Annotated in this window: 43 protein-coding genes and 1 pseudogene (1 of these 44 running past the window's edge); 25 read left to right on the top strand and 19 right to left on the bottom strand. The window is 69.1% G+C overall.

Features of this window, described 5'->3' with window-relative positions:
* A protein-coding gene (locus Q0654_RS01275; protein WP_298849682.1) for a M3 family metallopeptidase crosses the window boundary here: on the top strand, positions 1–1,927 show its 3' portion. 125 nt of this gene lie to the left of the window's left edge; only the last 1,927 of its 2,052 coding nucleotides appear in the window; the start codon falls outside the window, past its left edge; it ends in the stop codon at positions 1,925–1,927.
* A gap of 290 nt (positions 1,928–2,217) precedes the next feature.
* Entirely contained in the window at positions 2,218–3,114 is an 897-nt protein-coding gene (locus Q0654_RS01270; protein ID WP_298849680.1) for a tetratricopeptide repeat protein, read from the top strand.
* A 299-nt stretch (positions 3,115–3,413) separates the two neighbouring features.
* Here Q0654_RS01270 and Q0654_RS01265 read toward each other — a convergent pair whose 3' ends face one another.
* From Q0654_RS01265 to Q0654_RS01250, 4 genes are all read right to left on the bottom strand, one after another.
* Positions 3,414–4,121, bottom strand: coding sequence for a 16S rRNA pseudouridine(516) synthase (locus tag Q0654_RS01265; RefSeq protein ID WP_298849677.1), 708 nt, complete (start codon positions 4,119–4,121; stop codon positions 3,414–3,416).
* Positions 4,122–4,268: 147 nt separating this feature from the next.
* Complete coding sequence (locus Q0654_RS01260; RefSeq protein ID WP_298849675.1) at positions 4,269–5,417, bottom strand: NAD-dependent epimerase/dehydratase family protein; 1,149 nt, start codon at positions 5,415–5,417, stop codon at positions 4,269–4,271.
* A gap of 70 nt (positions 5,418–5,487) precedes the next feature.
* Positions 5,488–6,312, bottom strand: a complete 825-nt coding sequence (locus Q0654_RS01255; RefSeq protein ID WP_298849672.1) for a hypothetical protein — start codon at positions 6,310–6,312, stop codon at positions 5,488–5,490.
* Entirely contained in the window at positions 6,309–6,683 is a 375-nt protein-coding gene (locus Q0654_RS01250) for an HPF/RaiA family ribosome-associated protein (RefSeq protein WP_298849670.1), read from the bottom strand. Before Q0654_RS01250 ends, Q0654_RS01255 begins: the two co-directional genes overlap by 4 nt.
* 114 nt (positions 6,684–6,797) lie before the next feature.
* On the opposite strand from Q0654_RS01250, the gene nhaR reads away from it, so the two are divergent.
* Positions 6,798–7,703, top strand: coding sequence for a transcriptional activator NhaR (gene nhaR, locus Q0654_RS01245; protein ID WP_298849668.1), 906 nt, complete (start codon positions 6,798–6,800; stop codon positions 7,701–7,703).
* A gap of 240 nt (positions 7,704–7,943) precedes the next feature.
* Entirely contained in the window at positions 7,944–8,696 is a 753-nt protein-coding gene (locus Q0654_RS01240) for a DsbC family protein (protein WP_298849666.1), read from the top strand.
* Between the two features lie 9 nt (positions 8,697–8,705).
* On the opposite strand, the gene Q0654_RS01235 is transcribed toward Q0654_RS01240, so the two are convergent.
* From Q0654_RS01235 to Q0654_RS01220, 4 genes are all read right to left on the bottom strand, one after another.
* Positions 8,706–9,353 carry a DUF922 domain-containing protein gene (locus tag Q0654_RS01235; RefSeq protein WP_298849664.1) on the bottom strand — a complete coding sequence of 216 codons (648 nt, stop codon included), beginning with the start codon at positions 9,351–9,353 and terminating at the stop codon, positions 8,706–8,708.
* 32 nt (positions 9,354–9,385) lie between these two features.
* Positions 9,386–10,468 carry a class I SAM-dependent methyltransferase gene (locus Q0654_RS01230; protein WP_298849662.1) on the bottom strand — a complete coding sequence of 361 codons (1,083 nt, stop codon included), beginning with the start codon at positions 10,466–10,468 and terminating at the stop codon, positions 9,386–9,388.
* Between the two features lie 5 nt (positions 10,469–10,473).
* The gene (locus Q0654_RS01225) at positions 10,474–10,839 is read right to left on the bottom strand and encodes a DUF2237 domain-containing protein (RefSeq protein WP_298849660.1); all 366 of its coding nucleotides are present in this window, start codon (positions 10,837–10,839) and stop codon (positions 10,474–10,476) included.
* Positions 10,840–10,936: 97 nt separating this feature from the next.
* A complete protein-coding gene (locus Q0654_RS01220) occupies positions 10,937–11,824 on the bottom strand; it encodes a vitamin K epoxide reductase family protein (RefSeq protein ID WP_298849657.1) in 888 nt (295 codons plus the stop codon).
* A 247-nt stretch (positions 11,825–12,071) separates the two neighbouring features.
* Between Q0654_RS01220 and Q0654_RS01215 the strand changes: the two genes are divergently transcribed.
* The 3 genes from Q0654_RS01215 to Q0654_RS01205 all read left to right on the top strand — a co-directional run bounded on the left by Q0654_RS01215 (position 12,072) and on the right by Q0654_RS01205 (position 16,013).
* Positions 12,072–13,853 (top strand): sialidase family protein, encoded by a 1,782-nt coding sequence (locus tag Q0654_RS01215; RefSeq protein WP_298849655.1) that lies wholly within the window; start codon positions 12,072–12,074, stop codon positions 13,851–13,853.
* Positions 13,854–13,964: 111 nt separating this feature from the next.
* Positions 13,965–14,786: a hypothetical protein gene (locus Q0654_RS01210; RefSeq protein ID WP_298849652.1), complete on the top strand. Its 822-nt coding sequence runs from the start codon at positions 13,965–13,967 to the stop codon at positions 14,784–14,786.
* A 171-nt stretch (positions 14,787–14,957) separates the two neighbouring features.
* Entirely contained in the window at positions 14,958–16,013 is a 1,056-nt protein-coding gene (locus Q0654_RS01205) for a GGDEF domain-containing protein (protein WP_298849651.1), read from the top strand.
* A 57-nt stretch (positions 16,014–16,070) separates the two neighbouring features.
* Here Q0654_RS01205 and pyrC read toward each other — a convergent pair whose 3' ends face one another.
* Positions 16,071–17,102, bottom strand: a complete 1,032-nt coding sequence (gene pyrC, locus Q0654_RS01200; RefSeq protein WP_298849649.1) for a dihydroorotase — start codon at positions 17,100–17,102, stop codon at positions 16,071–16,073.
* A 378-nt stretch (positions 17,103–17,480) separates the two neighbouring features.
* On the opposite strand from pyrC, the gene Q0654_RS01195 reads away from it, so the two are divergent.
* The 3 genes from Q0654_RS01195 (at position 17,481) to Q0654_RS01185 (ending at position 29,626) form a co-directional block, all read left to right on the top strand.
* Positions 17,481–19,691: an EAL domain-containing protein gene (locus Q0654_RS01195; RefSeq protein WP_298849647.1), complete on the top strand. Its 2,211-nt coding sequence runs from the start codon at positions 17,481–17,483 to the stop codon at positions 19,689–19,691.
* 262 nt (positions 19,692–19,953) lie between these two features.
* On the top strand, positions 19,954–29,208 hold the full coding sequence (locus tag Q0654_RS01190; RefSeq protein WP_298849645.1) for a hypothetical protein: 9,255 nt from the start codon (positions 19,954–19,956) through the stop codon (positions 29,206–29,208).
* Positions 29,209–29,416: 208 nt separating this feature from the next.
* A complete protein-coding gene (locus tag Q0654_RS01185) occupies positions 29,417–29,626 on the top strand; it encodes a hypothetical protein (protein WP_298849643.1) in 210 nt (69 codons plus the stop codon).
* Positions 29,627–30,963: 1,337 nt separating this feature from the next.
* Here the strand turns inward: Q0654_RS01185 and Q0654_RS01180 are convergent.
* Together Q0654_RS01180 and Q0654_RS01175 are read right to left on the bottom strand one after the other, a co-directional pair.
* Positions 30,964–32,529 carry a hypothetical protein gene (locus Q0654_RS01180; RefSeq protein WP_298849641.1) on the bottom strand — a complete coding sequence of 522 codons (1,566 nt, stop codon included), beginning with the start codon at positions 32,527–32,529 and terminating at the stop codon, positions 30,964–30,966.
* A gap of 32 nt (positions 32,530–32,561) precedes the next feature.
* Positions 32,562–33,107 (bottom strand): hypothetical protein, encoded by a 546-nt coding sequence (locus tag Q0654_RS01175; RefSeq protein WP_298849639.1) that lies wholly within the window; start codon positions 33,105–33,107, stop codon positions 32,562–32,564.
* A 366-nt stretch (positions 33,108–33,473) separates the two neighbouring features.
* On the opposite strand from Q0654_RS01175, the gene Q0654_RS01170 reads away from it, so the two are divergent.
* The 4 genes from Q0654_RS01170 (at position 33,474) to Q0654_RS01155 (ending at position 40,635) form a co-directional block, all read left to right on the top strand.
* Complete coding sequence (locus tag Q0654_RS01170; protein WP_298849638.1) at positions 33,474–34,046, top strand: ECF-type sigma factor; 573 nt, start codon at positions 33,474–33,476, stop codon at positions 34,044–34,046.
* Entirely contained in the window at positions 34,043–36,070 is a 2,028-nt protein-coding gene (locus tag Q0654_RS01165; protein WP_298849636.1) for a serine/threonine-protein kinase, read from the top strand. Before Q0654_RS01170 ends, Q0654_RS01165 begins: the two co-directional genes overlap by 4 nt.
* A 1,048-nt stretch (positions 36,071–37,118) precedes the next feature.
* Complete coding sequence (locus Q0654_RS01160) at positions 37,119–38,648, top strand: hypothetical protein (protein ID WP_298849634.1); 1,530 nt, start codon at positions 37,119–37,121, stop codon at positions 38,646–38,648.
* A 295-nt stretch (positions 38,649–38,943) separates the two neighbouring features.
* The gene (locus tag Q0654_RS01155) at positions 38,944–40,635 is read left to right on the top strand and encodes a choice-of-anchor J domain-containing protein (RefSeq protein WP_298849632.1); all 1,692 of its coding nucleotides are present in this window, start codon (positions 38,944–38,946) and stop codon (positions 40,633–40,635) included.
* A gap of 159 nt (positions 40,636–40,794) precedes the next feature.
* Here the strand turns inward: Q0654_RS01155 and Q0654_RS01150 are convergent, their stop codons facing one another.
* Positions 40,795–41,202: a hypothetical protein gene (locus tag Q0654_RS01150; RefSeq protein ID WP_298849630.1), complete on the bottom strand. Its 408-nt coding sequence runs from the start codon at positions 41,200–41,202 to the stop codon at positions 40,795–40,797.
* A gap of 3 nt (positions 41,203–41,205) precedes the next feature.
* On the opposite strand from Q0654_RS01150, the gene Q0654_RS01145 reads away from it, so the two are divergent.
* Positions 41,206–42,291 (top strand): sulfotransferase, encoded by a 1,086-nt coding sequence (locus tag Q0654_RS01145; protein ID WP_298849628.1) that lies wholly within the window; start codon positions 41,206–41,208, stop codon positions 42,289–42,291.
* Positions 42,292–42,808: 517 nt separating this feature from the next.
* On the opposite strand, the gene Q0654_RS01140 is transcribed toward Q0654_RS01145, so the two are convergent.
* Entirely contained in the window at positions 42,809–43,498 is a 690-nt protein-coding gene (locus Q0654_RS01140) for a LysR substrate-binding domain-containing protein (protein ID WP_298849626.1), read from the bottom strand.
* A 100-nt stretch (positions 43,499–43,598) separates the two neighbouring features.
* Positions 43,599–43,730: pseudogene (locus tag Q0654_RS01135) on the bottom strand (LysR family transcriptional regulator); the annotation flags it as partial.
* 98 nt (positions 43,731–43,828) lie between these two features.
* Between Q0654_RS01135 and Q0654_RS01130 the strand changes: the two are divergent.
* Together Q0654_RS01130 and Q0654_RS01125 are read left to right on the top strand one after the other, a co-directional pair.
* Positions 43,829–44,158 carry a nuclear transport factor 2 family protein gene (locus tag Q0654_RS01130; RefSeq protein WP_298849624.1) on the top strand — a complete coding sequence of 110 codons (330 nt, stop codon included), beginning with the start codon at positions 43,829–43,831 and terminating at the stop codon, positions 44,156–44,158.
* On the top strand, positions 44,155–44,937 hold the full coding sequence (locus Q0654_RS01125) for an SDR family oxidoreductase (protein WP_298849622.1): 783 nt from the start codon (positions 44,155–44,157) through the stop codon (positions 44,935–44,937). The genes Q0654_RS01130 and Q0654_RS01125 overlap by 4 nt, the downstream gene beginning before the upstream one ends.
* Before the next feature lie 23 nt (positions 44,938–44,960).
* Here Q0654_RS01125 and Q0654_RS01120 read toward each other — a convergent pair whose 3' ends face one another.
* Positions 44,961–45,797 (bottom strand): AraC family transcriptional regulator, encoded by an 837-nt coding sequence (locus tag Q0654_RS01120; protein ID WP_298849620.1) that lies wholly within the window; start codon positions 45,795–45,797, stop codon positions 44,961–44,963.
* 129 nt (positions 45,798–45,926) lie between these two features.
* On the opposite strand from Q0654_RS01120, the gene Q0654_RS01115 reads away from it, so the two are divergent.
* Together Q0654_RS01115 and Q0654_RS01110 are read left to right on the top strand one after the other, a co-directional pair.
* The gene (locus tag Q0654_RS01115) at positions 45,927–46,880 is read left to right on the top strand and encodes an alpha/beta hydrolase (RefSeq protein ID WP_298849618.1); all 954 of its coding nucleotides are present in this window, start codon (positions 45,927–45,929) and stop codon (positions 46,878–46,880) included.
* 1,086 nt (positions 46,881–47,966) lie between these two features.
* On the top strand, positions 47,967–48,452 hold the full coding sequence (locus Q0654_RS01110; protein ID WP_298849616.1) for an alpha/beta fold hydrolase: 486 nt from the start codon (positions 47,967–47,969) through the stop codon (positions 48,450–48,452).
* Between the two features lie 16 nt (positions 48,453–48,468).
* Here the strand turns inward: Q0654_RS01110 and Q0654_RS01105 are convergent, their stop codons facing one another.
* Entirely contained in the window at positions 48,469–49,368 is a 900-nt protein-coding gene (locus Q0654_RS01105; RefSeq protein ID WP_298849614.1) for an SDR family oxidoreductase, read from the bottom strand.
* 108 nt (positions 49,369–49,476) lie between these two features.
* Here Q0654_RS01105 and Q0654_RS01100 point away from each other — a divergent pair, with 108 nt between their 5' ends.
* From Q0654_RS01100 to Q0654_RS01075, 6 genes are all read left to right on the top strand, one after another.
* Positions 49,477–50,340 (top strand): helix-turn-helix transcriptional regulator, encoded by an 864-nt coding sequence (locus Q0654_RS01100; protein ID WP_343230113.1) that lies wholly within the window; start codon positions 49,477–49,479, stop codon positions 50,338–50,340.
* 282 nt (positions 50,341–50,622) lie between these two features.
* Positions 50,623–51,306: a transposase gene (locus Q0654_RS01095; RefSeq protein ID WP_298849612.1), complete on the top strand. Its 684-nt coding sequence runs from the start codon at positions 50,623–50,625 to the stop codon at positions 51,304–51,306.
* A gap of 70 nt (positions 51,307–51,376) precedes the next feature.
* On the top strand, positions 51,377–51,658 hold the full coding sequence (locus tag Q0654_RS01090) for a type II toxin-antitoxin system RelE/ParE family toxin (RefSeq protein WP_298849608.1): 282 nt from the start codon (positions 51,377–51,379) through the stop codon (positions 51,656–51,658).
* A gap of 14 nt (positions 51,659–51,672) precedes the next feature.
* On the top strand, positions 51,673–51,963 hold the full coding sequence (locus tag Q0654_RS01085) for a HigA family addiction module antitoxin (RefSeq protein ID WP_091246299.1): 291 nt from the start codon (positions 51,673–51,675) through the stop codon (positions 51,961–51,963).
* 108 nt (positions 51,964–52,071) lie between these two features.
* The gene (locus Q0654_RS01080) at positions 52,072–52,884 is read left to right on the top strand and encodes a transposase (RefSeq protein WP_343230112.1); all 813 of its coding nucleotides are present in this window, start codon (positions 52,072–52,074) and stop codon (positions 52,882–52,884) included.
* 247 nt (positions 52,885–53,131) lie between these two features.
* Complete coding sequence (locus Q0654_RS01075; protein WP_298849598.1) at positions 53,132–55,270, top strand: hypothetical protein; 2,139 nt, start codon at positions 53,132–53,134, stop codon at positions 55,268–55,270.
* A gap of 639 nt (positions 55,271–55,909) precedes the next feature.
* Here the strand turns inward: Q0654_RS01075 and Q0654_RS01070 are convergent.
* The 3 genes from Q0654_RS01070 to Q0654_RS01055 form a co-directional block, all read right to left on the bottom strand.
* Positions 55,910–56,281 (bottom strand): transcriptional regulator, encoded by a 372-nt coding sequence (locus tag Q0654_RS01070; RefSeq protein ID WP_298849595.1) that lies wholly within the window; start codon positions 56,279–56,281, stop codon positions 55,910–55,912.
* A gap of 207 nt (positions 56,282–56,488) precedes the next feature.
* Positions 56,489–56,911: a putative toxin-antitoxin system toxin component, PIN family gene (locus Q0654_RS01060; protein ID WP_298849593.1), complete on the bottom strand. Its 423-nt coding sequence runs from the start codon at positions 56,909–56,911 to the stop codon at positions 56,489–56,491.
* A complete protein-coding gene (locus Q0654_RS01055) occupies positions 56,911–57,150 on the bottom strand; it encodes a hypothetical protein (protein ID WP_298849591.1) in 240 nt (79 codons plus the stop codon). Before Q0654_RS01055 ends, Q0654_RS01060 begins: the two co-directional genes overlap by 1 nt.
* Positions 57,151–57,671: the final 521 nt, after the last annotated feature.

Here is a 57,671-nt window from a genome sequence, read left to right as displayed (position 1 = left end):
CGAGCAGGTGCTCGCGGCGCCCGGCGAGCCCAGCTTCGACCGCCTGATGGCCCCGCTGGAGCGCGCCCAGGCCGCGCTCGATCACAGCTTCGCGCCGGTCGGGCACCTGCACGGCGTGGCTGACTCCGCCGAGCTGCGCGAGGTCTATGCCGAGGCCGAGGCGCGGATCACCGATTTTTCGGCGGCGCTGGGCCAGCACCGCGGCCTGTTCGAGGCGGTGCGGCGCCTGCGCCAGTCGTCGGAATTCGACCGCCTGCCGCGGCCCGAGCGCGCCTTGATCGAAGACAGCCTGCGCGGCTTCGAGCTCTCCGGCGTCGCCCTGGAGGAGCCCGCGCGCTCGCGCTTCAAGGCGATCCAGAGCGAGCTCTCGCGCCTGTCGACCGCCTTTGAAGAGGCCGTGCTCGACAGCACCGATGCCTGGTTCAAGCCGCTGTCGGAAGCCGAGCTTTCCGGCATTCCCGAGTCCGCGCTGTCGATGCTGCGGGCGATGGGGGCCGAGCGCGGCGTCGACCGTCCCGTCGCCACCCTGAAGGGCCCGGCGGTGCAGGCGGTGCTGAACTTCGCCGACGACCGCGGCCTGCGCGAGGCCGTCTACACCGCCTACCAGACCCGCGCTTCCGACCAGGGCCCGCACGATCCGGCGCACGACAACAGCGCGCGCATCGGCGAGATCCTGGCCCTGCGCCACGAGGCCGCGCAGCTGCTCGGCTTCGCATCGAGCGCGCATGTCTCGCTGGCCGACAAGATGGCCGGCGAGCCCGAGCGCGTGCTGCGCTTCCTGCGCGAACTCGCGGCCAAGGCAAAACCCGTGGCCGAACGCGAGCTCACGGAACTGTCGGAGTTCGCGCGCCGGGAGCTCGGCATCGACGGCCTGCAGCCCTGGGACGTGGGCTACGCCGCCGAGAAGCTGCGCCAGCAGCGCTTCGACTACAGCGACGAGGATCTCAAGCCCTGGTTCCCGGTCGAGCGCGTGATCGATGGCCTGTTCGCGCTCGCTGGCCAGCTGTACGGACTGAAGTTCGCGCCGCGCGCCGACGTGCCGCTGTGGCATGCCGACGCGCGCTACTTCGATGTGCTCGATGCCGACAGCCGCGTGCGCGCCGGTTTCTACGTCGACCTCTATGCCCGCAGCGGCAAGCGCGGCGGCGCCTGGATGGACGTCTGCCGTGCGCGCATCGATGCGCTGGAGCATCCGCAGATCCCGGTCGCGTTCCTGGTCTGCAACGTGCCGCCGCCGACGCCCGAGCTGCCGGCGCTGCTGACGCACGACGACGTGATCACCCTGCTGCACGAGTTCGGCCACGGCCTGCACCACATGCTGACCGAGGTGGCCTGGCCGGGCGTGGGCGGCATCAGTGGCGTCGAGTGGGACGCGGTCGAGCTGCCCAGCCAGTTCATGGAGAACTTCAGCTGGACCCGCGCCGGCATCGACCTGCTGGGCGGCCATTACCAGACCGGCGAGAAGCTGCCGCAGGCCCTGTTCGACAAGCTGCTGGCCGCACGCCACTACCACGCCGGCCTGTTCCTGGTGCGCCAGCTCGAGTACGCCCTGTTCGATTTCCGCCTGCACCTGGAATTCGACCCTGCGCGTGGTGCGCGGGCAATGGAGCTGCTGGAGGCCGTGCGCGAAGAGGTCGCGGTGATCCGCCCGCCGGCCTGGCAGCGCATGCCGAACAGCTTCACCCACATCTTCGCGGGCGGCTATGCGGCCGGCTACTACAGCTACCTGTGGGCCGAGGTCTTGTCCGCAGACGCCTTCGGCGCCTTCGAGGCGGCGGGCGTGCTGGATGCGGCAGCCGGTGAACGCTTCCGCCGCGAAATCCTCGCCGTCGGCGGCTCGCGCCCGGCGCTGGAAAGCTTCATCGCCTTCCGCGGCCGCGAGCCCGAGCCCGAGGCCCTGCTGCGCAGCTACGGGCTGGCGGCGTGAGAAGCGGGGAGTGGGGATTAGGGATTCGGGATTCGAAGCCAACCCGCTGAAGCGTGACGCGGTGCTCCCCTCTCCCCTCGTGTGAGAGGGGCCGGGAGAGAGGGGGCCAGCTCTGCGAAAGACTTCAACGTCTCCCACCTCCCACCTTGGCAGCCCCGGATGCCGGGCTCGAAGCGCAGGCGACCGTCCACTCCGAGCCACCCCTGCGGGTGACTTCAGTCACCCCCTGAACTCATCCGACGTTTAGCGAAAGCGCTCCATGCTCCGCGCTCCCCACCCGGAGCGCCTGCATGTCCCTGTCGCCGCGTCTGTTCGTCCGTTCGGCCCTGTTCCTCGCCCTCGCATTCGGAGCGCACGCCGCGCAGGCGCAGACGCCGCCACTGCCCGCTGCCGCGGTCGAAGTGCGCGATCAGATGAATGCTGGCGAGCTGGAGCGTGCGATCGAACTCGCCGAAGCCTGGACCCAGCGCGAGCCGCAGAGCTCGCAGGCCTTCGTCTGGCTAGGCCGGGTCTATGGTCGGCAGGCGCTGGAGGCCAGCGTGTTCACCAAGCTGAGCTGGGCCGGCAGGTGTCGCGAAGCGTGGGAGACCGCGGTCAGGCTCGACGGCAACAACATCGACGCGCGCTTCGATCTGCTGGGTTACTACCTGCAGGCCCCCGGCGTGGCCGGCGGCGGCCGCGACAAGGCCGAGGCGACCCTGCCAGAGATCGATGCGATCCATCCGTCCTACGGTCAGCTGGCACGCGGCCAGATCGCGGCCGCCAACAAGGACCTCGCCGCCGCGCGCAATCACTTCGAAGCGGCCGTCACCGCCGATCCGGCTTCGATCCGCGCCCGCACCGCGCTGGCCAACCTGCATCTTCGCGAGCAGCGCAACGCCGAGGCGCGCGCCGTGTGGCAGCAGGCCCTGCAGCTGAAGGCCGATGACGTCTACGCGATCTACCAGCTAGGTCGCCTCGCCGCGCTGACCGGCGAAGAGCTCGAAGCCGGCCTGCAGCAGCTCGACCAGTTCCTTGCGGTCGAGGACAAACCCAGCGACCTCAGCGTCGAAGGTGCGCATTGGCGCCGCGGGCAGATCCTGGCCAAGCTCGGCCGCATCGACGAAGCCCGCACCGCGCTGCAGCTCGCGAGCGCCGGCGACAAGCAGGTGGCGGAGCTGGCGCAGGCGGACCTGAAGAAGTTGTAGTACCGGCCGTCGTGGGTTGGGCAGAGCGCAGCGCGGCCCAAGATCGCGTCAACGCGCTCGCCTCAACCGCTCATCTCGCTGTGCTCCCCTCTCCCCTTGTGGGAGAGGGGACGGGGGAGAGGGGAAGGACGCTTGCCGCGAGGTTTGCCCCCCTCTCCCCAACCCATCTCCCACGAGGGGAGAGGGGCGTCACGCCGGCCTTTTCGGGAGTCAGCTGACACACGACGCCCATCATGACCGTGATTGGATTCTTGGCGCTCAGAGCCACGCTGCCGAGCCTTGCTGCTGTCGTGCTGGGCTCAGGCGCCCGCGTCGAACACCCGCCGCAGATCGCTCTCGTCCAGACGCCGCCACTGGCCTTCGTCCAGCCCTTCGAGCGTCAGCCCGCCGACCGTGCTGCGGTGCAGCTCGACCACGCGGTTGCCCAGTGCGCCGAACATGCGCCGTACCTGGTGATAGCGGCCCTCGTGCAGGGTCAGCCGGGCGCGGTTCTCGCCGAGCGGCTCGAAGCCGGCGGGTTTCAGCGGCGTGTCCTCGCCGTCCAGCATCAGCGTTCCGCTGCCGAACAGCGTGGCCTCGTCGCCGCGCAGGGGTTCTGCCAGCACGGCCTCATAGACCTTGGGCACGTGCTGCTTGGGCGAGATGATCCGATGCAGCAGGCCGCCGTCGTCGGTGAACAGCAGCAGGCCCGAGGTCTCGCGATCGAGGCGGCCGACCGTCGACAGCACCGGGTCGCGAAAGCGGAAGCGCTCGGGCAGCAGCTCGTAGACCAGGCGGCCCGTGTCCTTGGTCGAGCAGGTGTAGCCGGCCGGCTTGTGCAGCATCAGGCTCAGCGGCGCGACCGGGTCGAGTTCCTCGCCGTCGAACAGGACGTTCGCCGGGTCGACGTTGGCGTCATGGCGCAGCGGCGTGCCGGCGCGATCGGTGATGTAGCCCTCGCGGCACCAGGCCTGCACTTCGCGGCGGCTGCCGTAGCCGAGGTTGGCGATCAGGCGGTCAAGGCGCATGGGGGACCCGCGTTCAAAGGGGGCGCGATGATCCGGCTTGGGCGGTCCAGGTGCAAACGCAGCGGTGGCTGGCCCTTCCCGCGACCGCTGTCGCCCAGCAAGCCGCCCAGATCCCCTGCGGCCGGCGAGACCGCGTCGCGATGAAGATCAGCCGGCCGCCGCGCGCGCCCTCCAAGCCGCCAGCACCTCCGCCTCGCGCTCGGGCTTGATGCCGGCCCGCAGCGTCGCGCGGCGCTCTTCGGGCTGGGCATCGAACCACGCCAGCGTGGCCGCCACGGTATCGGCCAGCGGGCGGAAGCTCAGGCCCTTGGCGAGAGCGCGATCGTTGCGGTGGCGCGAGAAGCCGGCGCTTTCGCCCTGGCCGGGCACCCACACCGGCATGTCGCCCCAAGGGCTGACGTTCTGCTCGGCGAGGAATTCGGCCGGCGCCCAGTGGAAGGTCGCCGCCGTGCCGGTCACCGCCTGGATGCCGTACAGCAGCTGGTCCATGCCCATCGCGTAGGCCGGTCCCATGGCGTTGAAGGCGCCGAACGCGCGCTGCTCGGCCATGCGGATCGTCCACTCCGCCAGATCGCGCGCGTCGATGAACTGCACCGGGTCGCGGCCATCGCCGGGGGCGAGGATGTCGCCGCCGCGGCGCACGCGCAGCGGCCAGTAGCTGAAACGGTCGGTCTCGTCACCCGGGCCCACGATCAGGCCGGGGCGGATGAGTGTGGTGATGTCGGGGAACCATTTCAGCGCCTCGTCCTCGCAGGCCGCCTTCATCGGCCCGTACAGCGCCATGTTGGCGATCAGGCTGGCGCGGGTCTCGGCCATGATGTCGGGGCCGGTGTAGACCGCCCGCGGGGCGTCCTCGTCCTGGCCCGGGGTGGCGCTGTCGCTGTACACCGACAGCGTCGAGATGAACAGGTAATGGTCGACCTGGCCCTTCAGCACCTGGCCGACATCGCGCACCCAGTGCGGCACGCTGGTCGGGTTGTCGATGCAGACATCCCAGCGCCTCCCCTTGAGCGCTCCGACATCGCCGGTCTCGCGGTCGCCGGTCAGCTCCTCGACCTCGGCCGGCCAGTCCTGCGGGCGCCGGCCGCGGTTGAACAGGGTGATGCGGTGGCCGCGCGCCAGCGCATAGCGCACCTGGTGCGGACCGGTGAAGCCGGTGCCGCCGAGGATGAGGATGTCGAGCGGCTTGGCGGCGCGCTCGACGGCAGGCGCAGCGGCAGTGGCAAAGGCGGGGGCGAGACCGGCGGCGCCGGCCAGCGCCCCCAGCTTCAGCACATCGCGACGGCGGATCGGCATGGCGGCACTCCCTTGCGTGATGGGTATGTGCAGCCTGCGCGCAGCGCGTCCGCGATGCGCTGGCGGGAAGTCATGCCTGGGCCGGCTGCCACTGCAGGCGGCTGCGTCGGGGGCCGTCGGCGCTGACCACCAGCTCCAGCGCGCGCCCGTCGCGCTCGAAGCGCAGGCGCTCGGCAGCCACGCTCGACTCCAGGGCCTGCACCTGCCAACCGTCCTCGCTGAGCTCGCTGCGGTAGAAGTCGACCACCTCGCGCAGCGGTGCGGGCCCGGCATAGGCGACCCGCGCTTCGCCCTCGCCCCGCTGGAAGGCGACGCGCACGAAGCCCGGCAGGCGCGGAATGTCAGCGGGGTCGCTGCCGCCCACATCGCTGCTCGGCAGCTGCAGCGCGGCCAGGGCCGCAGTGGCTGCCGCCAGCGCCGCGCCGCCCTGCTGCAGGGGCGCACGCAGGGCTGCGCCGGCTTCGGCGGCGAGCCCGTCCAGCGGCTGGGCGAGACTGGGCAGGCTGGACTTCAGCGCCTCGGCCTGGGCCTGCAGTTCGGCGGCGCGCGCCGCCGCCTCGGGCGCCAGGGCGTCGACGACCTGCGCCGGATCGACCGCCAGCGCCGCCTGGCCTTCGGCGAGACGCGCCCGCGCTTCTTCGGTCAGCGCGCGGGCCTTCTGCGTGGCCTCGTCCAGCGAGGCCGCACCCAGCGCTTCCAGCGGCGCGGCCAGCGCGGGCACCCGCTCGGTGAGTTCGGCGCGGCCACTTTCGACCGCGGCCGAACCCCACTGCCACAGCCCGAACAGCGCGGCAGCGCCGAGCGCCAGCGCCAGCAGAGGCAGGCCGATCAGGGCCAGACCACCGACCACCCAGACCCAGCGCGGCGGTCGTCGCAGCGAAAGGTTCGCAGTCATGGGCGATCGCTCTCGCTGGGCCAGCGGCTGAAGCGCGCGGGCTGATCGCTGCGGCCGCGGCGCATCAGCTGGCGCAGGCGGCCACTGCGTCGACCCAGCGCGCGCGCCGCGCGCTCGACGGCGGCGGCAATCGCCGCGTACAGGTCGCTGCGGGTGTCCTCGACCACCACGTCGGGCTGGCCGGGCAGCTGCAGCTGCAGGCGGCAGCGCTTGTCGACGCCGCCGCGCTCGGCGTTGATGTCGGACAGGCGTACCACCACGCGCTGCACGCCGCCGCCGATACGGCCGAGCGCGAAGCGCAGGCGCCGCTGCAGATGGGCGCTCAGGCCCTCGGTCAGCGCGAAGCCGTGGGTGTGGGTATCGATCTGCATGGCGATCTCCTTGGGGTGGGCGGGGCGATCGGCCCCGACCACAGGAATACGGCCGCCAATAGTTCGAAAAAAGCAGGTATTGTCTTGGCCATTGTCAGGAATGAGCAGAGATCCATGGAGCGCCTCAACTATCGCCAGCTGCAGCAGTTCTGGACCGTGGCGCGCGCCGGCAGCGTGCGCGCGGCGGCCGAGCAGCTCGAGCTGGCCCCGCAGACCCTGAGCGGCCAGATCGCCGCGCTCGAACTGAGCCTGGGCACCGCGCTGTTCCAGCGCGTGGGCCGGCGGCTGGAGCTCACCGAAACCGGGCGCATGGTCCGCGCCTACGCCGACGAGATCTTCGAGCTGGGTGATGCCCTGCAGGAGGCGGTGAGCGAAGCGCGCAAGTCGCGCGTGCGGCCGCTGCGCGTCGGCGTGGCCGAGGTGGTGCCGAAGTCCCTGGCCTACGAGCTGCTGTCGCCGGCACTGGCGCTGGATCCCGCGCCGCGTCTGCACTGCCGCGAAGACAGCCTGCCGCGGCTGCTGGCCGAGCTGGCCCTGCACCGGCTCGATCTGGTGCTGAGCGATCGTCCACCCACCGGCGAGGCCGAGGTCAAGGTGCATTCCAGCCTGCTCGGTGAATGCGGCACGGCCTTCCTGGCGGCACCCTCGCTGGCCAAGCGCCTGGCCCAGGACTTCCCGCGCAGCCTGCAGGGCGCGCCCTTCCTGCTGCCCGGCGCCGACAGCCGCGTGCGCGCGGCCCTGCAGCGCTGGCTGGACCAGCGCAAGCTGCGCCCGCGGATCGTCGCCGAATTCGAGGACAGCGCGCTGATGAAGGCTTTCGGCGCGGCCGGCGCCGGCGTGTTCGTGGTGCCGGCGGTGGTCGCCAGCGATCTGTGCGCGCGCCAGAACCTGGTCGAACTGGGCCGCAGCGACGACATCCGCGAGCGCTTCTACGCCCTTGCCGGCTCGCGCCGCGATGGCCATCCGGGCGTGCAGGCGGTGCTGGAATCGGCACGCAGCCGGGTGTTTGCGGAGGCGTGAAGAGGCGAATACGCGCGCCCAGGGGCGTGCGCCTGGGCGCGCCCTGCCACTTCGCGAGATCCCTCTGGCGCGGACATCCTGCGGCGCGCTCGCGCCAAGCACAGGGGTGCTGCAACACCGCATTCGAACGACCGCAGAGGGGTCGAGCATCGCCCGCGCAGCGGCGGCTACGCACCCGTGAACTATTGGCAGCCCATCGCAGTCGCATCGCCCTGCCATCCACGCACGAGGAGATGCGCCATGCGCAGCACAGGTTCCGGCAAGTCTGCTGTTCTCACCTTCAAGATTCTCCTCGCGATGACCGCGGGCAGCCTCGCCCAGGCCAGCGAATCCAGCGATGCCGCGCGCCGCGCGGTGGTCGACGAAGCCTTGTCGCGCATCGCCCCGCAGCTCGAAGTGGAAGCCGTGCGTGAAGCTCCGATGGCGGGCCTGATCGAGATCGAGGCCGGTGGCCAGCTGTTCTACCTCAGCGCCGACGGCCGCCATCTGCTGCAGGGCAACCTGATCGACACGGTCGAGCGCGTCGACCTCAGCGAGCGGCGTCGCCAGTACACGCGACGCGAAGCCCTGAGTGCGCTGCCGCCCGAGCAGACCATCGCCTTCGCAGCGGCCGAGGGGCAGCATCGGGTGACCGTGTTCACCGCGCTCGACTGCGGCTACTGCCGCCGCTTCCATGCCGATATCGAGGCCTATCGCGAGGCCGGGATCAGCGTCGACTACGTGCTGCTGCCGCTGGCCGGCGAGGGCTCCGAGGCCGACCGCACCGGCGCGCGGCTGTTCTGCGCGGCCGATCGCCAGGACGCCTTCACCCGCGCCACCCGCGGCGAGCCGATCGAGGGTCCGATGTGCGATTCCGGCTATGACGAGGGCAAGGCGCTGGCGGCGCGCCTGGGCATCCGCAACACGCCGACCATCGTGCGTGCCGACGGCAGCGTCAGCGGCTACCAGACCCCCACTGAACTGCTGGCCTCGCTTGCCGCGCTGACGCGCTGACGCGCTGAATCAGCGCGGCCTGGGCCGCAGCTTCATGGCCTCGGCGCTGGATTCGTCGAACACGCGGTCGCGCAGGCGCAGGTTCTGCACTTCCCGCTGGCGCAGGCCTTCGAGCTGGCTGCGCAGGCGCAGGCAATCGATGGGTTCGACGCGGCCGCGCCGTTCCGCGAGCTGTGTATGCAGGCGCGTGGCGGCGGCTTCCGCATGCTCGCGGTGGCGCTGCTCATGGGCGTCGAGCCGGTCGCGTACGGAGGTCCACAGCGCGCGCTCCTCGGCGCTCGCCGACGCCGGTGCGTCCCACTCGGGCAGCAGCAGATCGATCCGCAGGCTCACTTCGAAATCGCTGAGGCGGCAGGCCTGCGGCCGACACTCCGGCGCCGCCGGCTGACCGCGCCGGCTGATCGTCGGGCAGCGCTCGGCGCCCAATGTGTTTGATGGCGCGCCGGGCAACGCTTCGGGCATGAGCTCTAGGCGCAGGCTCAGCACCGAGCGCGTCAGCGCGTGCGCGCGGACCTGCTCGTCCGCCTGCAGGGCGCGCAGCGCGGCAGACACCGAGTTGCCTGACACCGGCATGGCCTGCAGATGCCGCTCGATGCTCGGGCCCTGCTCCGCGGCGCAGGCCGCGCCAGCGATGCCGCCGAGCAGAACGGTGGTCATCGTCAAGGCGAACCGGCGCCGATGGTGTGGCCTCATCCGGCACGCCCCGCATTCGAGCCCTGCGCCCGCGGCGAGGCCGCGCGCAGCAGTTTGAATCCACGCGCGGCGGCGAGGCGGTCGACGCGGCCGAAGCGTTCGGCCAGCACCGCCTCGTAGGGCAGATGCGCATTGGCGACGATCCAGGCTTCGCCGCCCGAACGCAGTGCGTCGGCGGCGGCCCGCAGGAAGGCTTGGCCGATCGCCGGCAGGCCGCGCCCACCTTCGTGGAAAGGCGGATTGCACAGGATCACGTCGTAGCGGCCGTCCACGCCGACGGTGACGTCCTGCCAGTGCACGCGGACGGGCACGCGGGCGTCGCGCAGGGTGTGGCGCGACAGCGCGACCGCGCGCGCGCTGGCGTCGAACAGGTCCAGCGCGGTGATGCCCGCGCAGCGCTCCAGTGCCGCCGCCGACAGCACGCCGAGGCCGCTGCCGAGGTCGGCGACCGCACCCGCGAGCGTCGCCGGCAGGTGTTCGATCAACAGCGCGCTGCCGGCGTCGATGCGGTCGACCGCGAACAGGCCGGGCGCGCCGAGCAGGGGCGTCGACAGCAGGCCGCCGGGGTCCAGCGGCCGGGCGGCGTCGAGGTCGCGCCAGGCATCGATGCGCGCCTGATCGCGATCCACGGCGCGCGCCAGCAGCACGCGGCACTTGTGCTTGCTGTGCACTTCCAGGGTCGGGCACAGCAGGCGCAGGTCGGCCTCGAAGGCCCTGGCGCCGGCGTCATTGGCCACGCTGGCCAGCAGCAGGCCGTTGTCGGCGAGCGCGGCCAGCGCGCGCGCGGCCTCCGCGCGTGCGGCTTCGCGCTGGCGCGCGGGGCTGAGCAGGACCAGGCCCTGCGCCGGCGGCAGCGCGGCGGCGTGCAGGCCCGTATCCGTTGCCGCAGGCAGGCAGGCGTGGCCCTCGCGGCCGAGGGCGGCGCACCAGGGTGCGAAGTCCTGCAGCGCGTGGACGCGCAGGCCGGGCGGCAGCGACAGGCCCGGCCGCGCGCCCAGCCACAGCGCGGGGCCCGCTGGGATCGGCAGGCTGCGCAGTGCCCAGCCCAGCGCGGCCAGGGCGACATCCGTGTCGGACATCGGCCTCAGGCGCTGACAGCGTAGATGCGCAGGGCCTCCAGCGGCACCACCCCGAGCGCGTTCAGATGCGTGGATTCCAGCACCACGTCGGGGGCCAGGCCGTGCTCGTAGGCCTCCATCCAGCGCATCGCGCACAGGCACCAGCGGTCGCCGGGCTTCAGGCCCGGAAAATCGAAGTCGGGACGCGGCGTCGACAGGTCGTTGCCGCGCGACTTCGAGAACTCCAGGAAGCGCGCGGTCATCACCGCGCAGACCACGTGCAGGCCGCGGTCGTCGGGATCGCTGCGGCAGCAGCCGTCGCGGAACCAGCCGGTCATGGGATCGGTGCCGCAGGGCTGCAGCGGCAGGCCGAGGACGTTCAGTGCACTCATCGGGATTCCCGTGGATCGCGCCGCAGCGGCGGCTGCGACGCGCCCGAGCTTAGCCGAGCGCGTTCGCGCCCCATGCTGCTGCGCGCCATCGCGTGGCTCACTCGGCCGGCGGCTGCCAGCGGAAACCCGAGCGCTGCGCCAGGGTTTCGGTGTCGAGCACTTCGCTGTAGCGCTGGCCGCGGATGATCCAGGTCGGGTACTGGGTGATGTTCTCGGAGACGCAGGCGAAGGCGACCGGGCCGGTGCGGCCGTTGGGGCTGCACTCGACATAGGGCAGGTGCGACTGCGCGGCGCCGAAACGGTCCTTCTGCTGCTGGCAGTTCGGGCACCAGAAGGCGCCGTAGAACTTGGCGCCGGTGGAGTCGAGGTGCTTGGCCAGCGCGACCAGGCGCGGGTCCTCGCGCGGGCCGATCCAGCCCATGGCGCTGGCGTGCATCATGCCCAGCACCGCGACCAGCACGATCGCATGCTGGCCGAGCCATACCCCCCAGGCGGGCTTCACCCCGGCACGCTCGCGCTCCATCAGCACCAGCACGAAGATCGCCAGGATCACCGCCTGCGAGGCCAGGCACCAGGCGCAGTAGGCATCCAGCGCGATCAGCCCGGACAGCGTGAGATACAGGCTGATCACCAGGCCGATCGCGGCAACGCTGAACAGGCGCTTCCAGCGCGGTGCAGGCTTGCCGCGCGACAGCGCGAGGAACAGCAGCGCCAGATAGGTGGCGAAGCCCCACACCGCCACCGGCACGCCAAGGAAGCGCGACCAGCGGCTGCCCTGCACCACCGCGCAGCCCGTGCCCTCGGTGCAGAAGGCCGGCAGGCTGCCGAACACGGCGCCCCAGCTCAGATAGGCGGTGATCAACAGGCCCAGCGCGGACAGTGCGATCAGGGCCAGCTCACGCGGGCGGCGCGGCGCGGCCGGCGCGCGGGCCGCGCTGGTCGGGGCGGGGCGATGGGTGGGCTTGCTGCGGGGCTTGCGGCTCATGGACTGCGGCTTCCTCGGCGGGCGCTCGACGGTGTTCGGCCCGCCATTTGAGGCAAGCCGCGCCCTGCATGCAAGCCCGCGCCGGCGCAGCGGTCTTCACGTGACCGCGGGCACTTGTCGCGACTTGTTCAACGCAGGTACTTTCGGCGGCGCTGCGCGGGGGCGCAGCCAGAGTGCGGCAAGCACAGTCGACGCACGGGCGCCGGGCGCCCGTCCGCCCACATCACGTTTCGCGGGGAGATCTCACATGCGCATCAAATGGATCGCGGCCGGCATCGGCTGCGCGCTGGTGGCCTCGGCTGCCCTGCTGTGGCAGCCGGAGCCGGCACCGGCGCCCAACCTCAAGCCCTTCGGCGGCGACTTCTGGGCGCATCGCGTCGCCTACCCGAGCATGCACTTCAGCCCCAGCTGGTACCTCGACGCCGAGCGCGAGGACGCGCGCGTCTCCTCGGGCGTGCCGGACGGCCCGCAGGATACCTACCTGCGCAACCGCAGCGCCTCGCCGCTCCTGCTCGACACCGGCGCCTGGACCTTCCTCGGTCCGCAGCCCAAGGTGTTCAACAACTACGGTCGCGTCACCGGGCGCATGAACGTGATCGCGGTCGACCCGCGCGGCCCGGACGCGCAGGGCCGCTACACGGTCTACGCGGCGGCTGACGGCGGCGGCGTCTGGAAGAGCGAGGACTGCTGCGGCGCCGCCACCACCTGGCGCAACGTCACCGACCAGCCCGACATCAACAGCATCGCGATCGGCGACCTGTATCTCGACCCGAACAATCCGGATGTGGTCTATGCCGGCACCGGCGACCTGCGCTACGGCTCGTTCTCGTTCGGCAGCGCCGGCCTGCTGAAGAGCACCGACCGCGGCGAGACCTGGAGCGTGCTCGGCGCGGACATCTTCACGCCCTTCTATCCGCCTTCGGCTGGACTCGGCTTTCCGCAGTACCAGGCGATCGGCAAGGTCATCACCGACCCCGCCGACTCCGACACCGTGGTGGTCGGCACCAAGACCGGCCTGTACTTCAGCTATGACGGCGGCCAGCAGTGGGAAGGGCCCTGCGTCACCAACCCGCACGCCAGCCAGCGCCAGGACATCACCGGCCTGCAGGCGGTGCCGCGGGCAGGCGGCGGCACCTGGCTGTATGCGGCGGTGGGCACGCGCGGCAATCCGACGCCGGTGCAGCCGGACCTGGCCAACCTCGGCGCCAACGGCGTCTACCGCACCGAGATGCCGACCAGCGGCTGCCCGGGTCCGGCGAACTGGAGCCTGCTGGCGAACGGCTGGCCGGCCGGCACCGGCAACGGCGACCCCGCCGGCAAGGTGCTGGGCCGCATCGAGCTGGCGGTGGCGCCTTCCAACCCGCAGATCCTGTACGCGATGGGCGCGCACGCGACCCTGAGCAATGTGCTGGGCGTGTGGCGCAGCAACGACGGCGGTGACACCTGGACGCAGACGGCAGCGACCGCCGGCGTGCAGGCCACCGGCTGCAGCAGCGCAGCCGGCGGCGGCCAGCAGATGTGGTACGACGCCAACCTGGCGGTCGACCCGAACAACCCCGAGCGCGTGCTGCTGAGCGGCGTCGACCTGTACCGCTCGCTGGATGGCGGCACCACCTTCCAGAACATCACCTGCGGCTATGGCAACGGCAATGTGCACGTCGACCACCACGACGCGGTCTTCCTGCCCACGGCCAGCGGCTTCAGCAGCGACAGCGTGCTGCTCGGCACCGACGGTGGCGTCTATGCCACCAGCAACGTGATGTTCGGCACCGGCGGCACCACCGCCGCCAATCGTCCGACCTACATCTCGCTCAACCAGAGCATGGGCGCGATCGAGTTCTACTCGGGCGACATCAGCGGCAACTTCGCGACCAGCCCGACGCCCGGCGCCAATGGCGGCGCGCAGGACAACGGCAGCTCGTATGCCCGCTGGACCGGCCCGGTCGGCCAGCCGGCCGAGTGGGTCGTGCGCCTTGGCGGCGACGGCATCTACACGCGCATCGACCCGGTGCTGGAGCAGCGCTGGTAATGGTCCAGCCAGAACGGCAACATCGCGGTCTCGCCGACCGGGCCCACCTCGGGCACGCAGTCGGCCTCGCCCTCGGCAGCCGGCTACAGCAGCGACACCAAGAGCTTCGTGATGCCCTTCGAGCTCTACCGCCATGGTGAGCTGGACGCCCCCGGCAGCGGCTGCACCACGGCCGGCGGCTGTACCTACATGATCCTCGGCACCAACCGCGTCTGGGAAAGCCTGCAGGGCGGCATTCCGCGCACCAGCTGGTATCCCAACAGCCCGGTGCTGACCAAGAACACGCTCGGCAACCGCAGCTTCATCAACCAGCTCGCGCATGCGGTGAAGACGCCCAGCGCGGCGATCGCCGGCACCAACGACGGCAATGTCTGGTACGGCCATGGCCTGAATGCCGGCACCGCCGACAGCGCCAGCTGGGTCAATGTCACCGCCGCCAACGCGGTGCTGCCGAACCGGCCGGTGATGGACGTCGCGCTCGACGTGCCCAACGCCGCCAACCCGGGCGCCAGCGCGATCGGCTATGCCGCGCTCGGTGGCTTCGACCAGAACACGCCCGGCCAACCCGGCCACATCTACCAGCTGGTCTGCGAGAACCACTGCGCCAGCTTCGAGTGGCGCAACATCAGCGGCAACCTGCCGAACATCCCGGCCAACTCGGTGGCCTTCAACCCGAAGAACCCGCAGCAGGTCTTCGCCGGCACCGACTGGGGCCTGTACTACACCGACAACGCCTTCGCGTCCGAGGTGGTCTGGCAGCGCTTCGACAAGGGTCTGCCCAAGGTGATGATCTGGGACATGGCGATCGATCGCGGCTTCACCACGCTGGCGGTGTTCACCCGCGGCCGCGGCGCCTGGGCCTGGCCGCTGCCGGGCTCGCCGGCCTCGGTCGAGCTGTTCAAGGATGGCTTCGAGGACGTCACGCTGCGCTGAGGCAACACCGTCAAAGCGGCACCCCGCACAGCCGTCGCGGCCCCGCCGCGGCGGCTGTGTCTTGTGGCGAACCCGCCAAGCCCGCAGGCTGCGGGCGTAGGTCTTGCATCGCGCTGGCACCCCCGCCGGGCGACGATGGCCATGGCACGCGAACCTGCAGGTCCAGCGCCTGTGTCCCCAGACCGCGGCCGCACGCGCGGCGGCTGGCTGGCCGCACTGTCGGCGCGCTGCGCAGAGGACTTCCGCCTCGCCCTGATGCTCTCGATCGGTGCGGTCGCGATGCTGGTGGTGTCAGCTTTTGCGGTCTACCGCTTCGGCAGCGGCAACATCGCCGGCGGCGCCCTCAACGTGCTGATCGTGCTGGCCCTGGGCGGCGTGTTGCTGTGGGCCCTGCGTGGCGCCAGCACGCGCCTTGCCGCGAGCGCCTTCATTGCGGTCGCCACCCTGGCCGCGATCGCCAGCGCCTACGTGTTCGGCCGCACCGGCCTGTACTGGACCTTCCTCGTGCTCTGGCTGAGCTTCGTGCTGGCGCCGCCGCGCCTTGCGATGCTGGCCAACCTCGCCCTGCTGCTGGCGGTGCTGATCGGCAACCGCGCCCTGTTCGGCAGCAGCACCGAATGGGCCGCTTACCTCGCCACCGGCGGACTGGTGACCTGGGTCGCCTGGCTCGCCTCGACCCGCCTCGAACGCCAGCGTCTCGCCCTGCAGCTGCTGGCGGACGAGGATCCGCTGACCGGTGCCGGCAATCGCCGCAGCCTGCAGCGCGACCTGGAGCGGCAGCGGGCGGCGCACCGCGGAGGCGTGCTGGCGGTGCTCGACATCGACTGGTTCAAGCAGGTCAATGACGAGCACGGCCACGCTGCCGGCGACCGCGTGCTGGTCGGGCTGGTCGAACTGCTGGGCCAGCGCCTGCGCCGGGTCGATGGCGTCTATCGGATCGGCGGCGAGGAGTTCGTGCTGCTGCTGCCCGAACTGGGCCTGGAGGACGCCGCGCCGCGCTTGTACGCGCTGCAGGCCGAGCTCAACGCCGGCCTGTCGCGTCTGCCCGGTCGCGCGACGGTATCGATCGGTGCTGCCCGCCAGGCGGCGGACGAAGCCTGGCAGGACGCCCTCGCGCGCGCCGATGCCGCGCTGTACCGGGCCAAGCAGTCGGGGCGCAACCGGGTGGTCATCGATGGCGGCTCGCGTCCTCCGCAGGGCGAGCGGCGGCAGGCGGCGCCGCGCTGAGGCAGCGGTGTTGCCGCTTCCGCACAGGCTGTCGCCTCCGCGCCTTCGCGCGGTGCTTCAGCCCTGCGCCAGCCGCCAGCGGATCACTTCGCCCGCACGCATCGGCACGACGGTGTCGGCGCCGAAGGGATAGCTCTCCGGCGCGGTCCAGTCCTCGCGCAGCAGGCGGATGCGGTCGGTATTGCGCGGAAGGCCGTAGAAGTCCGGCCCGAAGAAGCTGGCGAAGCCTTCCAGCCGGTCCAGCGCGCCGGCGTCCTCGAAGGCCTCGGCGTAGAGCTCGATCGCCGCGTGCGCGGTATACAGCCCCGCGCAGCCGCAGCTGGCTTCCTTGGTGTGGCGCGCATGCGGCGCGCTGTCGGTGCCGAGGAAGAACTTCGGGCTGCCGGAGATCGCGGCCTCCATCAGCACCCGGCGGTGCTCCTCGCGCTTGAGCACGGGCAGGCAATAGGCATGCGGGCGCAGGCCGCCGCTGAACATGGCGTTGCGATTGAGCAGCAGGTGATGCGCGGTCAGCGTGGCCGCCACGCCCTCGCGTGCCGCGCGCACGAACTCGATGCCCTGGCGAGTGGTGACGTGCTCCAGCACCACCTTGAGCGTCGGAAACGCCTCCACCACGCGCTGCAGGTGGCGCTCGATGAACACCGCCTCGCGATCGAACACATCGACCGTGTGATCGGTGACCTCACCGTGCATCAGCAGCGGCAGGCCAGTGCGCTGCAGGGCATCGAACACCGCCTCGCAGCGGGCGAGGTCGGTGACGCCGGAATCGCTGTTGGTGGTGGCGCCGGCCGGGTAGTACTTGACTGCCTTGACGAAGCCGCTGGCCGCGGCGAGTTCGATCTCGGATGCCGGCGTGTTGTCGGTGAGGTAGAGCGTCATCAAGGGCTCGAAGGCCACGCCTTGCGGGAGCGCGTCAAGAATCCGCTGGCGGTAGGCGGCAGCCTCGGCCACCGTCCGTACCGGCGGCCGCAGGTTGGGCATCACGATGGCGCGGGCGAACTGGGCAGCGGTGTGTGGCAACACGGCTGCAAGGCCGGCGCCGTCGCGCAGGTGCAGGTGCCAGTCATCGGGGCGGGTGATCTCGATCATGCTCGGGGCCTTTCGGGTGCGCTCCGCGGGGTGCCGCTTCGGGTCGGCAGTGCGGCGCATTCGGGGTAGGGACATCGGCGGCGATGGGCAGGCGCGACCAGATCACGGTGTGCTGGTGTGCCCATGGCGACAGCGCGATGATGTTAGCAGCCGTGTCCAGCCCCTTCGCGTGTGCGGCTCAGGTCTTGCAACACTCTTCCGGCTCGACCCGCGCATTGCATTTTTCGATTGCCCTGATCCCATGACTGCGCCCCTCCGACGATCTTCGGAGCTGCGGATCCCAAGGGGCTGTCCAAGTTCAGTTCCTCGCGCTGCCTGGGGTCGCTGGACGCGGCCCGCCCACCCGCATGGACGGTGTACCGACGAGGACGACGCCACGTGCCGACCCCGCTGAGCCGATCACTGCCCTGGCTGCTCGCAACGCTGGTGCTCTACCTGCTCGCCGCCCGGCTGAGCATCGGCTTCATCCGTGGGCCCGACGATGTCGCCCTGATCTGGCTGCCGGCCGGGGTCGCGCTGGCCGCCGTGATCCTGCTCGGCGCACGTGCAGCGCTCGCGGTGCTGGCCGGCGTACTGCTGATGCACGCGCTGTTGGTGCCGGTGCCGCTGAGCTTCCTGCCGTTCTCGATGGCGGCCAACGCGCTGGGCGCTCTGGTCGGAGCCGCGGTCTACCGCAGTCTTGGTGGCGACGCCCGCAGCAAGCTGACCGTGCAGACCGGCTTCCGGATCCTGATGGGGGCCGTCGCCCTGGCGCTCTGCAGTGCCGCCATCGGCACGACCGGGCTGATCGTGTCCGGCCTTGGCCGCAGCGAACAGTGGGCGTCAGCGGCGCTGGCCTGGTTGCTCGGCGATCTGTTCGGCGTGATCGCCCTGACCGCAACCCTGCTGCTGATTGCGGCGGCGCTGCGCCGTCGACTGCAGCAGAGCCCTTCCGACCCGCAGGCCGAAGGGCGGCGCGGCCTGCCCGAGTACGCGCTGTGGTCCGTGCTGAGCCTGGGCGTGCTCGCCGTGGTGTTCGCGGTGGGCGCGCGCAGCGGCACCCAGGCGCTGGGTCTGGCCGGGCTGCCCATGACCCTGCTGCTGTGGAGCGCGATCCGCTTCCCGCCGCTGCTGACTTTCATCCTCACGACCGGCTTCGCGCTGATCGTCGCCGCCCTGACCGGACTCGGCATCGGCGGCTTCCAGGTGCCCAGTGGCGTCGTCGAGAGCGCGGTGCTCGTGGTCTTCCTGTGCATCACCATGGTGGTGCCACAGATCCTCGCCGCCGCCATCCACGAGAACCGCATCGCGGCGCTGAAGATGCTGCGGCGCGCGCTGCGCGATCCGTTGACCGGGCTGCCCAACCGAGCCGCCTTCGAAGAGGATCTGCGGGGCGCGCTGGCGATGCCGAGCGGGCGTCCGCTGCTGGTCGCCTACCTCGATCTCGACCAGTTCAAGATCATCAACGACACCTTGAGCCACGCCGCAGGCGACGCCCTGCTGCGCGAACTGTCCGGCGTGATTCGCGCAGCCCTGCCCGAGCACGCCTATCTGTTCCGCATTGGTGGCGACGAGTTCGCCGTGCTGCAGCCCTGCGTGCACGAAGCCGAGGCCGTGCACGAGCTGGAGCAACTGTGCCAGACCATTGCCGACTTCCGCTTTGGCTGGCAGTCGGGCCTGGTCTCGACCCGAGCCAGCATCGGCTGGGTGTTGGCCGAAGATTCGGCAATCGATCCCGGCACCCTGCTCGCCCAGGTCGATGCGGCCTGCTTCACCGCCAAGGAGCTGGGCGGCAATCGCGTGCAGCGCGCCGACGCCAGCGAACAGGCGGTGCGCGAGCGCACCTCGGCCATGCACTGGGTGATGCGCATCAACGAAGCGCTGGAGCATGACCGCTTCGAGCTGTTCTGCCAGGGCATCACACCGCTGCGCGGCGAGGAGAGCGGTCGCCACTTCGAGGTGCTGCTGCGCAAGCGCGATCCGCTCACCGGCGAGCTGCTGCCGCCGGCGGAGTTCATCGCCGCCGCCGAACGCTTCGGACTGTCGGCGCAGCTCGACACCTGGGTGGTGGACCGCTGCCTGGGCTGGCTGGAAGCCCACCCGCAGCAGGCCGCCAGCGTGCGCATGTGCTCGATCAACCTGTCGGCGGCGTCGCTGGTGGATGCCGGCTTCGCGCGCTTCCTGCGCCAGCGTCTGGCGCGCTCGAGCTTTCCGCCGACCCGGCTGTGCTTCGAGATCACCGAGACCGGCGCGGTCAGCGATCTGGGCCGCGCGGTCGAGTTCATCCGCAGCCTGCGCGCGCTGGGCTGTCGCTTCGCGCTGGACGACTTCGGCACCGGCTTCTGTTCGTTCTCCTACCTGCCGAAACTCGATGTCGACCTGCTCAAGATCGACGGCAGCTTCGTGCGCGAGGCCGCAGACTCGTCGCTGGCCCTGGCGATCGTGCAGTCGATCGTGCGGATCGCCCATGTCACCGGCCGGCAGACCGTGGCCGAGTGGGTCGAAAGCCCGCAGCTGGCCGAACAGATGCGCGAGCTCGGGCTCGACTACGCGCAGGGTTACGCATTCAGTCGGCCGCTGCCGATGGCCGAGTTCTTCGCAGCGCCGTAGTGACTGTCGGGTCTGGACTGACGCGCTGACAGCATCTTTGACAATCGGGCGCCATATCGCCGGGTTACCCTGCTCTCCGCTCCGGAAACGCATCTGCGACCGGCGGTGATTTCCGGAGCTGGCGGCCACAGGGGGCTGCACGGGTCAAGGGCGGCGTGCTTCGCCAGTTGTTCGTATGTGTCCCCGTGGAACGGCGGCTGCCTGCAGCTGGCGTTCCCGCGTTTTCGGCCGGATTTCCTTCGCCGGTCTGGAGACGCTGCACATGCGAAGCCTTCTGCCCGGCCCCGTCCAGGGGGCCCTGAGCCTGCTTCTGGCCCTGTTCGCGAGCACAGCCCTCGCCCAGGTGCCCGCCACCAGCCCGGGCGTCCCCGCCCACTCCTTCCTCGGCGAAGGCTTCTGCTTCGACACCAGCTTCAGCAACAGCGGGGCAACCGGCTACGGGCCCTACTACCGCCTGGTACTGCCGCCCGAGCTCGGATTCAACAGCGCCGAACTGTTCGGCGCGCCGCTGGCGGTGATCAGCAACCAGGTGTTCCCGGTGTCCGGGCAGCTCAACGACCCGCTCGCACTGGCACCGGCCAGCGCCGTGGTCAGCGCGCCGCAGGGCTTCCGCCTGCTGGTGCTGCAGCTGCCGGTGGGTTCGGTCACCGCCGGTGGGCCGCCGCTGGAGTCGACCCTCTGCCTGAGCATCGCGCCGGGCGCGAGCGTGGGCACCGCTTACCCGGTGAGCCTGACCCCGGTCTACCGCTTCGGCGACACCCCGACTGGCAGCAACGGTTCGATCATCGGTTCAGCGCCCGCGCAGAGCGTCACTCCGACCGTGCTGCGCTTCCGCAAGAGCAACGCCGCGGTAGAGCAGGAGCGCCCGCCGGGCGCGATCTGGCCCTACACCTACACCCTGGTCGCCGACATCGCCAACACCGCGGTGGTGAACCCGCTGGTGCTGCGCGACGAGCTGCCCGCCGATGTCCAGTTTGTCGGGCCGGTCAGCATCGTCGGCGGAGTTGGCTGCACGGTGACGCAGTCGCCGCCGCTCGGCAGCCCGGGCGGCGTGGTCGAGGTGCAGTGCAGTGGCAACACGGTCGGCACGGCTGCCGACGCCGACGTCAGCGTGAGTTTCCCGGCGCACATCATCGATACCCTCGATGAGCTGAGCTGCGCCGCCGAGCTGCAGACCAACAGCGCCAGCGCGCAGGCGACCTATGTGCCGTCCGCCGGTGCACCGCAGCCGCTGGCCCTGCAGACCGACACCTCGGACGTGGTCGCCAAGCATCTGGCGGTGCAGAAGTCGGTATCGCCGGGCGGCGGTGCGCCGGGCGCCGCGCTGACCTACACGCTGGCTTTCCAGACCACCGAGTTCGCCGCAACCAGCGCGCTGTCGGTGCTGGACACCCTGCCCGACGGCATCGACTTCGTCGCCCACATCGGCCTGAGCGTCAACGGCAGCGCGATCGCGATCGCGCCGACCGTGACGCCGGGGGTGGCCGATACGATCGCCTACGACATCGGCGCCGCCGTGGGCAGCGACCTGCCGGCGGGCAGCACGGTCAGCCTCAGCTACACCGCGGTAGTGCGCCAGACCTATGAGAGCAGCGGCGAGCCGGTGCTGGCCGCCGACCCGCTGACCAATACCGTGGTCGCCAGCTATGCGCTGAGCGGCGGCGCCACCGGCTGCAGCGACGGCAGCGCGGCCACCTTCCTGGTGCAGCCGCTGGAGATCCGCAAGCAGTTGCTTTCGACCGGGCCCTTCTTCCCCGGCGATTTCGTCACCTTCCGGCTGGCGATGGACGTGCCCTCCGGCGATACCCGCAGCATCCGCTTCCGCGACTTCTTCCCGCTGCCGGTGTTCGACGTGTCAGGCATGAACCTCAGCTACGGCGGTCCGGATGTGTTCCGCGCGTTGGGCGGCGTCGACGCCGACACCCTCAACCTCACGCCGACCTCGATCACGGTGGACCCACCGAACAACGCGCTGATCATCGAGTTCCCCGACATCAACACCACCAGCCCGCAGGTGCTGGCGATCGACGTGCGCGTGCAGGTCACCAGCACGCCCTTCGCCGACGGTCTGTTCCTCACCAACATCTTCCGCGCCAGCGCCAACAACACCGGCGGCGAAGAGCTGGTGTCCAGCGCGCCGGTGCAGTTCAGCGTGCGCGCGCCTGCGCTGGTGCTGAACAAGGGCGTTCTGACCACCAGCCGCGGCACCGCGCCGATCAGCCCGGCGCCGACGGTGCTGCCGGTCAACGGCAACGCCAGCGGCATGGATGCGGGCGACAGCGTCACCTACCGCATCACGATCGAGAACAGCGGCGGTGCGCCGGCCTACAACGTGGTCGTGACCGACCCGGGCGCGGTCGGTCTGGATGCCTGCGCCGTTGTCGCCAGCACCCGGGGCGACGGCGTCACCCTGACGACCAGCGGCAGCCTCGCCACCGGCCTGACCCTGTTGAACGGCGCCCCCGGTGCGGCCGTGCTTGCGCCCAACGACGGCAGCGCCGGAGCGCCCTATGCCGGCGACACTGCCTTCGTCGACGTGCAGTGCGTGCTGGCCGACACGGTCGCGCCGGGGCAGTCGATCCTCAACACCGCCAGCGCCACCTGGATGTCGCAGCCGCTGGGCACGCCCGGCGTGTCGGCGTTCCCGCCGATCAGCGACGACGCCAGCGTCGGCATCGCCCTGCCCGCGCTCGCCAAGTCGCGGGTTGCGACCTCGGAGGCGCACACCGCCGATCCCTTCGTCGCCATCGGCGAGATCATCCGCTATCGCCTGGCCACCCGCGTTCCGGAAGGCCAGATCAGCGATTTCCGCGTGTTCGACGTGTTGCCGCCGGGCCTCAGCTTCCTCAACGACGGCAGCGCCCGCGTGGTCTTCATCAGCAACGGCGGCGGGCTCAGCAGCAGCACCCTGGCGGCCATTCCGACGATCAGCGGCAGCGCCGCCAGTGCGGCGATCACGCCGCTGGCGGCGGGGCTTGATCTGGGTGCGAATGCGGCAGTCAACGTTGGCACCGGCACCCTGAACTGCGCTGCGCCCGGCAGCTTCGCCACCGGCACCGACGTCTGCTTCCGCTTGGGCACCCTGGTCAATGCCGATCGCGATGCCGACGACGAATTCGTGGTGATCGAGTTCAACGTGCTGGTCGACAACAGCGTCGCTGGCAGCAATGACGCCGGCGAGACCCGCAACAACGTGTACCGGGTTGGCAGCGGCACCAGCCAGCTCGGCGGCAACTCCGGCGGCGTGTCCTCGACCATCGCCGAGCCTTCGATCACCAACCTGCTCAAGAGCGTGTCGCCCGCCAGCGCCGACGCCGGCGACACCGTGAGCTACACCGTGACCTTCTCGAATGCGGCGGGCGCGGCCAACAGCACGGCCTTCGAAGTCAGCCTGCTCGACACGCTGCCGGCCGGCCTGAGTCTCGATCTCGGCTCGATCAACGTCAGTCTGGGCGGCGGCGCCAGCGGAGTCACCAACAACTCGGCCGGCAACAGCATCGACCTGCTGATCGCCAGCATGCCGCCGGGCGCTTCGGTCAACCTGAGCTACACCGCTCTGGTGCTGAACACGGTCGCGCCCGGCACGGCCCTGGCCAATACCGCGAACCTTGCCTACAGCAGCCTGCCGGGCGCCGGCAGTGTCGCCAATCCGACCGGCTCGACCACGCCGGGCGCGGGCGGCAGCGACGGCGGTGAGCGCAACGGCAGCGGCGTCGGCCCCAACGACTACCGCGACACCGACACCGCCACGCTGGGCATCACCGCGGTCACCCTGGGCAAGAGCCTGTTCTCGACCTCGCTGCCCTTCACCCAGATCGGACAGGTGCGGCCGGCCGTGGCCGATCTCACAATCGGAGAGATCGCAACCTTCCGCATCACCGCGACCCTGCCCGAGGGCTCCATTCCGCAGGTGGTGATCGCCGATCAGGCGCCCTTTGCGGGCGGCGTGCTGGAGATCCTCGGCGGCAGCGTCATCTCGATCAGCCCGGGCTTGAGCCCGGCGATTCCGAACCCGATTCCGAGCGTGAGCGACGCCCAGCTCGGCGACGGCATCAACGACCGCATCGAGTTCAACTTCGGCCAGGTGCTGAACCCGCCCGCGCCGGGCGAGGACACCATCGTCATCGAGGTGGTCACCCGCGTGCGCGACCTGCCGGCCAATGCCAGCGGCGATCAGCTGACCAACACCGCCAGCGTGCAGTTCGGCCCGGGCCTGTCGGGCACCGCGACTGCGCCGCTGGATCTGGTCGAACCGCAGCTGCTGGTCGACAAGGTCGGCAGCCTCAGCAGCGGCCAGGCCGGCGATGACGTCGACTTCAGCGTGGTGCTGCGCCACAGCAGCGGTTCCACCGCCGATGCCCAGGCCGTGCAGATCGTCGACACCCTGCCGCCGCAGCTGGTCAACCTGCGCGACCTTCTGTTCCAGACCACCGGCACCTGCCTGCCGGCGCCGGTGGTGGTCAACGCCTCGACGCCGACCGAGATCGCGATCGGTGTCGACCAGTTGCCGCTGGGCTGCCAGCTCGAACTGAGCTACACCGCGACCCTGGACACGACGGTCGCCACCGGCGCCTCGGTGGTCAACACCGCCAACGCCAGCTATCGCTCGGTCGATCCGGCCGCGCCCGACGGCCCCTTCGGTCGCGCCTACTCGGCCAGCGACTCGCACACCATCGCGGTAACCGTGCCGGGCATGGTCAAGAGCGTGTTCGCCACTTCGGAACCTGACACCGGCAGCGCCCAGCTCGGTGCCGGCGTGCCCGACCTGACCATCGGCGAACAGGTCACCTACCGCTTCACTGCGACCCTGCCCGCCGGCGTCAGCCCCGGCGCCGTGGTCGAGGACCAGTTGCCCACCGGCACGGTGTCGATGCGCGTGCTGTCTTCGCGGATCGTCAGCGTGGGTTCGTCGATCAGCGGCGCGCCGGCGGTCGGCACCGCGGGTGTGGCCAGCGATGGCCCCGACGCTGACGCCTTCGACGATCGCGTGGTGTGGACACTCGGCACCCTGACCACCGCCCCGGGCGGCGCCGCCGGCAGCAACCAGATCGAGTTCGAGGTGATCGCCCAGGTCATGGACAGCGCCGGCAGCGTCGGCGGCGTCGATGACCAGATCAACACGGCCAGCCTGCGCACCGACACCGCGCCGACCGCGGTCGGCACCGTCGCCGTCGATATCGTCGAACCGCGTCTGCAGCTGGCCAAGGCGATCGCCACGCCGGCCGCGCCGCACATCGTGCAGGCCGGTGACGTGGTGACCTACGAGCTGACCCTGTCGCATCAGACCGGCGCCGGCGGCTCGACCGCCGACGCCTACAACCTGGCGGTCACCGATCAGCTGCCCAACCCGGGCGCGAGCTTCATCAACGGCTCGACCAGCGGCACCTGCGCCGGTGTCGTGACCGACGCCAGCGCCGCTCCGCTGCTGAGCTTCAGCCTGCCGACCCTGCCCCTGGCCAGCGCCAGCTGCACCCTGCGCTACCAGGTCACCGTCAGCAATGCGGTCAACCCCGGCCTGACCTACAGCAACAGCGCCGCGCTGCGCTTCGATTCGCAGCCGCTGTTCGTCGCCGGTGAAACCCGCCGCCGCAACACTTCGCCAGTCAGCGCCAGCTTCGTGGTCTGGGCCCCGAGCCTGGTCAAGGTCACCAGCGCCAGCGATCTCGCCGACACCGGCTCGGGCGCCGGCTCGCCGGCCCTGCTCGATCTGGCGATCGGCGAGACCGTCACCTACACCCTGACAGTCGGATTCCCGCAGGGCACCTCCACCAACGCCGTTCTGGTCGATCGACTGCCGGCCTCGGCGGCAGGCGTGCTTGAGGTGATCGGCGCCGGCGCGGTGGTGTTCGGCAACCCCGGCATCAGCACCAGCCTGCCCGGCACCCCGGTGTTCAGTGATGCCCTGCTCGGCGACGGCCGCAACGACACCACGACCTTCGACTTCGGCACCCTGCTCAATCCGGCCGACGGCGATACCACCAATGACTGGCTGCAGGTCACCGTGGTCGCACGCGTGGTCAATCTGCCGCAGAACGTGGCCGGGATCGTCCTGACCAACGAAGCCTCGTTCAGCACTGGAACCACTGCGCCGGTCACCAGCAGCGCCAGCATCGACGTGGTCGAGCCGCTGCTCGCGATCGACAAGACCATGGGCCCGCTGGCCAACGGCGTGGTGCAGATCGGTCTGCAGCTCAGCAACAGCGGCGGCGCCCCGGCCTACGACATCGAGATCATCGACATCCTCGACGCCGTCACCTGGAACCTCGCCAGCGTCACGCCGGTGTCGGTGCCGGCAGGCTTCCTGTTGGACAGCGTGCCCGGCCCGGGCGCGGGCCAGCTGACCGTGCGCCTGCGCAGCGACCCCGCGGCGACCCTGCCGCAGGGCGCGGTGCCGGCCGGCGGCAGCGTGGCGGCGACCTTCAGCGCCGCGCTCGCCAGCAACCCGCCGACCCCGAACCCGGTGCTCAACACGGCCACCAATACCGCCGCCAGTTCGTATCCCGGCAGCACCAATCCGGACGATCGCGAGTACCCGGACATCAACGACACCGCCTCGCTGGATGTGCCCGGCAACGGCCTGACCAAGACCTTCGTGCTGTTCGATGACGCCGATGCCTCGGGCAACGTGTCACCGGGCGACGTGGTGCGCTTCACCCTGCGCATCAGCAACCCGGCCAGCACGCCGCTGACCGGCGTTGAGCTCGACGAGACCGTGCCCGCGCACACCCTGTTCAGCGTCGCCGGCAGCACCCCCGGCTGGAGCTGCGCGAACGCGGCGCCGGCGGGCACGCCCTGCACCCTGGTGGTTGGCACCGTGCCCGCTGCCAGCACCGTCGACCGCGAGTTCGCGGTGCGCATCGTCAACCCGCTGCCGGCCGGCGTGGTCGGCACGGTGAACCAGGCCCGCATCCGCTCGAACGAGCTGCCGACCGGCCTCAGCGATGATCCGAGCCTGCCCGGCGACGAGGACCCGACGCCGGTGCCGATCGTCGCCGCGCCCGACCTGCTGCTGCTCAAGACCGACGGCGGCGTCAGCACCGCGCCCGGCGCCACCCTCGTCTACACCCTGAGCTATCGGAACATCGGCAACCAGGACGCCACCGGCGTGGTGGTCACCGAGACCGTTCCGCTGCATTCGCGCTTCAACGCCGCCGGCAGCAGCGCCGGCTGGAGCTGCGCGGATGCCGCCCCGGCCGGCACGACCTGCACGCTGACGATCGGCGATCTGGCGGCCGGTGCCGCCGCCGGCAGCCTCAGCTTCGCGCTGACGGTCGACACGCCGCTGCCCGCCGGTGTCGATCAGATCGCCAACACCGCGCGCATCGACGATGACGGCAGCAACGGCCCCGATCCGGACCCGGGCAACAACCAGGCCGGTGACACCACCCCGATCAGCGCCGCCCCGGATCTGCAGATCAGCAAGACCGACGGCGGCGCGAGCACCACGCCGGGCGGCGTGGTGGTGTACGCGCTGAGCTTCCGCAACGTGGGCAACCAGAACGCCACCGGCGTGGTGATCAGCGAGACGGTGCCGCTGCATGCGCGCTTCAATGCGGCCGCCAGCAGCCCCGGCTGGAGCTGTGCCGACGCCGCCCCGGCCGGCACCGCCTGCACGCTTGCGGTCGGCGCCCTCGCCGCCGGTGCGGCGCCGGCCAGCGCGAACTTCGCGGTGATCGTCGACAGCCCGCTGGCGGCGGGTGTCGAGCAGCTCGCCAACACCGCGACAATCGCCGATGACGGCAGCAACGGCCCTGATCCCACCCCCGGCGACAACAGCGCCAGCGACACCACGCCGGTCGGCGCCGCGCCCGACCTCACCCTGGCCAAGACCGACGGCGGCGTCAGCGGCGCGCCGGGTGCGGTGGTGGTGTACACGCTGAGCTATGCCAACGTCGGCAACCAGAACGCCACCGGCGTGGTGATCACCGAAACCGTGCCTGCGCCGACCGCCTTCGATGCCGCCGCCAGCAGCCCCGGCTGGAGCTGTGCCGACGCGGCACCGACCGGCAGCACCTGCACGCTGGCGATCGGAGCGGTCACCGCCGGTGCGCCGGCCGCCAGCGTCAGCTTCGCGGTGCGCCTGCCGGATCCGATTCCGGCCGGCATCACCAGCATCCTCAACACCGCGGTGATCGCCGACGACGGCAGCAACGGACCGGACCCGACCCCGGGCAACAACAGCGCCAGCGACACCACGCCGATCGGCGCCGCGCCGGACCTGCTGATCAGCAAGACCGACGGCGGCATCAGCACCAGCGCGGGCGGCAGCGTGGTCTACACCCTCGCCTACCAGAACGTCGGCAGCCAGAACGCCAGCGGCGTAGTGATCACCGAGACGGTGCCGGCCCATACCCGCTTCGCCGCGGCCGGCAGCAGCCCCGGCTGGAGCTGCGCGGACGCGGCACCGGCCGGCACCAGCTGTACCTTGAGCATCGGCGCGCTGAACGCCGGCGGCAGCGGCAGCGCGAGCTTCGCGCTGACGGTGCTGAACCCGCTGCCAGCGGGCGTCGAGCAGATCGAGAACACCGTGACGATTGCCGATGACGGCAGCGGTGGCCCCGATCCGACGCCCGGCAACAACAGCGCCACCGACACCACGCCGGTGGGCGCCGCGCCCGATCTGCAGGTCAGCAAGACCGACGGCGACATCAGCACCACGCCCGGCGGCACCGTGGTCTACAGCCTCGGCTACCGCAATGTCGGCACCCAGGACGCGACTGGCGTCGTGCTGAGCGAGACCGTGCCCCTGCACGCACGCTTCAGTGCCGCCGGCAGCAGCCCCGGCTGGAGCTGCGCTGACGCCGCGCCGGCAGGCAGCGCCTGCACGCTGGCGGTGGGCGCGGTGGCGGCCGGTGCGCCGGTGGCCAGTGCGAACTTCGCGGTGGTCGTCGACAGCCCGCTGTCGGCGGGCGTGGAGCAGATCGCGAACACGGTGAGCATCGCCGACGACGGCGCCAACGGGCCTGACCCGACCCCCGACGACAACAGCGCCAGCGACACCACGCCGGTCAACGCGAGCCCCGACCTGACCGTGACCAAGACGCCGTCCTCGACCCAGCTGCTGCCCGGCCAGGTGCTGGTCTACGAGATCCGCTACCGCAACGTCGGCAACCAGAACGCGACCGGCGTCGAGCTGCTGGAGACCGTACCCGTGCACACCCGCTTCAACCTCGCCGGAAGCTCGGCGGGTTGGAGCTGCGCTGACGGTGCGACCGCGGGCAGCCCCTGCGTGTTGGCGATCGGCCCGCTCGCGGCCGGCGCCGAGGGCGTGGTGCAGTTCGCGGTCCGGATCGAGAACAGCGCCTTCGGTCAGACCATCGTCAACACCGTGCGGGTGCGCGACGACGGCAGCAACGGGCCCGACCCCACGCCCGACAACAATGTCGACGACGTCGACGTGCGCGTGCCGGTGTTCCGCCCGGCGGTGATCCCGAGCCTGGACGAGGGCGGCCGCCTGCTGCTGGTGCTGCTGGTGCTGTTCGCCGGCGGCTGGAGCCTGCGCCGCCGCATCGACTGAAGACCCGCAGTGGCCCGTGGGTGGTGACCGGCCAGGGAGGGCCGGTCGCAAGGTCAGCGGGCACGGATCAAGGGGCTGCGGGGCCGCTCGTGGGCGGCCCCGCGCCTGGGCAAGCGCACATGGCGCGGATCAAGGCGCGCCCGATGAGCAGACCCTGCTGAATTCGGCGACGCTCGATGCGCATCGGCGGGTGCTGGCGGTGGGTCGGGTGATCAACGCCGCAGAAGGCAGCTACCTCGGCGCGGCGGTGCCCCTGCTGGAGGACGGCAGCCCCGATCCGAGCTTCACCGTCGTCGGCTCGCGCCCGCTGGTCGACTTCAACCCGCGGCGCGTGCTGGTGGATGCGCTGCGCTTGTCCACCCTACAACCACGAGAGACGCCGTGCGTGGATCGAAGCCGAAATCCGCTGTGCGCGTAGGGTAGACACGCGAAGCGCATCTACCAGCTCTTCGGCGCTTGAAGGCCACTTCGCCTCGGGCCGATGTTCCGGGCCGGCTACCGTGAGCCTCCGCTGGATGCCCGGCTTCTGCGGGACGTGCTGGTGGATGCGCTGCGCTTATCCACCCTACGATCGCGAGAGACGCCGCGCGTGGATCAAAGCCGGAATCTACTGTGCGCGTAGGGCAGGTAAGCGAAGCGCATCTACCAGCTCTTCGGCGCTTGAAGGCCACTTCGCCTCGGGCCGATGTTCCGGGCCGGCTACCGTGAGCCTCCGCTGGATGCCCGGCTTCTGCGGGACGTGCTGGTGGATGCGCTGCGCTTATCCACCCTACGATCGCGAGAGACGCCGCGCGCCGATCGAAGCCGACATCCGCTGTGCGCGTAGGGTAGATAAGCGAAGCGCATCTACCAGCTCTTCGGCGCTTGAAAGCCACTTCGCCTCGGGCTGATGTTCCGGGCCGGCTACCGTGAGCCTCCGCTGGATGCCCGGCTTCCACGGGACGTGCTGGTGGATGCGCTGCGCTTATCCACCCTACGATCGCGAGAGACGCCGCGCGTGGATCAAAGCCGGAATCTACTGTGCGCGTAGGGCAGGTAAGCGAAGCGCATCTACCAGCTCTTCGGCGCTTGAAGGCCACTTCGCCTCGGGCCGATGTTCCGGGCCGGCTACCGTGAGCCTCCGCTGGATGCCCGGCTTCTGCGGGACGTGCTGGTGGATGCGCTGCGCTTATCCACCCTACGATCGCGAGAGACGCCGCGCGTGGATCAAAGCCGGAATCTACTGTGCGCGTAGGGCAGGTAAGCGAAGCGCATCTACCAGCTCTTCGGCGCTTGAAGGCCACTTCGCCTCGGGCCGATGTTCCGGGCCGGCTACCGTGAGCCTCCGCTGGATGCCCGGCTTCTGCGGGACGTGCTGGTGGATGCGCTGCGCTTATCCACCCTACGATCGCGAGAGACGCCGCGCGCCGATCGAAGCCGACATCCGCTGTGCGCGTAGGGTAGATAAGCGAAGCGCATCTACCAGCTCTTCGGGCTCGCCGGGCGCTTCGCTTCCGGCTGATGCCAGGGCTGGCTACGGTGAGGCTTCGCTGGGCGCAGGGCTTCCACCGGACGTGCTGGTGGATGCGCTGCCCTTATCCACCCTACAACCACGAGAGACGCCGTGCGTGGATCAAAGCCGAAACCTGCTGTACGCGCAGCATGGATCAAAGCCGAAACCCGCTGTGCGCATAGGGTAGATGAGCGAGCTGTGCGCGCAGGCCAGACAAGCAATGAGCAGGCACCCTTGTTTCCGCCTCTCGCGCGGCGCCAAGCTCAGAGCGACTCGAAGCCGTCAGCGAACACCGGGTCCAGGGCGTAGCGACCGACCTCGCTGGTATTGCCTTCGGCATCAGTCGCCAAGAGCTGCACCACGCCGTCGGTCAGCGCGGTGAGCGGCAGCTCGATCGACACCACGGTCTGCGCCTCGGCCAGGGTGATCGTGCGCTGGGCCAGGTGTTCGAGCAGGTCCGCGCCGCGCCCGCGGAAGGCATCGACGCGCAGCGGATAGGTCGCATTGCCCGGCGCGCTGTCGACGCGCAGATCGAGGCGGAAGCGGTCGGCGCCGACCGGTACGACGTCCACGACGTCCGGTGAGTTCTGCAGGCGGTTGCCGCCGCTGTCGGCATCGCCCGCGTCGTTGGCGGTGGGCCCGTCGGCAAAACTCGTGCCGGAGGTGTCGATCGCCATGCCGCGATGGCCGATGTGCAGGTTGCCGGCGCTGGCCACCCGCGTGCAGGTGCCGACCAGGATGCCCTGCGCGCCGCCGTGGGCAATCAGGTTCGCCTCGCCCGGATTGAATCCACCGATCTGCACGCTGCAGGCGCCACCGGCGAACAGCAGGATCGAAGGCTGCGGCTGGCTGGGGCTGGCCGCGTTGCGGCCGTTCGGAATCGGCAGGCTGCCGCTCCAGTCGGTGCCGATGTGGTTGCCCAGCACGCGCAGGTTCGGAAACGTTGCCGGCGCGGTGCCGGCACCGAGCTGGATCGCAGTGAACTCGTTGCCGGAGATGATGTTCCGCGCCGCCGCCGTGGTGCCGCCGATCACGACATCACGGAAGCTGGTGAGGTCGATGCCGTAACTGCGGTTGGCAATGGCCGCAGTGCCGGCGGCATTGGTGCCGATCAGATTGCCGCGGATGCGCAGACCGTTCGGCACCGAGAACGAGACGATGCCGCTCAACAGGCCCGACAGCACATTGCGCGCGGCCGGCGTCTCGCCGCCGATCAGATACGGCCCCTCGCCCTGCACGCGCACGCCGATGCCGAGCCCCGAATTGCCGGTCTGCGACGCTGCGGTGCCGCTGATGTCGGTGCCGAGAAAGCAGCCCTCGACCCGATGCGCCGCGCCGCCGCTCAGCACCACCTGCGAGGCGAAACGGCTGATCGCCAGCCCGCGCAACACCAGCCGTGCATCGAAGTTGGCGCTGCTGCTGTCGATGCCGGTGTTGGACGACTGCCCGGCATTGCGCAGCTCGATCTTCAGCACGGCGCTGCTGCCGCCGGCCTCGGGCGACTGCGTGTTGGCGAGTGCGCCGGGCTGGGTGTAGCCGTCGATCTCCAGGTCGCCGGCGTTGTTGGGCATCGCGCTCTGTGCCTCGATGCGCCAGTGCGCGCTGGCCGGCTGGTAGCCGGGGTCGCTTTCCGGCAGGGCGAACTCGATGCGGTCGGCACCGGGCATGCCGTTGGCGGCGAGGATCGCGCCGCGCAGCGAGCAGTCGGCCGGCGCCGGCGTGCAGTCGCTCAGCGCGGCATCGCTGCTGGTGTCGACGGTGAAGATGGCGGCCTGGCTGTGGCCGGCGACCAGCAGGGCGGCAGTCGCCGCGGAAGCAAGACGGTGCATGGGCAGTCCTCGGGTCGAAGTGCGGGCGGGCCTCATTCGCTGCAGCGCAGGTAGCCGTCCTCGATGCGCAGCACGCTGCCGGCGCTGCTCATCAGCTGACCGGCGAAGCGCGCTTCCACGCGAACGGGGTCGGCCGAGACCGCGAGCAGCTCGACCTCGATGTCGAAGCCCATCGCGCCGCCGTTGAGAAAGCGCGCGGCATCGAGATTGGCCAGCTGGATCGTGTGCACCCACGAGGCGCTGCTCTGCAGGTGCACGCGCCCGGGGCCGTCGATGCCGCTGAGGTTCAAGTTGAAGGTCTGCTCGTTCGCGTCCTTCGGCCCCAGCGAGGCGCTGACCAGCACCGCGCGGTCCATGCCCGGCGGATGCACGGCGCAGAAGAACTCGCGGTCGGCCTGCCAGTCCACGCCGTCGACGCGCATGCGCACGACGCTGCCGGTTTCGGCGGGGGGCGCGTCCGCAGCGGCGGCGCTTGCAGGCGTTGCCGCGGTCGCGGCGGGCGGCGCGTCGCGTTCGGCGGCATCGCAGGCGCCGAGCAGCAGGGCGAAGGGCAGGGTAAGCGGCAGCAGATGGCGCATGAGCGGAACTCCGGGTGGGCTGCCTGCACGTACGCCCTTGTGTGACGGCGCCTGACAGCTTCTTGGCCGTACCTGGCGGGTCAGATGTCCTTGTGAGACCCGAAGTCCACCGTTCGCGCACTCTGTAGGAGCCTGCTTGCAGGCGACCGCAGCCTGCGCCCCGCGCGCACCCTGCCGGTCGCGAGCAAGCTCGCTCCTACAAACAGCCGGCACTGTCAGGTCCGCGCCACACAGGGCGTACGCGCCCTCATGCAACCGATCCTGTCCGCCCATCGCCATCGCTCGTCCCCGCGCTGGCGAGGCCCGCCACAAGCCCCGCGCCCGGCTCGGCTATCCTGCGCGCCACCACAGCGCGGGAAGCCGGGCATGACGAGGTTGGGCGAGGCGGACATCACCGGCTGGCTGGCGCGCTGGGGCGAGGGCGATCTCGACGCGCTCGACCGCGTGCTGCCGCAGGTCTACGACGAGCTGCGCCGCCTCGCCGCCCACACCCTGCGCGGCCACCGCGACCACGACACCCTGCAGCCGACCGCCCTGGTGCATGACGTGTTCGTGCGCCTGCTCGGCGCGCGCTCGGTCGACATCCGCGACCGCAAGCACCTGTTCACCACCGCCGCCAAGCTGATGCGTCAGGTACTGGTGGATCGCGCCCGCGCCGCCCAGCGCGACAAGCGCGGCGGCGGCCAGTGGCAGCAGGTGGAATGGGTGGAGCTGCTGCACCTGCCGATCGAGGCGGACATGAATCTGGCCGAGCTGGATGAGGCCCTGAAGGCGCTGGCGAAACACGACGAACGCATGGCCCAGATCGTCGAGTGGCGCTGCTTTGGCGGGCTCGAAGTGCTGGAGGTCGCGAACCTGCTGGAGGTGGACGAACGCACGGTGTATCGCGACTGGGCGATGGCCAAGGCCTGGCTGCGTCAGGCGCTGGATGCCACGTGAGCCGCACGCCGGACGCGGACTTCCAGCGCCTGCGCGCGGCCTTCCACGATGTCTGCGAGCTGTCAGACGAAGCGCGTGCGCAGGCGCTGCGCGACTGGCAGCAGCGCGATGCCGCCTTCGCCGCGCAGCTGCAGGGCTTGTTGAGTCATCTGGACGCCGACGACCTGCAGCCACCGGCGCTGGACCTGCCGCGTTTCGGCGCCTTCCAGGCGCGTGAGTGCATCGGCTCGGGCGGCATGGCGGACGTGTTCCGCGGCGAGCGCGTCGGCGCCGAGTTCGCGCAGACGGTGGCGCTCAAGCGTCTGCGCGCCTCGCGTCTGGATGGCCTGCAGCAGGCCCGCTTCGCGCAGGAGCGCCAGCTGCTGGCGCGGCTCGACCATCCCAACATCGCGAGGCTGATCGACGGCGGCATCGGCGAGCAGGGGCAGGCCTGGCTGGCGATGGAGCTCGTCGACGGCGCCTCGTGGGCGGAGTGGGCCGCGCGCACGCCGGGCTATGCCGAACGGCTGGCGGTGTTCCGGCAGGTGGCCGAGGCGGTGGACTACGCGCATCGGCATCTGGTGGTGCATCGGGACATCAAGCCCTCGAACCTCCGCCTGACCCGCGAGGGCGTGCCCAAGCTGCTCGACTTCGGGATCGCCAAGGGTCTGGATGACGAGGCCGACGAGCTCACCCAGAGCGGGCAACGTCTGTTGACCTGGCGCTACGCCGCGCCCGAGCAGATTCTCGGCCAGGCCGCGACCACGGCGACCGATATCCACGCGCTGGGCGTACTGCTGTTCGAGCTGCTGAGCGGCGAGTCGCCGCACGCTGAATTGACCGGCAAGCCCCAGCCCTGGGCGGAGCGGATCCTGCACGGGCCGGTGCGACGCCTGCCTGCGCGCCTGCCCGTGCACAACGCGCCGACAGGCTGGCGTCGACGCGCGCTGGAGGCCCTGCTGGCGCGCTGTCTGGAGAAGCCACCCGAGCGCCGCTATGCCTCGGTCTCCGCGCTGCTCGACGACCTGCACGATCTGCAGCATGACCGCGCCCTGCGCAGCGGCACCGGCGGGTTCGCGCGCCAGTGGCGCTGGCGGATCTGGCGCCATCGCCGTGGCCTGGCCGTGCTGGCGGGCCTGCTGCTGGTCGCGGTGCTGGGGGTGGTCAGCACCCTGCGTCAGGCCCAGCGCGCCGAGCAGCAGGCCGAGCGGGCCGAAGCGCGTTTGAGCGCGCTGCTGGACGTGATCGGCGGCGCCGTGCCCGCGGAATACAGCGGCCTCGAGCCGCGCAGCCTTGACCTGCTGCTGGCGGCCGCGAACACGCTGCAACAGCGCCACGCCGACGACCCGCTGCTGCTGCGCCAGTCGCTGGGCGATATCGGGCACGCCCTGCTGAATCAGGGACAGGCGCAGGCCGCCGTGCCGGTGCTGCGCGCTGCCCTGCAGGCGCAAACCGAAGAGACCGAGCCGTCTGCCTCCGTTCGACTCAGTCTGCTGAAGCTGCTGGCGTTCTCGCTGGATCTGCCGAGCCAGCGCAGCGACCTGCGCGCGATCGCCAGCGAGGTGGAATCCCTGTGCCGCGATCCGCGGGTGAGCGACTCGCAGCGCATCGACGTGCTGGGCAGCGTCGCCGGCGCACTGTCCAAACAGGGCGATTTCGATCGTGCCTTCGAGCTGCTGGACACGGCCAGCGCATCGCTGGGTGCCGCCAAGATTGCGCCCTACGCGCGCGAGAACTTTCTGCGCCAGCAGGCCTGGGTCCATCTGCGCGCCGAGCAGTTCGACGATGCGGTGCGGGTCTTCCGGCAAGCCGTGGCCCTGATCGAATCGCAGCCGGACGCCTTCGTCCCCATGCGCCGCGCCGAGGCCTACGCACTGCTCGCGCAGGCCGCACTGGGCGCGGGCGACAAGGACACGGCACGTTCGGCGTGGAAGCAGGCCTGGCCCGAGTACCAGCGCGCCTTCCCGGAAGGACACCCCGAGCGAGAGCGGATCCTGGCCTTCGGCAAGCAGGCAGAGCGGAGCGCCCTTCGCACGTCACCCTGAGCACCTCGACGTCTCGCGTGGCGACTGATTGCTTTGCGCCCCTCTCCCTCGCGGCGAGAGGGATCTCAGCGCATGGCTCCCCTCACCCTCAAGAAAGAGGAGTCGAGTGCTTTGCTCCCCTCTCCCCTTGTGGGAGAGGGGCTGGGGGAGAGGGGGCAAGCTTGCCGCGAGCGTTCCCCCCTCTCCCCAACCCCTCTCCCACGGGGGGAGAGGGGCTCGACAGCAGCCTGTGCTCTGCACGCAGCTTGCCGCCTGCACCCAACCTGCCGGTCGCGAGCAAGCTCGCTCCTGCAAACAGCCGGTACGCGGGACCCCGATTTGCGTCGTGCGCTTGATCGAGTGCTTTGCTCCAATCTCCGTGGTTCAACTGACTGCTGTGTTCCCCTCTCGTCGCGTCGACCGAGTGCTTTTCTCCCCTCGCCCCTGGAGGGAGAGGGGCCGGGGGAGAGGGGGCGATCTTGCCGCGAGTCTGCCCCCTCTCCCCAACCCCTCTCCCTCGGGGGGAGAGGGGCTCAACAGCAGTCAACGCTCTGCACGCAGCCTGCGGCTGCACCCAACCTGCCGGTCGCGAGCAAGCTCGCTCCTGCAAACAGCCGGTACGCGGGACCCCGATTTGCGTCGTGCGCTTGATCGAGTGCTTTGCTCCAATCTCCGTGGTTCAACTGACTGCTGTGTTCCCCTCTCGTCGCGTCGACCGAGTGCTTTTCTCCCCTCGCCCCTGGAGGGAGAGGGGCCGGGGGAGAGGGGGCAGGCTTGCCGCAGCGTTCCCCCCTCTCCCCAACCCCTCTCCCACGGGGGGAGAGGGGCTCAACAGCAGCCAACGCTCTGCACGCAGCCTGCGGCTGCACCCAGCTTGCGGGTCGCGAACACGCCTATACGCCGCCGAGGAGGCTTGACCTGAAAGAGAGTGTCTGCAAACAGCTGTGCTGCCCTGCACGGCCCGCCAGCCGCAGGCAGGTCGCTTCGTGCGCCTGCTGTCAGGTCCAACCCCCATCCAGCGTGTGTCGCAGCAAGGGCGCCTTCCCGCGCCGACCGCTGAGAACCGCAGATGACACACCCGATCGCTCGCCTCATCGCACTCGCTCTGCTGGCCACATTGGCGCTGACGGCACAGGCCAACGGTAAGCTGGACACCGGCTTCGGCCCCGTCGCCAGCGGCAAGACCACGACCTTCTTCCCCATCGACGCCAGCCTGCAGCGCGGCGCCACCCGCGTCGTCAAAACCCTGGTGCAGGCCGACAACAAGACCCTGCTGGTCAGCAACACGCCAACACCGTTCGGCTCGCAGTTCCCGGGCAACAGCCAGATCGGCGTCACCCGCCTGAACGCGGACGGCTCGCCGGACACGAGCTATGGCCCCCGCGGTCAGCAGCTGTTCGATGCCGGCGTCGATTTCGAAGTGCAAGCCGTGGATGCCGCGCTTCGTGCCGATGGCGCGCTGCTGGTGCTGGGCACCCTGTTCGGCCCCTTCAACCAGAGCGACATGGCGGTGTGGGCGGTGCTGCCCAACGGCAGCCTGGACCCCAACTTCGCCAGCGGCGGGTTGCTGCGCATCCGCCGCGGCGGCAGTCCATCTGATATCGCCGGCGCCATCGAACCCTACGAGTTGGAGTCCAACCGCTTCATGATTGCCGGCGCGATCCGCGACGGCGACAGCGGCCCGCGCGACCTGATGCATGTGGTGCTGTTCGCCAACACCGGCCAACTCTGCGGCGTCGCCGAATGCGGCAACGTCATCGGCGGCAACGTCGGCCAGCCCAATCAGTGGTATGCGCTGCGCATCGGCGCCAACTTCGACGTGCAGGTGGCCGACCTCGCGGCCGAATACGTGCCCGAGGCAAACGTGCCGCTGCGCTTCCGAACCCTGCTTCGCCGCGGCATCGTCAACTCGCAGGGCCAGTTCGACACCGCGGTGATCGGCACCTCCTTTCCCTCGGCGACGCCGGGCTATGGGATCGACACCCAGTTCGGCAGCAACGGCTTCCGTAGTCTCTTCTTCAGTGCCGCCCCGGGGTTTCGACACAACACCGGCAATCGCCTGGCCCTCCAGCGGCAGGGCGCCAGCTCGCGGCTGATCGTAGTTGGCTACGCTGCCAACGCCAGCGACACCGACCCCTCGATCGGCGTCAGCGTGATCGACACCGTGACGGGCGCGAACGATCCTGGCTTCCTCGGCGGCACCGCCTTGAACTTGGACTACACCGCCAGCGGCATCCACGGTGACGCCTATGCCGCCGACGTGCTCGCCACGCCCGACGGCAAGATCCTGATCGGCGGCGGCTACGAGTACGCGGGCTTCAGCTTCGGCGATGCCGCCCTGGTCCGCCTCAATGCCGACGGCAGCTTCGACAGCAGCTTCGGCAACCTCAACCTCGGCCTGCCGGGCCGCATGGGCTACGGCCACACCCTGTTCGGCAGCGACCGCGACAACCGCCTGGACAGCATGGCCCTGTCCGCCGACGGCGAACGCGTGGTGTTCGGCGGCTATGCCTATGCCAGCGACGACGGCAGCTTCTACGGCAGCGCCATGCGGGTGCGGCTGTATGCGCAGGATCTTCTGAAGGATGGGTTCGAGTGAGGTGCTGCGGATCGGTGGGGCAGCGGGGGCGCAGCAAAGGAAGGTGACGTCCAGCACTGGATAGCCCGAACAACGACCTTGTGGCCTCCTTCAAAGCGACGACCCCCACATGTGGCGGGTAGCGCCCGAGGCTCGGGGCGAACCCGAAGCCTTGACGCGTGCGTTCGACCCGCGCGTGTCTTCTTCCGCGGCGCTGATGAATTCGGCAGCTCCGAGTATGACTTCAGCATGGCTTGCCATCCTTTGCCCAGAAGGATCACTCTCCGCGATTGTCCAAGATGCCCCAGGGGGCTCCATGCGCGTTGCTGCAATCCAATATCCCGTTCCGGCACTGTGCGCGCTCACGCTCGCCATCGCCTGTTCGCTCAGCGCTTCCGCGCTGGCAGCAGAAGTCAGGCACGCGAATTTCGCGGTTGATGGCCTCAAGCCGCCCAACGCACTGCGCTCCAATCCGGACGCCTCGCCAGCGCCTGCTCCGCAGCCGGAGGTCGTCCGCGGTGGTGACATCTACTTCGAAGACTTCAACAGCGTCTGCGCAGCGGGAGCGCCGGCGGCGCCTTACCTGCCGCCGGCCGGCTGGACGGTACACGACGTGGATGCTCGCTCCCCGAACGGTCAAGTGAGCTGGGTGTCCAGCGCCTGGGTAGTACGAGAGCGCTTCACCACCTCCGCGCCGAATGACTGTGCGATCTGGAGCACCTCGTGGTACACGCCAGAGGGGGCTGCGGACGACTGGGCCGTGATTCCAGTACAGGTCACCCCCTTGGCGTCGACGCGACTGAGGTGGAGCGACCTGGCGCCGGACGCCAGCTATCCGGACGGCTACGAAGTGCGCTACAGCACGGCCGGGACGGCGCCCGCCGATTTCCTGCTGAATCCTGCCCTGGTCACGGTACCGGCGGCTCCGTCCGTGTGGACCAATCGCGAGATCAGCCTTGCCGCGCTGGCCGGCACCCCGGTGCATCTGGCCTTCCGCAACAACTCCAACAACCAGTTCCTGCTGGCCTTGGACAACTTCCGGATCTTTGATGTCGTTGAGTTCGATCCGGTCCTGTCTGGATTGAAGACAGATGCGTCTGCAAGCGGTTACGCCAAAGTGCCGGCGGGCCTCGGATACGGCGCCATCGTTCAAGCCACCGTGGGCAATCTGGGCGCGTCGCCTCTGACCAATGTGCGCATGCAGGCCGAGGTGACGATCAGCGGAACGCCCAGCGGCTTCGGTGTGCTGACCTCAAGCCCGGTGAGCCTTGCCCCGACAGCATCGCAAACGGTGCAACTGCTTGAGCGCCTGCCCTACGATCAGCTGGGCGAGTGGACGGTCGCCGCCTCGGTCACGAGCGCGGAGGGCGACCAGAACCCGGCAAACTCCTCGGCCACCTACTCGATGGTGACTGTCACCGCCAACGAGCTGTCCCGCGCGCAGGGAAGCACGACGGGGACGCTCGGAATCGGCGCCGGCAACGGTGGGTTCCTGGGCCAGGATTTCCAGCTGCCGCAGACGGCACGTCTTACGGCGGTCCGCTATCGTCTGACCAACTCGGATGTGCTGCCGGATGACGGGATGGGGAACACCGGCGATGGTGTCGGCGATTTCAACGGCTGCGAGCTGCAGGTGGCTGTGTTCGCCTGGAATGAAATCGAGGGTGAGCCCGGTGAGCAGATTGCAACGGCATCGACCACGGTGGCCATGGACGCGCCGATTGGCAGCACCGAGCTGGAGTTCACTCTGGACTCGTCGCTTCTGCTGCCGCCGGGCCGCTACCTGATCGCCGCCGTAGAGCCCACCCTGCCCGAACCGCGCACGATGACCCTCGAGAACACTCCCGAGCGCTTCACGCCCGGCACGGTGTGGGTCAACTGGCCGACCAGCCCTGCCGGTGGCTGGGCCAATGCAGAGACCTTCGGCGCCAATTTTGCGCGGACCTTCCAGATGACTGCGGTGCTTGAGTTCGAGCCCTTCATCTTCGGCAACGGCTTCGAGGACTGAAGCCAAGGGCAGACACTGTCCGGGGGTGTACCCTCCCGGGCAGTGTCTGGCAGTCACGCCTGACATGGGGCCCTGCCCCAAGACCCCGTGCCGCGCGCACGTGTGGTCCTACCAACCCGCGACGCCGAGCTGCGCATGACGCCCATGGATGATTCCGAGTCAGCGCTGCGCCGACAGCTTCAAGCCCAGCCCGACAACGACGACGTGCGCCTGCAGGCCGCGATGCATGCCCTGCGCCGGGGCGCGTATCGCGAAGCCCATGACGACGTTCTGCAAGCCTGCAGCACGCGGCCGGATGCCCTGACGCTGGTCGCCGAGCGACTCGAAGCGCTGCGTGCTTTCCAACTGCATGCGCAGATGCGCGCGCTGGTTCACCGCTGTCCCGCGGATCGCGTTCTCGATGTGCAAACCCTGCTCCGCGGCGCTGCGGCGCTGCAGAGCGCTGGCCTGACGGACGAAGCGCTCGCCTGGGCCGAGCAGGCATGGCGTGTGCAGCCGCGTGCGGCCAGCGTCTGCGTACAGCTGGCTCTGCTGTGCATCGAAAAAGGCCAGCTCGATCGCGCCCAATCCTTGTTGACCGAGGTCTGCCAAGGGGCGCCAGTGGTGCCGATTGCGCATTGGGCCCTGGCTCGCCTGGAGGGCGACAACGCGCCGCGGGCTCGCATCGAGCGGCTGCAGCGTCTGCTTCATTCGCACGCGAACGACCCGCAGGCGGCAAGCTTCTTGGGGTTCGCGCTGTATCGGATTCTTGCGGCACGGAAACAGCATGAGGCAGCGTTCGCCGTGCTGCAGCGCGCCTGCGCGGCCAAGCGTTCCACCTTGCGCTATGACGAACCGGCTCAGGAGGCACTGGTCGCAGCGCTCGCTGCAGAGCCGGTCACGCCCGCAGAAGCATCCGCCGCACCGAACGGCGTGGCGCAACCCATCTTCATCGTCGGTATGCACCGCTCCGGCACATCGCTGCTGGAGCGGATCCTGGAGGGCCATCCGCAGGTGGTGGCGGGCGGCGAACACTATCGCCTGGCCGCGCAGGCGCGTCTTGCGGCCAACCACGGCTGCGCGGACGTGCTCGGCCCCGAGCTGCTCCGAGCCTTGCGTGACGTTGATGCCGCGGCACTTGGCCATGCCTACCTGGCGGCCAATGCCTGGCTCGCGGACGGCCAGTCGTATTTCACCGACAAGCTGCCGCAGAACTTCCAGCTCATCGGACTGATCGCGCGTGCGCTGCCGCATGCCCGGGTGCTGCACCTGGTCCGCGATCCGCTGGATACCTGCGCCTCCAACTTGGGCGAACTGTTCGGCGGAGCCAATGCGGCCTACAGCTACCACCCGCATGAACTGGCGCGTGCGTACGCGCGCTACCGGCGCACGATGGCGCACTGGCATCGCGTGCTGCCGGGCTTCGTGCTGGACGTGAGCTACGCAGATCTTGTCAGTGATCCCGAATCGACCATGCGCGAGGTCTTCGCCTTCTGTGGCCTCGAATATCGGCCCGAAGCGCTCGACATCCGCGCCCGGACCAGCCCGGCGAGGAGTGCAAGTGCGCTGCAGGTCCGCACCCCCATCCATGCGGGCAGCATCGGGCGCGGCGGTGAATCCGCCCCTCTGCGCGAGGTGCTGTCCGCTGCCCTGCAAGCGGCCGGGGTTGAGGCATAGCCTTCGACACCGGCAAGACCAGGCGTCAGGAGCCGGAATCCAGAAGCCCGATTGGAGCGCACCTCCTGCTCTCGCGTGATGCGCTGACTTGCGAGACCTGCCGAACCGTGCGGGCTTCGTACGGCGCTGCAGCTGCTGCTCGATCCTGTGTCGAAGGCGCTCCGCTCCCGGGGTGTGCTGCCCCCGCAAACGGCGCCTGATCTCGTCCACGTTTTCGGATGTTGTGGCCGAGGGCACCCCGTCGTGGTGGAGACACTGGCGGGTCATGTCTTCGGCATGCAGCGCCAGGGACGGTGGGTGCGAAGTCGCGAGCGGTCGGTGTCCGCCCTGGACTGTGCGACATCGCTCGACCTGGCGTCGTCGAGAGGCAGGACGACCCTGCGCCCCTCGTTCGGCGGGAGTTCGATGTAGGCCGGGCCGCGCGAAAAACAGGGTCGGATTCATCAACGGTGGACGAGAAGATCAACCGCACCCCCGTCCCGTTCCCGAAGCGGGCCGAGGCTCGCGGTGACTGCCATCAGGCAGTTCCCTCGCCTGACTGCGAGTCCCGGTCAAGCAGGCAGTCGATGAATGCTCGCAGGGCCGGCAGCATGAAGCGGCGGCTGGGGTAGTAGAGGTACAGGCCCGGCATTGTCGGCGACCAGTCCGCCAGCACTCGCTTCAAGCGTCCGTCCTGTAGCGCATCGGCGATCCCCTCATCGTTGTAGGCGTAGGTGATGCCCAGTCCCTGCAGCGCGGCGGCCACGACGATGTCCTGATGGTTCGCGATCACCCGGCTCTGCCCGAAGAACTCGGTTCGCTTTCCCTTCTTTCTGAACTCCCAGCCGGCGACTCTGCCGCTGCCCGGAAAGCGCCAGTTGATGCAGGCGTGGTGTTCAAGCTCCGCCGGTGTCCTCGGCTCGCCGTGCTGCGCGAGGTACTCGGGAGAGGCCACCGCAAGCAGTTCGATGTCCGCTGTCAGCCGGACTGCCACCATGTCCTTCTGGAGACGTCCGCCCACGCGGATGCCGGCGTCGAACCCCTCCGCTGCGATATCACTGAGACCGTCGTCGATCACGAGGTCAAGCGTCACCTCCGGGTGCGCGCGGGCAAAGCGGCCGAGCCTCGGCACGATCAGCTTCCTGGCCGCCATGCCGAGGCTGTTGATGCGCAAGGTGCCGGCCGCGCGAGCGCTGCTGCCGGCCGCCTGTGCGACTGCGTCGTCCATCTCCCCGCAGTACCGGAGCCATGCGCTGGTGCAGGCGATGTCCAGGTTCGGTGGGCGAGACGCTCCGGGTGGTCCGGTTGAGCAGCCGCACGCCGAGCCGGGACTCGAGTTGACGGATGGTCTGGGAAAGGGCGGATCGCGACAGTCCCAGTTGATCGGCCGCGCGGGCGAAGCTTCCCCGCTCGACGACGGCCACGAAGGCCTTCAGCTCAGCAAACTCTGCGCCGCGCATTGTGCACTCAAATCTGAACAGGCTTATTCAATAGTAGGCGATTCTCTAACCGCAAAAAGCCCTCCATCCTGATCCTACGATCCCGATGGAGCACCGCAATGCAAGCACTGAATCTGCCCGAACCGATCGCCGCCTACTTCCGCGCCGACGCTGGAAGCGGCCTGGCCGTGGCGCACTGCTTCACGCCCGACGGATGGGTCAGGGACGAGGGACACACACACACGGGGCACGCCGCCATTGCCGCCTGGAAAGACGATGCAGCGGCGCGCTACACCTGCACCGTTCAACCGCACCGCCTTGAGCGGGACGCCGACCGCCATGCGGTGATCGCGCGTGTGTCCGGCGACTTTCCGGGCAGCCCGGTGGACCTGCGCCATGTGTTCCTGCTCGAAGGCGGCAAGATCGCGTCACTGGAGATCCGCTCATGAGTTTCGATCTCCAACTGGCCGGCAAGCGTTCACTGGTGACCGGCGGTACGCGTGGGGCTGGGGCCGCCGTCGTGCAGGCGCTGACGCAGGCCGGTGCCCGGGTCGTCGCCACTGCCACCTCAGCGCCGACGCGACGGGCAACAGATGTCCACTACCTAGTCGCCGACCTCACGACGGCGCAGGGCGCACGCCATGTCGCCGCGGCGACACTCGAGCATCTCGGTGGCATCGACATCCTCGTCAATGTGGTGGGCGGCTCCACCGCGCCGGCGGGCGGCTTTGCCGCGCTCGACGACGACGCCTGGTCGCGTGCGCTGGACCTGAACCTGATGTCGGCCGTGCGCCTCGACCGCGCCCTGCTGCCCTCGATGCTGGGGCAGGGCGAGGGCGTGATTCTTCATGTCACCTCCATCCAGCGCGTCTTGCCGCTGCCGGAGGCCACCATTGCCTACGCGGCGGCAAAGGCGGCGCTCTCGACCTACAGCAAGGCGCTTTCCAAAGAGGTGACTCCGAAGGGCGTCCGCGTCGTGAGGGTCTCACCCGGCTGGATCGACACCGAGGCGGCCGCGGCACTGGTGGAACGCGTTGCGGCGCAGGCGGGCACCGACCATGACGGCGGCAGGCGCCTGGTGATGGAGTCTCTGGGTGGCATCCCTGTGGGGCGACCCGCCAAGCCGCAGGAAGTGGCCGACCTGATCGCCTTTCTGGTGTCGCCCCGCGCTGCCTCCATTTCGGGTACGGAATACACCATCGATGGCGGCACCGTGCCAACCGTGTGAGGGGCGGGTCGCGGCCAGAGGCTTCAGGCGTTGCCTGCAGGAAAGTCGTGTGCCTTCCACCGTCGCGGCGATTGGCCGGTCTGCGCCTTGAAGGCTCGCGACAGCGCGGCCTCGCTGCCGTACCCGACCTCCGCTGCGATCACCTTCAGCGGGCGTCCCCGGCGCAACGCCTTCTGCGCCAATCGCACACGCCAAGCCTGGAGGTACTGACCCGGCGTCGTCCCCACCTGCTCGCGAAACGTGGCGGCGAACGCGCTGCGCGACATTCCGGCGACCTGCGCCAGAGCCTCCAGCGTCCACTCACGCTCAGGCGCTTCGTGCATCGCAACCAGCGCATGGCGCAGACGCGGATGCGACAGGCCGGACAGCAGGCCGCCCTGAAGGCTTCCGCTTTCCATCAGCTGTCGCAGCACCTGGATCATCACCACTTCGATCAGGCGCTCGATCAGCGCGATCCGTCCGCAGCGCTGCTCGAAGGCTTCTTCGAACAGCAGGGCAGTCACCGGCGCTGCACCCCCGATGCCATCCAGCGGCAGACAGATCAAGTCCGGCAACGCCGAAGCAATCGGATGCTCTGCACCGCCCTCGAACGCGAGGTGCGCGCAGACCATGTCGGCCCCGCGTTCGGGGTCGGTGTGGAAGCGATGGGCAACGGGGCGCGGGAACAGCAGCAGGCTTGGACGCTCCACGCGCACTGAATCCTTGCCCCACCGCACCTCCACCGTGCCCGCGCGTACGAAATGCAGCTGCCCATGGGCTCCGTCGCTTTCCACGGTGTTGATGCCGCACAGCGCGCCGGTGTTGAACACCCGCGCGCCCACCGGGAAGTGCGTCATCAGTGCCGCGAGTCGATCGGCCACTGAAAGTACTCCTGATCAAGTTGTAAGGACTCTACATCACCAGAGGTCCATGCGCGCCGACCACACTGCGTCTCACCGGGGCACAGCGTCCCGGCGCCTCCACCCACCTCGCCACAGGACAGCACACGCATGAACGCCGTTACCCGCACCCTCGCCACCAGCCTGCTCACCCTCTCCCTGCAGGCCACCTTTGCCGCCCAGGCCGCAGAACCCATGACCCCGGCGCAGGCCGCTGCCGCAGCAACCGTGGATGGCAATTACATCGTCACCCACGACAAGGTTCGCCTCTATTACAAGGACTGGGGCCCGAAGAACGGCCCGGTCGTCACCTTCAGCCATGGCTGGCCGCTGAGCGCCGACAGCTGGGAATCGCAGATGCTCTTCCTGGCCTCGAAAGGCTACCGCGTGGTCGCACATGATCGCCGCGGCCACGGTCGCTCCAGCCAACCCTGGGAGGGCAACGACATGGACCACTACGCCGACGATCTGGCCGCGGTGATTGAAGCCCTGGATCTCGACGACGTCACCGCGGTCGGCTTCTCGACCGGCGGCGGCGAAGTGGCCCGCTACATCGGTCGCCACGGCACCGGACGCCTCAAGAAGGCCGCCCTGATCAGCGCCGTCCCGCCGCTGATGCTGCAGACCCCCGACAACCCCAGCGGCGTGCCCCTCGAAGTCTTCGATGGTCTCCGCAACGCGTCCCTGCAGAACCGCTCGCAGCTGTACCTCGACATTGCCTCGGGCCCGTTCTTCGGCTTCAACCGGCCCGGCGCGAAGATTTCGCAGGGACTGATTGACAGCTGGTGGGCGCAGGGCATGCAGGCCGGGCACAAGAACACCTACGACTCCATCGCAGCGTTCTCGACCACCGACTTCCGCGAGGACCTGAAGAAGTTCGACGTGCCCACCCTCGTCATCCACGGTGACGACGACCAGATCGTGCCGCTGGACACCTCCGGTCGCGCCTCGGCGGCGCTCATCGAAGGCGCGAAGCTGATCGTGTATCCGGGCGCACCGCACGGCCTGACCGACACCCACAAGGATCAGTTCAACCAGGACCTGCTCGAGTTCCTTGAGAACTGAGAGCTTCTCAGCCCCGCGTGGCGGGCCGGGTGTTCCCAAAGAAGCATCGGTCCGTCATCCCCGCGAAGAGCCTCCCGTCGTGAAGGCGAGGGCGGGGATCCAGACCTCTCGTGACTGAGGCAAGCCACACTGGGCCCCCGCCGACGCGGGGGCGACGATCAATGGGGTCGCGAGCGTTCTGTTTCCTGAGAGCGTCTCAGCTCCGCGTCGCGGGTCAGGTGTTCTCGAAGAGACATGTGTTCGTCATCCCCGCGGAGGCGGGGATCCAGAGCTCTTGCCGCTGCCGCGCGTCTCGTCTGGCCCTCCCGCCTTCGCGAGGGCAGGCTCTGCGCGGGGGCGACGAACCAGGGGTCGCTAGACGCTGCTTCAGCCTCGCGTCGCGGGTCAGGTGTTCTCGAAGAGACATGTGTTCGTCATCCCCGCGGAGGCGGGGATCCAGAGCTCTTGCCGCTGCCGCGCGTCTCGTCTGGCCCTCCCGCCTTCGCGAGGGCAGGCTCTGCGCGGGGGCGACGAACCAGGGGTCGCTAGACGCTGCTTTGGCCGGTTCTTCATGCCGCGCCGCCGCGAAGGTGCTCAATACAATCAATCACCTACGGTTCTGTTTCTTGAGGGCGTGCGATGCCGGGCGGCTGCGGGCTCGATGCTGCAGCCGCCTCGAACCGCAATGACCCCCGCGCAACCACGGTCGCGGTGCCCGCAGCTGCAGGCACGTTCGACGGCCCACCCGCTCTGCGCGTCCAAACCCGCGCCCAACTTCGGAGCCCACCATGAACCCGTTCAAGCGCCTACGCACCCTGCTGTTCACCTCTCTTGCGGCCGCGGCCCTGATCCCGCAGGCGAATGCCGCAAGCTCCAACACCTCAACTGATTCCACCGCTGTCAGGAACGTTGTACTGGTGCACGGCGCCTTCGCCGACGGCTCGGGCTGGCGTCCGGTGTACGAGCTGCTGACCCAGCGCGGCTACCGCGTCACCGTCGTCCAGAACCCCCTGACTTCGCTCGCGGACGATGTCTCGGCCACCCGTCAGGCGCTCGATCGCCAAGGATGGGCCGACCGTCCTGGTCGGCCACTCCTGGGGCGGCACGGTGATCACCGAAGTCGGCGTGCATCCGAAGGTGGCCGGTCTGGTCTATGTCTCTGCGCTGGCCCCGGACGCGGGCGAAACCATGGCGCAGCAGTACACCGGCTTCGCGGCGACCCCGGAGTTCGAGATCGAGACCAATAGCGATGGGTTCGGCTTTCTCGCGCTACACGCGTTCAAGGCCGGGTTTGCCCACGATGCCAGCGATGCTGATGCGGCGTTCCTGCGCGACTCGCAGGTGCCGATCAACATGTCGGCGTTCGAATCCCGCCTGTCCCAGGCCGCGTGGCGCAGCAAGCCGAGCTGGGCGGTCATTGCCACCGAAGACCGCGCCTTCGACCAGGCGATGCTCGTCCACATGGCCAATCGAATCGGCGCGACCATCACCCGCGTGCCTGCGAGTCACGCGGTGTACTACACCCAGCCAGGCGTCGTGTCCGATGTCATCGATCGTGCGGCCCGGGCTGTGACTACGGCCACGGCGGACTGAGGGCGCAAGCCCTCGATCAGCGCGTCGCCCCTGCATAGCGTGCGAGCGAGTCCGCGCTCAGCAGTGCCTCGCGGGCCGGCATCCAACCGAGCAGCTCCCGTGTGCGTGCGCTGCTCGCGCCGGCCGCCATCGACGCGAAGCCGAAGAACCATCCGAAGTGGGCCTTGGCCGCCTCTGGATCCAGCCCGACCGAGGGGACTCCCAGCGCGTCCCCGATCGCGCGCGCGATGTCGACGAAGGGCAGGGCCTCTTCCGCGCAGGCGTGATAGACCCCGCCGGGCTCGCCCCGCTCCACGGCGAGGCGGAACACACGGCCGGCGTCCGCGCAGTGGACCGCTGACCACAGGTTCCGGCCGTCGCCGACGAAGGCCGACACGTCGGACTGCCGCGCCAGGTCGAACAGGTAGGGAACGAACGCGTGGTCGCCGGCGCCATGGACGGAGGGCGGCAGCCTGACCAGCAGGATGCGTGCCCCTTCCGCATGCATGCGCCGCATCGTGGCCTCGGACTTTCGCGGGTACACGGGCGAGGGCGGAAACGCCCGGTCGGACTCGGTGGCGATTCCGCTCGCATCCAGATGCGCCAGCCCCGAGGTGACGACCAGCGTGCCGCCGTTGGTCATGGCGGCGCGGCCCATGCACTCGATCGCGCGCGCGTCCTCTTCGCAGCTCTCGGCAAAGCGCGAGAAGTCATGGTTGAAGCCGGTGTGGATCGTGGCCTCCGACTGGCGCACGCCCCGCACCAGCACATCGAGGTCCTGCAGGCTGCCGAGGAGCGGCGTGGCACCGGCCGCGGTCACCTTGGCAGCCGCTTCGGCCGAGCGCGCGAGGCCGAGCACCGAGTGCCCGGCGCCGAGCAGTTCACGGACGACCGCCGAGCCGACGAAGCCGGACGCCCCTGTGACGAATACACGCATGGATCTTCTCCCGTGGATGGATGAGTGAGCCGGGCCAGCTCGGCTGGCCACGCGGAGAAGCTAGGGCTAGCATCCGGGAGCGATAAGGCGTGGGCGTATAGGGGTGTCATGACTACCCGGATGGGTCGAAGCGGCACGGGCGCGTCAGCCCTGGGGGAGTTCCTGCGGATGCGGAGGCAGGCCATGCGGCCGGAGGCCTTCGGCTTCGCTGGCCGGCGGCGCACGCCAGGACTGCGGCGCGAAGAGGTCGCGCAGCGCGCGAACATCAGCGTCACCTGGTACACCTGGCTCGAACAGGGCAGGGGCGGCGCGCCCTCGCCGACGGTGCTCGATCGCGTGGCGCGCGCGCTGGACCTCGATGAGCACGCGCGCACGCACCTGTTCCAGATCGGCCTGGGCCATCCTCCGGCGCCCAAGGGCGAGCCCAGCGACGAGGTTCCCGCCAGCATCGCCCGCCTGCTGGCCGCGTTCGACGCCATCCCTGCCTACGTCAAGAACCTGCGCTGGGACCTGCTCGCCTGGAACAGCGCCGCAGCGGCGGTGTTCGCTTACCACAGCGGCCCGGCCTTCGAGCGCAACCTCCTGCGGCGGATCTTCCTGAGCGAGCCCGTCCGCGCCGCGCAGCCTGACTGGCCCGCCGTGGCTCGCTTCGTGGTGGGCGCATTCCGCGCGGACGCGGCCCGCGCCGCGGGGACGGCCATGGGCGAGGGAGTCGACGCACTCGTCGACGAGCTCTGCACCGCGAGCCCGGCGTTCGCGACCTTATGGCAGAGCCAGGAGGTCGTGCCCTTCGGTCAGGGCGACAAGACCCTGCTCCTGCCCGGCGGGCGGGCGCTGCGCCTCGAGTACTCGGCGCTGATCGTCGACGGGCGTCCCGATCTGAGCCTGGTGCTCTACAACCCCGCGACGGCGGCGGACACCGCACTCTTGCGCGAGATGATCGCCGCCCAAGCGGCGACACACCCACCTTGACGCTGCCGCACCGGACTTCAGCGAGCCGGCGAACGCTGGCCCCACTGTTCCCCCTGCCTGCCAAGCACGCGCTGTTCTATCGCTTCGACTACGGCGACGACTGGATCTTCAAGATCAAGCCCGCGCGCGGCGCAGCGTCTGCGGGTGGCGAGAAGGAATCCGGCCTGATCGGGGCGGAAACGGGGTCAGGTTCACTTCCGACAGCCCCGCGCGCCGAAGTCCTACAACATCGCCAGCGTTGTGCCCACGTAGGGTGGCCAGCGCTGCAGCGATGCTGGGCACATGGCCCGCCAACCTCGACTCGACCTGCCAGGCATTCCGCAGCACATCGTGCAGCGTGGAAACAATCGCCTTCCCTGCTTCCAGGGCGACACCGATCGCTCCTGCTATCGCCAACTGTTGCGGGAGGCGCTGCTCGCCACGGGCTGCACGTTGCACGCCTATGTACTGATGGACAACCACGTCCACCTGTTGGCAACGCCGCCCGAAGTGGGTGCCACAGGTTGCCTGATGCAACAGCTCGGCCGCCGCTATGTCGGGCAGTTCAACGCGCGCCACGCGCGCACCGGAACGCTCTGGGAAGGTCGGTACAAGGCCTGTCTGGTCGATAGCGATCACCATCTTCTGCGCTGCAGCCGCTACATCGACCTGAACCCCGTCCGCGCACGCATGACGGACGACCCTGTCGCATTTCCGTGGTCGAGCTGCGCGGGCCTGTGCGGGCTCCGCGAGGAGCCGCTGCTGAGCCCGCACCCCGTCCAGCAAGCGATCGGTGCAGACCCCTATCGCGCCCTGCTCTCCGAGGCGATCAGCGACGAAGACCTGGCCGCGATCTGGCTCTACCTGCAGCAGCAAAGCGCCTACGGCCGCGACGACTTTCGGGCGATGGTCGAAGCCAAGACCCAGCGCTTCGCCAGCGTGCGGCCGGCATATCGGCCGGCCAGATCAATGAACGCGACCGGGTAAGTGAACCTGACCCCGTTCTTGGTTGCCATAACGCCTTGCGTCATATAACGCCCAGCGCTATGGTTGCAATGTGATCCGGACCTTCAACGACAAGGAAGCCGAGAGGATCTGGGGCGGCTCGCCATCCCGGCGGCTGCCCGCTGACATCCAGCACGTCGCCCGTCGCAAGCTGCGCATGCTCAACAACGCCGCCAGTCTCGATGACCTGAGAATACCGCCCGCCAACAGGCTGGTAGCGCTCAAGGGTGACCGCAAGGGTCAGCACAGCATCCGCATCAACGACCAGTGGCGAATCTGCTTCCGCTGGAAGAACGGTGACGCTCTCGATGTTGAGATCGTCGACTACCACTGAGGTGTGCGCCCATCATGAAAGTGCTGCCAAACATCCACCCCGGCGAGATCCTGCTGGAAGAGTTCCTCAGCCCCCTTGGCCTCAGCCAGAACGCGCTGGCGCGTGCCGTAGGCGTGCCGCCGCGCCGCATCAACGAGATCGTGCTCGGCAAGCGTGGCATCAGCGCCGACACCGCCGTGCGTCTAGCTGCGGCACTCGGCACCAGCGAACGCTTCTGGCTCGGCCTGCAGGCGGACTACGACCTGGAGGAAGCCAGGCGTGCCTTGGGCGGCAAGCTCAAGTTGATCGAGCGGGTTGCCGCTTGAGGGAAACGGGGTCAGGTTCACTTCCGACAGCCCCGCGCGCCGAAGTCCTACAGCATCGCCAGCGTTGTGCCCACGCATGGTGGCCACCGCTGCAGCGATGCTGTGCACATGGCCCGCCAACCTCGACTCAACCGGCCAGGCATTCCGCAGCACATCGTGCAGCGTGGAAACAATCGCCTTCCCTGCTTCCAGGGCGACACCGATCGCTCCTGCTATCGCCAACTGTTGCGGGAGGCGCTGCTCGCCACGGGCTGCACGTTGCACGCCTATGTACTGATGGACAACCACGTCCACCTGTTGGCAACGCCGCCCGAAGTGGGTGCCACAGGTTGCCTGATGCAACAGCTCGGCCGCCGCTATGTCGGGCAGTTCAACGCGCGCCACGCGCGCACCGGAACGCTGTGGGAAGGTCGGTACAAGGCCTGCCTGGTCGATAGCGAACACTACCTTCTGAGCTGTAGCCGCTACATCGACCTGAACCCCGTCCGCGCCCGCATGACGGACGACCCTGTCGCATTTCCGTGGTCGAGCTGCGCGGGCCTGCGCGGGCTCCGCGAGGATCCGCTGCTGAGCCCGCACCCCGTCCAGCAAGCGATCGGTGCAGACCCCTATCGCGCCCTGCTTTCCAAGGCGATCAGCGACGAAGACCTGGCCGCGATCCGGCTCTACCTGCAGCAGCAACGCGCCTACGGCCGCGACGACTTTCGTGCGATGGTCGAAGCCAAGACCCAGCGCTTCGCCAGCGTGCGGCCGGCACATCGGCCGGCCAGATCAAAGAAAGCGACCGGGCAAGTGAACCTGACGCCGTTCTTGGTCGAAGCGTGGCTGTCTTGGCATGGCGTCGAGAGGGTCTTGAGCAAAGGCCCATGCTCGGTGCCGACGCACGCGTGCGAAATCAGGCTTTCGATGCACTTGGGGTAGGAACCACTCAGCCTTCGACATCACTCACGCCACAGCAATCGCCCCGAGGAAGCGCCGCACTTCCTGCGCGCCGCCCCTCAAAAAAGTGGTTTCGACCCCTGTTTTACCTGCTTTAATGCGAACGGATGGCAATTGACATGGCCGAGCGATGGAGATCGTGCGCGTCGCGGGTCTCCCTAGCCGAGCCTTACGTCAATTGAGATTCGGAAACTTTGTTCAACAACTTCGCGAACCTATCAAGACTGCCATGAATTCAAACGCGTGCTCCGTGAGGACCTCTCGATCGACCGCCTTTTTTTTGCTGCTCGCTTCCACTGCAGCAATCGGATCAGACGCCCCTGCGGGCATTCCGGTGCTCGGCCACGCTCTGCACCGCCTGGGTCCTATTGGTGTCCAAGGCTGGGGTGAGGTCGATGTCGACCAGGATGGTAAAGCCGATCTCGTCACCAGTGGAAACGGCCCCGCTTCCCTGCTCCTGGTCTACGGACGGCCCCATGGATCCTCCGCGTTGGGGCTCAAGCAGAGCCTCATCCTGCCACCGCTAGCAATTGATGCGCTTGCGACAGTCAGCCACGGAGACACACGCGTGGTGAGCATCGGCCCCGATCGCGTGGCGAGGCGCTACGGTGGCTGGCCCCTTGCGGAGATCGGCGCCTTCGAGGTCGCACACGTCACGCGCATCGCGCGCATCGGCGATATTGATGGTGATGGGGAGCTGGAGCTGCTGTGCGCGGGCCAGGGTACGCTGAGTGCTTACTCTCTACCAAGCGGTACGCCAGAGTGGAGCATGAAGGTGCAAGCTGCAGACCTAGCTCTAGCTACGCTCGACCAGGATCCGGCGCTCGAGATTATTGTCGCTGGAGGCGACTCTGCGCCTGGCCTCGTGATCGACGGCGCCACGCGCATGCTTGACTGGTCGCGCCCAGAGGGATTCGGCACCTATGTCGCGATAGGTCGGCTACTGGAGTCAGGTGGCCAGGGGTTCGTTGGCGCACGCGATTGGGACTCCCTGAGCGGCTTCACGACAGCGCCCTATGGCGTGTCCTGGAGCATGCCAAACTTCGATACCGATGCGGTCGCAGTTGGCGATATCGAAGGCGATGGTCAGGACGAGTTCGCTGTGGGCGATGGTCAGTGGGGAGCGGTTCGGGTCTACGACTCCCCGGGCCGCCGGATGCTGTACGAAATGCACAATCCAGGCAATGGCATGGACGCGCTGGGACTGCTGGATTTCGACGCGGATGGAAGGGATGAGGTCTGGTTCACCGCTCGCGGCGAGGGTAGCACCAACACCGAAGAGAACTTCGGAGCCGTCATCATGGACCCGGCCTCCGCCCTGCCTAGGTTGATGGTCGAGAACTACCGCCAAGGCGCAACCGCATCCCTCCTTGCCGACCTCGACCAAGACGGCACACTCGAGTGGGTTGTGGGAACGTCCAATCCCTCGGCATACAAAGGCTTGCTGCGCATACTCAACGCGGCCACGCAAACCGAAGTGTGGCGAGCACCCTACGAGATCGGCAACGGCTTCGCACCCTTCCAGACCGGCTACCGCAGCCTGCACGCTTCTCAGCTCGACGGCGACACGGCGCTGGAACTAATTGCGGTCGGAGCCAAGCCGTTCGACGAGTGGCGAATACTCATTGTGGATGGACGCACTCGTGAGGTCGAACATCAGATCCCCACGCCGATTGGGCGCTGGCCGCATACAGTCTCTGCGTCGCGTTTGGTTCAGCATGTGCCCGGCGGGCCCGCCGAGTTGCTGGTCGCAATCCATCAATACAACGCGCCGGAGAACGTAAGGTTGGAGGTCTACGCGCTGCCTCTGGGCAATCTACTATGGCGTTCCGAGACCGTGGCTGGCCCATATGATGAGGGCCTTTCGCTCGACGTCGGCCAGTTGGACTCGGACCCGGCAGCTGAGTATCTGCTCGCGTTCACCGGAGGACTCACTGCCTTCGATGCCTCCTTGGGCGTGCGGGAGTGGACTCTTTCTCGACCCACCGCAGGCGCATTGATCCTGTCTGACCAGCTGGCGCCAGTCGTGTTGTCCTTCACCCGCGAGGGCGAGGTGGTCCTGATCGACCCTGTCTCGGGCTCGGTGACAAGTGGATTCACGCTGCCGGCGCCGGTAGAGAAGCTCGTTCGCCTTCCTGACATTGATGACAGGCTGCTTGCCATTGCCGGCGAGCGCCTGCTTCTCATCGACCGTCAAGGAGAGGTGCTGGCAAGCTCGGGCTGGATTGGCAGCGAGCCCGGCGTGGGCGACAACTTGAGTGTCGCCTCCTCGCAGGGAGGCTGGCTAATTTCTGTGGGCCGATCATTCACCACGTTCCAACTGCGGCTTACGGATCCCGCGTTCATTTTCGCTGACAACTTCGATTAGCCCGCTTTTGAGGGTCACTACCGGGACACACAGCCAACGGGAAACGGGGTCCGGGGAAACAGGATCAGGTTCACTTCCGACAGCCCCGCGCGCCGAATTCCTACTCCAACGCCAGCGTTGTGCCCACGTAGGGTGGCCAGCGCTGCAGCGATTCTGCGCACATGACCCGCCAACCTCGACTCGACCTGCCAGGCATTCCGCAGCACATCGTGCAGCGTGGAAACATGCGCTGCAGCCGCTACATCGACCTGAACCCCGTCCGCGCCCGCATGACGGACGACCCTGCCGCATTTCCGTGGTCGAGCTGCGCGGGCCTGTGCGGGCTCCGCGAGGATCCGCTGCTGAGCCCGCACCCCGTCCAGCAAGCGATCGGTGCAGACCCCTATCGCGCCCTGCTTTCCAAGGCGATCAGCGACGAAGACCTGGCCGCGATCCGGCTCTACCTGCAGCAGCAACGCGCCTACGGCCGCGACGACTTTTGTGCGATGGTCGAAGCCAAGACCCAGCGCTTCGCCAGCGTTCGGCCGGCACATCGGCCGGCCAAATCATTGAACGCGACCGGGCAAGTGAACCTGACTCCGTTCTTTCGCATTCGCTGCGCGCCGCCTGAGAAGTGGACCCCCCAGCCTCGCCCCCGCCTCACCCGAGCGCAGATTCCGCGATCAGCACTTCGGCCGGGATACCAAGCCCGTGGTGCAGTCTGCGAATCATCGCCAGCGTCAGCGGACGCTTGCGGTTCAGCACTTCGTAAACCCGATTGCTCTTGCCGATGAGAGGTTCCAGATCCTTGACGGACAGACCGCTCTGCTCCATGCGGAACTTGATGGCCTCCACCGGATCCGGTGGGGCGATGGGGCAGTGTCGGGCTTCCCAGGCCTGCACCAGCGTGGCGAGGATGTCGAGGCGATCGCCCTCCGGGGTGCCCAGGTCGGGGTCGGACTCCATCAAGGCAGAGATGTCCCTGAGGGCGGCCTTGTAGTCTGCTTCAGTGCGGATGGGGTGGATGTCCATGCTGTGCTCCGGCCCTCAGGCCATCTCAACGGTTGCCGCATCGATCGCGTCGTAGGCCTCGTGTGTGCCGATGAACTTCACGTAGACGATCTGCAACCTGTAGGCAAGAGGGCCAAGCCTGGTGGTGCAAGGAACCCAGCGCCAAGTTCAGCTTCATAGCATTGGCCGCCAACGCAACGACGAAGCCTCGCCTTGCGCGGCGCTTCGTCATTTCCGCACCTTCTCGATTTCAGCCACTGCCTCGCCTACACCGACAACTCGCACGCCCTGGTGTGCGTTGACCGAGAGCAAGCCTTTGTCGCCGGTGACGATCAGTTCGGCGCGAGCCGCGAGTGCGGTGCCGATGACGACATCGTCGTCGGGATCCGGGGCGACGCCGGTGACAGCGATGGGGCGCACCATGAGGGTGAGATCGGAATACCGGTCGACCAGCTGATCGACTGACATGAGCGAGGCGGCGATCTTCTTCTCGAACCTGCGGCGGCCGAGGATGTCGGTCAGCTCGGCGAGCAGCGGCGTGCTGGTGAACAGCATGACGCGCTGCTCACGGCGGGACTGAAGCAAAACGCGCGGAACACCGCCCCACAGCAAGGCCGACGCGACGACATTGGTGTCGAGAACCAGCCGCATCAGTGGCCGGCACGGCGCTCGGCGCGCATGACGCGGACTTCCTCGGCGATCTCTTCCGGCGACATCACAGCAGGCTCATCGACAGCAGCCATGCGGTCCATGGCGGAGAACAGCTCATCGACACGCCGGGCCTTGAGCTGTTCGCGCAGCCAGCGCTCGATGGCGCGGGGCGACAGCAGACCGGCACGCTGCGCTTCCTGGACGAGCTGATCGGGCAAGGTGATCTGGACAGTCGTCATGTGATCCTCGTCGAGTCAGGCGGCTTGCTAGTCAGTGCTGTGTAGCTAAGCCCGGGGCCAAGGCTATCAAAGTAGCATCGGGGTGCCGCGGCGGGAGGGCTCGGCCGCCCGTCTCGGCCGATGCGCATCGAGTTAGTAGGGCGCCGTTTCTCGTGACCTGGCGTGGAGCGAAAACACGATCAACGCGCGTCCGCAGGCGCCTGATGCGCTGACTTCCGAGGCCGGCCGATCTTTGCGAGCCCTGCTCGGCGCTGCAGTTGCTCCTCGATCATCTGTCGGAAGCGCTCCGTTCCGAAAGCATGCTGGCACTGCAGGCGTCGCCTGATCTCTTCGACTTCGTCCGGCGTGATTGCCGATTGGACCCAGGCGCGCTAGAGGCGTTGGCGCGCAGTGTCTTCGGCATGCACCGCCAGGTACTGCGGGTGCGCAGACGAGTGGGTCGGTCGCACCCTGTGCGTTTGCTGCGGTAAGCGTCCGGCTGTCTCACCTTCCAACCTGACCCGATCTTCCTGACCGTCGCC

The organism is uncultured Aquimonas sp. (assembly GCF_937888285.1).
Lineage (GTDB): Bacteria > Pseudomonadota > Gammaproteobacteria > Xanthomonadales > Xanthomonadaceae > Aquimonas.
The sequence above is the reverse complement of the archived record's forward strand: the minus strand, read 5'-3'. Positions and strand labels throughout refer to the sequence as shown.

Excerpts from the sequence above, each read along its gene's own strand:
- pyrC (WP_298849649.1), bottom strand. The coding sequence starts at position 17,102 with ATGATCGAGATCACCCGCCCCGATGACTGGCACCTGCACCTGCGCGAC.
- Q0654_RS01125 (WP_298849622.1), top strand. The coding sequence starts at position 44,155 with ATGAGTTTCGATCTCCAACTGGCCGGCAAGCGTTCACTGGTGACCGGC.
- Q0654_RS01235 (WP_298849664.1), bottom strand. The coding sequence starts at position 9,353 with ATGACCACCGTTCTGCTCGGCGGCATCGCTGGCGCGGCCTGCGCCGCG.
- Q0654_RS01140 (WP_298849626.1), bottom strand. The coding sequence starts at position 43,498 with ATGGACGACGCAGTCGCACAGGCGGCCGGCAGCAGCGCTCGCGCGGCC.
- Q0654_RS01250 (WP_298849670.1), bottom strand. The coding sequence starts at position 6,683 with ATGCAGATCGATACCCACACCCACGGCTTCGCGCTGACCGAGGGCCTG.
- Q0654_RS01240 (WP_298849666.1), top strand. The coding sequence starts at position 7,944 with ATGCGCAGCACAGGTTCCGGCAAGTCTGCTGTTCTCACCTTCAAGATT.
- Q0654_RS01130 (WP_298849624.1), top strand. The coding sequence starts at position 43,829 with ATGCAAGCACTGAATCTGCCCGAACCGATCGCCGCCTACTTCCGCGCC.
- Q0654_RS01155 (WP_298849632.1), top strand. The coding sequence starts at position 38,944 with ATGCGCGTTGCTGCAATCCAATATCCCGTTCCGGCACTGTGCGCGCTC.
- Q0654_RS01105 (WP_298849614.1), bottom strand. The coding sequence starts at position 49,368 with ATGCGTGTATTCGTCACAGGGGCGTCCGGCTTCGTCGGCTCGGCGGTC.
- nhaR (WP_298849668.1), top strand. The coding sequence starts at position 6,798 with ATGGAGCGCCTCAACTATCGCCAGCTGCAGCAGTTCTGGACCGTGGCG.
- Q0654_RS01055 (WP_298849591.1), bottom strand. The coding sequence starts at position 57,150 with ATGACGACTGTCCAGATCACCTTGCCCGATCAGCTCGTCCAGGAAGCG.
- Q0654_RS01100 (WP_343230113.1), top strand. The coding sequence starts at position 49,477 with ATGACTACCCGGATGGGTCGAAGCGGCACGGGCGCGTCAGCCCTGGGG.
- Q0654_RS01095 (WP_298849612.1), top strand. The coding sequence starts at position 50,623 with ATGGCCCGCCAACCTCGACTCGACCTGCCAGGCATTCCGCAGCACATC.
- Q0654_RS01230 (WP_298849662.1), bottom strand. The coding sequence starts at position 10,468 with ATGTCCGACACGGATGTCGCCCTGGCCGCGCTGGGCTGGGCACTGCGC.
- Q0654_RS01255 (WP_298849672.1), bottom strand. The coding sequence starts at position 6,312 with ATGACTGCGAACCTTTCGCTGCGACGACCGCCGCGCTGGGTCTGGGTG.
- Q0654_RS01225 (WP_298849660.1), bottom strand. The coding sequence starts at position 10,839 with ATGAGTGCACTGAACGTCCTCGGCCTGCCGCTGCAGCCCTGCGGCACC.
- Q0654_RS01115 (WP_298849618.1), top strand. The coding sequence starts at position 45,927 with ATGAACGCCGTTACCCGCACCCTCGCCACCAGCCTGCTCACCCTCTCC.
- Q0654_RS01160 (WP_298849634.1), top strand. The coding sequence starts at position 37,119 with ATGACACACCCGATCGCTCGCCTCATCGCACTCGCTCTGCTGGCCACA.
- Q0654_RS01170 (WP_298849638.1), top strand. The coding sequence starts at position 33,474 with ATGACGAGGTTGGGCGAGGCGGACATCACCGGCTGGCTGGCGCGCTGG.
- Q0654_RS01180 (WP_298849641.1), bottom strand. The coding sequence starts at position 32,529 with ATGCACCGTCTTGCTTCCGCGGCGACTGCCGCCCTGCTGGTCGCCGGC.
- Q0654_RS01175 (WP_298849639.1), bottom strand. The coding sequence starts at position 33,107 with ATGCGCCATCTGCTGCCGCTTACCCTGCCCTTCGCCCTGCTGCTCGGC.
- Q0654_RS01270 (WP_298849680.1), top strand. The coding sequence starts at position 2,218 with ATGTCCCTGTCGCCGCGTCTGTTCGTCCGTTCGGCCCTGTTCCTCGCC.
- Q0654_RS01085 (WP_091246299.1), top strand. The coding sequence starts at position 51,673 with ATGAAAGTGCTGCCAAACATCCACCCCGGCGAGATCCTGCTGGAAGAG.
- Q0654_RS01265 (WP_298849677.1), bottom strand. The coding sequence starts at position 4,121 with ATGCGCCTTGACCGCCTGATCGCCAACCTCGGCTACGGCAGCCGCCGC.
- Q0654_RS01190 (WP_298849645.1), top strand. The coding sequence starts at position 19,954 with ATGCGAAGCCTTCTGCCCGGCCCCGTCCAGGGGGCCCTGAGCCTGCTT.
- Q0654_RS01060 (WP_298849593.1), bottom strand. The coding sequence starts at position 56,911 with ATGCGGCTGGTTCTCGACACCAATGTCGTCGCGTCGGCCTTGCTGTGG.
- Q0654_RS01075 (WP_298849598.1), top strand. The coding sequence starts at position 53,132 with ATGAATTCAAACGCGTGCTCCGTGAGGACCTCTCGATCGACCGCCTTT.
- Q0654_RS01220 (WP_298849657.1), bottom strand. The coding sequence starts at position 11,824 with ATGAGCCGCAAGCCCCGCAGCAAGCCCACCCATCGCCCCGCCCCGACC.
- Q0654_RS01210 (WP_298849652.1), top strand. The coding sequence starts at position 13,965 with ATGCCCTTCGAGCTCTACCGCCATGGTGAGCTGGACGCCCCCGGCAGC.
- Q0654_RS01070 (WP_298849595.1), bottom strand. The coding sequence starts at position 56,281 with ATGGACATCCACCCCATCCGCACTGAAGCAGACTACAAGGCCGCCCTC.
- Q0654_RS01080 (WP_343230112.1), top strand. The coding sequence starts at position 52,072 with ATGGCCCGCCAACCTCGACTCAACCGGCCAGGCATTCCGCAGCACATC.
- Q0654_RS01260 (WP_298849675.1), bottom strand. The coding sequence starts at position 5,417 with ATGCCGATCCGCCGTCGCGATGTGCTGAAGCTGGGGGCGCTGGCCGGC.
- Q0654_RS01215 (WP_298849655.1), top strand. The coding sequence starts at position 12,072 with ATGCGCATCAAATGGATCGCGGCCGGCATCGGCTGCGCGCTGGTGGCC.